This window comes from Prevotella sp. OH937_COT-195 (assembly GCF_003932845.1).
In the GTDB taxonomy this organism is placed as follows: Bacteria; Bacteroidota; Bacteroidia; order Bacteroidales; family Bacteroidaceae; genus Prevotella.
This window is the reverse complement of the sequence record NZ_RQZH01000001.1, coordinates 115,343-173,013: the sequence shown is the minus strand read 5'-3', so window position 1 is coordinate 173,013 and position 57,671 is coordinate 115,343. Positions and strand designations below refer to the sequence as shown.

55 protein-coding genes and 1 tRNA gene (2 of these 56 running past the window's edge) are annotated in these 57,671 nt (G+C 43.7%); 12 read left to right on the top strand and 44 right to left on the bottom strand.

From position 1 onward, the window contains the following. The 7 genes from EII32_RS00795 to EII32_RS00765 all read right to left on the bottom strand — a co-directional run. On the bottom strand, nucleotides 1–247 hold the beginning of the coding sequence (locus EII32_RS00795) for an NADH-quinone oxidoreductase subunit J (protein WP_125233555.1). It extends 266 nt beyond the left edge of the window; the window shows 247 of its 513 coding nt (coding positions 1–247); it begins with the start codon at nucleotides 245–247; the stop codon falls past the left edge of the window. Nucleotides 248–253: 6 nt separating this feature from the next. Continuing rightward, the gene (locus tag EII32_RS00790; RefSeq protein ID WP_125233554.1) at nucleotides 254–787 is read right to left on the bottom strand and encodes a NuoI/complex I 23 kDa subunit family protein; all 534 of its coding nucleotides are present in this window, start codon (nucleotides 785–787) and stop codon (nucleotides 254–256) included. Nucleotides 788–797: 10 nt separating this feature from the next. After that, nucleotides 798–1,886 (bottom strand): NADH-quinone oxidoreductase subunit NuoH, encoded by a 1,089-nt coding sequence (nuoH, locus tag EII32_RS00785; RefSeq protein WP_125233553.1) that lies wholly within the window; start codon nucleotides 1,884–1,886, stop codon nucleotides 798–800. A gap of 33 nt (nucleotides 1,887–1,919) precedes the next feature. Continuing rightward, nucleotides 1,920–3,482: an NADH-quinone oxidoreductase subunit C gene (locus tag EII32_RS00780; protein ID WP_125233552.1), complete on the bottom strand. Its 1,563-nt coding sequence runs from the start codon at nucleotides 3,480–3,482 to the stop codon at nucleotides 1,920–1,922. Then, nucleotides 3,479–4,228 (bottom strand): NADH-quinone oxidoreductase subunit B, encoded by a 750-nt coding sequence (locus EII32_RS00775; protein ID WP_125233551.1) that lies wholly within the window; start codon nucleotides 4,226–4,228, stop codon nucleotides 3,479–3,481. Before EII32_RS00775 ends, EII32_RS00780 begins: the two co-directional genes overlap by 4 nt. Beyond that, nucleotides 4,219–4,569: an NADH-quinone oxidoreductase subunit A gene (locus EII32_RS00770; RefSeq protein ID WP_125233550.1), complete on the bottom strand. Its 351-nt coding sequence runs from the start codon at nucleotides 4,567–4,569 to the stop codon at nucleotides 4,219–4,221. Before EII32_RS00770 ends, EII32_RS00775 begins: the two co-directional genes overlap by 10 nt. A gap of 143 nt (nucleotides 4,570–4,712) precedes the next feature. Next, entirely contained in the window at nucleotides 4,713–5,390 is a 678-nt protein-coding gene (locus EII32_RS00765; protein ID WP_125233549.1) for a hypothetical protein, read from the bottom strand. Nucleotides 5,391–5,541: 151 nt separating this feature from the next. Here EII32_RS00765 and EII32_RS00760 point away from each other — a divergent pair, with 151 nt between their 5' ends. The 4 genes from EII32_RS00760 (at nucleotide 5,542) to EII32_RS00745 (ending at nucleotide 8,954) form a co-directional block, all read left to right on the top strand. Next, nucleotides 5,542–6,723, top strand: coding sequence for an iron-containing alcohol dehydrogenase (locus EII32_RS00760; protein WP_125233548.1), 1,182 nt, complete (start codon nucleotides 5,542–5,544; stop codon nucleotides 6,721–6,723). A gap of 551 nt (nucleotides 6,724–7,274) precedes the next feature. Further along, on the top strand, nucleotides 7,275–8,132 hold the full coding sequence (locus EII32_RS00755; RefSeq protein WP_125233547.1) for an outer membrane protein assembly factor BamD: 858 nt from the start codon (nucleotides 7,275–7,277) through the stop codon (nucleotides 8,130–8,132). A gap of 25 nt (nucleotides 8,133–8,157) precedes the next feature. Beyond that, entirely contained in the window at nucleotides 8,158–8,496 is a 339-nt protein-coding gene (locus EII32_RS00750) for a DNA-directed RNA polymerase subunit omega (protein WP_125233546.1), read from the top strand. Beyond that, nucleotides 8,496–8,954, top strand: a complete 459-nt coding sequence (locus EII32_RS00745; RefSeq protein WP_125233545.1) for a DUF4293 domain-containing protein — start codon at nucleotides 8,496–8,498, stop codon at nucleotides 8,952–8,954. Before EII32_RS00750 ends, EII32_RS00745 begins: the two co-directional genes overlap by 1 nt. 133 nt (nucleotides 8,955–9,087) lie before the next feature. Here EII32_RS00745 and EII32_RS00740 read toward each other — a convergent pair whose 3' ends face one another. The 3 genes from EII32_RS00740 to EII32_RS00730 form a co-directional block, all read right to left on the bottom strand. Beyond that, complete coding sequence (locus tag EII32_RS00740) at nucleotides 9,088–9,609, bottom strand: hypothetical protein (RefSeq protein ID WP_125233544.1); 522 nt, start codon at nucleotides 9,607–9,609, stop codon at nucleotides 9,088–9,090. A gap of 398 nt (nucleotides 9,610–10,007) precedes the next feature. Then, the gene (gene ribH, locus EII32_RS00735) at nucleotides 10,008–10,484 is read right to left on the bottom strand and encodes a 6,7-dimethyl-8-ribityllumazine synthase (protein ID WP_125233543.1); all 477 of its coding nucleotides are present in this window, start codon (nucleotides 10,482–10,484) and stop codon (nucleotides 10,008–10,010) included. Between the two features lies 1 nt (nucleotide 10,485). Next, nucleotides 10,486–11,184 carry a tetratricopeptide repeat protein gene (locus EII32_RS00730; protein ID WP_125233542.1) on the bottom strand — a complete coding sequence of 233 codons (699 nt, stop codon included), beginning with the start codon at nucleotides 11,182–11,184 and terminating at the stop codon, nucleotides 10,486–10,488. 138 nt (nucleotides 11,185–11,322) lie between these two features. Here EII32_RS00730 and recF point away from each other — a divergent pair, with 138 nt between their 5' ends. Beyond that, complete coding sequence (gene recF, locus EII32_RS00725) at nucleotides 11,323–12,417, top strand: DNA replication/repair protein RecF (RefSeq protein ID WP_125233541.1); 1,095 nt, start codon at nucleotides 11,323–11,325, stop codon at nucleotides 12,415–12,417. 77 nt (nucleotides 12,418–12,494) lie between these two features. Next, nucleotides 12,495–12,785: a DUF721 domain-containing protein gene (locus EII32_RS00720; RefSeq protein WP_125233540.1), complete on the top strand. Its 291-nt coding sequence runs from the start codon at nucleotides 12,495–12,497 to the stop codon at nucleotides 12,783–12,785. Between the two features lie 41 nt (nucleotides 12,786–12,826). Here EII32_RS00720 and EII32_RS00715 read toward each other — a convergent pair whose 3' ends face one another. The 14 genes from EII32_RS00715 to EII32_RS00650 all read right to left on the bottom strand — a co-directional run bounded on the left by EII32_RS00715 (nucleotide 12,827) and on the right by EII32_RS00650 (nucleotide 27,981). After that, nucleotides 12,827–13,357, bottom strand: a complete 531-nt coding sequence (locus EII32_RS00715; RefSeq protein ID WP_125233539.1) for a 5-formyltetrahydrofolate cyclo-ligase — start codon at nucleotides 13,355–13,357, stop codon at nucleotides 12,827–12,829. Nucleotides 13,358–13,439: 82 nt separating this feature from the next. Next, complete coding sequence (locus EII32_RS00710; protein WP_125233538.1) at nucleotides 13,440–15,083, bottom strand: S41 family peptidase; 1,644 nt, start codon at nucleotides 15,081–15,083, stop codon at nucleotides 13,440–13,442. A 46-nt stretch (nucleotides 15,084–15,129) separates the two neighbouring features. Beyond that, the gene (locus EII32_RS00705) at nucleotides 15,130–15,555 is read right to left on the bottom strand and encodes a dCMP deaminase family protein (RefSeq protein ID WP_125233537.1); all 426 of its coding nucleotides are present in this window, start codon (nucleotides 15,553–15,555) and stop codon (nucleotides 15,130–15,132) included. Between the two features lie 15 nt (nucleotides 15,556–15,570). Beyond that, the gene (locus EII32_RS00700; protein ID WP_125233610.1) at nucleotides 15,571–17,676 is read right to left on the bottom strand and encodes a M3 family metallopeptidase; all 2,106 of its coding nucleotides are present in this window, start codon (nucleotides 17,674–17,676) and stop codon (nucleotides 15,571–15,573) included. Nucleotides 17,677–17,777: 101 nt separating this feature from the next. Continuing rightward, nucleotides 17,778–18,416 (bottom strand): Crp/Fnr family transcriptional regulator, encoded by a 639-nt coding sequence (locus tag EII32_RS00695; RefSeq protein WP_125233536.1) that lies wholly within the window; start codon nucleotides 18,414–18,416, stop codon nucleotides 17,778–17,780. A gap of 39 nt (nucleotides 18,417–18,455) precedes the next feature. Beyond that, complete coding sequence (locus tag EII32_RS00690) at nucleotides 18,456–19,475, bottom strand: FAD:protein FMN transferase (protein WP_125233535.1); 1,020 nt, start codon at nucleotides 19,473–19,475, stop codon at nucleotides 18,456–18,458. Between the two features lie 2 nt (nucleotides 19,476–19,477). Further along, on the bottom strand, nucleotides 19,478–20,161 hold the full coding sequence (locus EII32_RS00685; protein ID WP_317125318.1) for a DUF6048 family protein: 684 nt from the start codon (nucleotides 20,159–20,161) through the stop codon (nucleotides 19,478–19,480). After that, nucleotides 20,112–20,597, bottom strand: coding sequence for a DUF6452 family protein (locus EII32_RS00680; RefSeq protein ID WP_125233534.1), 486 nt, complete (start codon nucleotides 20,595–20,597; stop codon nucleotides 20,112–20,114). Before EII32_RS00680 ends, EII32_RS00685 begins: the two co-directional genes overlap by 50 nt. Nucleotides 20,598–20,657: 60 nt before the next feature. Then, the gene (locus tag EII32_RS00675) at nucleotides 20,658–21,608 is read right to left on the bottom strand and encodes a glycosyltransferase family 2 protein (RefSeq protein ID WP_125233533.1); all 951 of its coding nucleotides are present in this window, start codon (nucleotides 21,606–21,608) and stop codon (nucleotides 20,658–20,660) included. A gap of 20 nt (nucleotides 21,609–21,628) precedes the next feature. Beyond that, complete coding sequence (locus EII32_RS00670) at nucleotides 21,629–22,201, bottom strand: DUF4199 domain-containing protein (protein WP_125233532.1); 573 nt, start codon at nucleotides 22,199–22,201, stop codon at nucleotides 21,629–21,631. A gap of 540 nt (nucleotides 22,202–22,741) precedes the next feature. Beyond that, nucleotides 22,742–23,014, bottom strand: a complete 273-nt coding sequence (locus EII32_RS00665; protein WP_125233531.1) for a hypothetical protein — start codon at nucleotides 23,012–23,014, stop codon at nucleotides 22,742–22,744. A gap of 109 nt (nucleotides 23,015–23,123) precedes the next feature. Further along, on the bottom strand, nucleotides 23,124–23,756 hold the full coding sequence (locus EII32_RS00660) for an AbgT family transporter (RefSeq protein WP_125233530.1): 633 nt from the start codon (nucleotides 23,754–23,756) through the stop codon (nucleotides 23,124–23,126). Between the two features lie 16 nt (nucleotides 23,757–23,772). Then, entirely contained in the window at nucleotides 23,773–24,498 is a 726-nt protein-coding gene (locus tag EII32_RS00655; RefSeq protein ID WP_125233529.1) for a DUF5932 domain-containing protein, read from the bottom strand. Between the two features lie 3 nt (nucleotides 24,499–24,501). Next, nucleotides 24,502–27,981 (bottom strand): DUF5112 domain-containing protein, encoded by a 3,480-nt coding sequence (locus EII32_RS00650; protein WP_317125317.1) that lies wholly within the window; start codon nucleotides 27,979–27,981, stop codon nucleotides 24,502–24,504. A gap of 310 nt (nucleotides 27,982–28,291) precedes the next feature. On the opposite strand from EII32_RS00650, the gene EII32_RS00645 reads away from it, so the two are divergent. From EII32_RS00645 to EII32_RS00635, 3 genes are all read left to right on the top strand, one after another. Next, on the top strand, nucleotides 28,292–29,356 hold the full coding sequence (locus EII32_RS00645) for a substrate-binding domain-containing protein (protein WP_125233528.1): 1,065 nt from the start codon (nucleotides 28,292–28,294) through the stop codon (nucleotides 29,354–29,356). Nucleotides 29,357–29,566: 210 nt separating this feature from the next. Continuing rightward, the gene (locus EII32_RS00640; RefSeq protein WP_233582273.1) at nucleotides 29,567–30,193 is read left to right on the top strand and encodes a glycoside hydrolase family 25 protein; all 627 of its coding nucleotides are present in this window, start codon (nucleotides 29,567–29,569) and stop codon (nucleotides 30,191–30,193) included. Between the two features lie 58 nt (nucleotides 30,194–30,251). Beyond that, nucleotides 30,252–31,451 carry a zinc ribbon domain-containing protein gene (locus EII32_RS00635; RefSeq protein WP_125233527.1) on the top strand — a complete coding sequence of 400 codons (1,200 nt, stop codon included), beginning with the start codon at nucleotides 30,252–30,254 and terminating at the stop codon, nucleotides 31,449–31,451. 83 nt (nucleotides 31,452–31,534) lie between these two features. Here EII32_RS00635 and EII32_RS00630 read toward each other — a convergent pair whose 3' ends face one another. Genes EII32_RS00630 through EII32_RS00620 form a run of 3 tightly spaced genes read right to left on the bottom strand, consistent with a single transcriptional unit; the run spans nucleotide 31,535 to nucleotide 34,512 of the window. Further along, nucleotides 31,535–32,389 (bottom strand): N-acetylmuramoyl-L-alanine amidase-like domain-containing protein, encoded by an 855-nt coding sequence (locus EII32_RS00630; RefSeq protein WP_233582269.1) that lies wholly within the window; start codon nucleotides 32,387–32,389, stop codon nucleotides 31,535–31,537. Nucleotides 32,390–32,394: 5 nt separating this feature from the next. Then, on the bottom strand, nucleotides 32,395–33,525 hold the full coding sequence (locus tag EII32_RS00625; RefSeq protein WP_233582268.1) for a DUF4421 domain-containing protein: 1,131 nt from the start codon (nucleotides 33,523–33,525) through the stop codon (nucleotides 32,395–32,397). 3 nt (nucleotides 33,526–33,528) lie between these two features. Next, a complete protein-coding gene (locus EII32_RS00620) occupies nucleotides 33,529–34,512 on the bottom strand; it encodes a Gfo/Idh/MocA family protein (RefSeq protein ID WP_125233526.1) in 984 nt (327 codons plus the stop codon). Between the two features lie 124 nt (nucleotides 34,513–34,636). Between EII32_RS00620 and EII32_RS00615 the strand changes: the two genes are divergently transcribed. Continuing rightward, nucleotides 34,637–34,711: transfer RNA gene (locus EII32_RS00615), tRNA-Arg, on the top strand. 274 nt (nucleotides 34,712–34,985) lie between these two features. Then, nucleotides 34,986–35,126, top strand: a complete 141-nt coding sequence (locus EII32_RS11995; protein ID WP_158611092.1) for a hypothetical protein — start codon at nucleotides 34,986–34,988, stop codon at nucleotides 35,124–35,126. A gap of 317 nt (nucleotides 35,127–35,443) precedes the next feature. Here EII32_RS11995 and EII32_RS00610 read toward each other — a convergent pair whose 3' ends face one another. From EII32_RS00610 to EII32_RS00575, 8 genes are all read right to left on the bottom strand, one after another. Beyond that, on the bottom strand, nucleotides 35,444–36,469 hold the full coding sequence (locus tag EII32_RS00610) for a type I asparaginase (RefSeq protein WP_125233525.1): 1,026 nt from the start codon (nucleotides 36,467–36,469) through the stop codon (nucleotides 35,444–35,446). Nucleotides 36,470–36,956: 487 nt separating this feature from the next. Continuing rightward, on the bottom strand, nucleotides 36,957–38,426 hold the full coding sequence (locus EII32_RS00605; protein WP_125233524.1) for a Do family serine endopeptidase: 1,470 nt from the start codon (nucleotides 38,424–38,426) through the stop codon (nucleotides 36,957–36,959). A 290-nt stretch (nucleotides 38,427–38,716) separates the two neighbouring features. Further along, a complete protein-coding gene (locus tag EII32_RS00600; protein WP_125233523.1) occupies nucleotides 38,717–39,208 on the bottom strand; it encodes a CinA family protein in 492 nt (163 codons plus the stop codon). A gap of 12 nt (nucleotides 39,209–39,220) precedes the next feature. After that, a complete protein-coding gene (gene tsaD, locus EII32_RS00595; RefSeq protein WP_125233522.1) occupies nucleotides 39,221–40,246 on the bottom strand; it encodes a tRNA (adenosine(37)-N6)-threonylcarbamoyltransferase complex transferase subunit TsaD in 1,026 nt (341 codons plus the stop codon). A 7-nt stretch (nucleotides 40,247–40,253) separates the two neighbouring features. Continuing rightward, entirely contained in the window at nucleotides 40,254–41,108 is an 855-nt protein-coding gene (gene map / locus EII32_RS00590; RefSeq protein ID WP_125233521.1) for a type I methionyl aminopeptidase, read from the bottom strand. A gap of 16 nt (nucleotides 41,109–41,124) precedes the next feature. Further along, nucleotides 41,125–41,529 (bottom strand): hypothetical protein, encoded by a 405-nt coding sequence (locus EII32_RS00585; protein WP_125233520.1) that lies wholly within the window; start codon nucleotides 41,527–41,529, stop codon nucleotides 41,125–41,127. Between the two features lie 116 nt (nucleotides 41,530–41,645). Next, on the bottom strand, nucleotides 41,646–42,125 hold the full coding sequence (gene smpB, locus EII32_RS00580; RefSeq protein WP_125233519.1) for an SsrA-binding protein SmpB: 480 nt from the start codon (nucleotides 42,123–42,125) through the stop codon (nucleotides 41,646–41,648). A gap of 216 nt (nucleotides 42,126–42,341) precedes the next feature. Further along, nucleotides 42,342–42,845, bottom strand: coding sequence for a DMP19 family protein (locus EII32_RS00575; RefSeq protein WP_125233518.1), 504 nt, complete (start codon nucleotides 42,843–42,845; stop codon nucleotides 42,342–42,344). 73 nt (nucleotides 42,846–42,918) lie between these two features. On the opposite strand from EII32_RS00575, the gene EII32_RS00570 reads away from it, so the two are divergent. Next, entirely contained in the window at nucleotides 42,919–44,172 is a 1,254-nt protein-coding gene (locus tag EII32_RS00570) for a DUF5103 domain-containing protein (protein WP_125233517.1), read from the top strand. 6 nt (nucleotides 44,173–44,178) lie between these two features. On the opposite strand, the gene EII32_RS00565 is transcribed toward EII32_RS00570, so the two are convergent. The 9 genes from EII32_RS00565 to EII32_RS00525 form a co-directional block, all read right to left on the bottom strand. Next, entirely contained in the window at nucleotides 44,179–45,387 is a 1,209-nt protein-coding gene (locus EII32_RS00565; protein WP_125233516.1) for a hypothetical protein, read from the bottom strand. A 31-nt stretch (nucleotides 45,388–45,418) separates the two neighbouring features. Continuing rightward, on the bottom strand, nucleotides 45,419–46,588 hold the full coding sequence (locus EII32_RS00560) for a tetratricopeptide repeat protein (protein WP_125233515.1): 1,170 nt from the start codon (nucleotides 46,586–46,588) through the stop codon (nucleotides 45,419–45,421). Between the two features lie 33 nt (nucleotides 46,589–46,621). Further along, nucleotides 46,622–49,276, bottom strand: coding sequence for a DNA gyrase subunit A (gene gyrA, locus EII32_RS00555; protein WP_125233514.1), 2,655 nt, complete (start codon nucleotides 49,274–49,276; stop codon nucleotides 46,622–46,624). Nucleotides 49,277–49,472: 196 nt separating this feature from the next. Further along, nucleotides 49,473–50,336 carry a glucosaminidase domain-containing protein gene (locus tag EII32_RS00550; protein WP_317125316.1) on the bottom strand — a complete coding sequence of 288 codons (864 nt, stop codon included), beginning with the start codon at nucleotides 50,334–50,336 and terminating at the stop codon, nucleotides 49,473–49,475. Between the two features lie 195 nt (nucleotides 50,337–50,531). Continuing rightward, nucleotides 50,532–52,472, bottom strand: coding sequence for an NAD(+) synthase (locus EII32_RS00545; RefSeq protein WP_125233512.1), 1,941 nt, complete (start codon nucleotides 52,470–52,472; stop codon nucleotides 50,532–50,534). 12 nt (nucleotides 52,473–52,484) lie between these two features. Further along, nucleotides 52,485–53,720, bottom strand: coding sequence for an S-adenosylmethionine:tRNA ribosyltransferase-isomerase (locus tag EII32_RS00540; protein ID WP_125233511.1), 1,236 nt, complete (start codon nucleotides 53,718–53,720; stop codon nucleotides 52,485–52,487). A gap of 16 nt (nucleotides 53,721–53,736) precedes the next feature. Then, a complete protein-coding gene (locus EII32_RS00535; RefSeq protein ID WP_125233510.1) occupies nucleotides 53,737–54,423 on the bottom strand; it encodes a phosphatase PAP2 family protein in 687 nt (228 codons plus the stop codon). Nucleotides 54,424–54,427: 4 nt separating this feature from the next. Beyond that, nucleotides 54,428–56,989 carry a BatD family protein gene (locus EII32_RS00530; protein WP_125233509.1) on the bottom strand — a complete coding sequence of 854 codons (2,562 nt, stop codon included), beginning with the start codon at nucleotides 56,987–56,989 and terminating at the stop codon, nucleotides 54,428–54,430. A gap of 21 nt (nucleotides 56,990–57,010) precedes the next feature. Next, on the bottom strand, nucleotides 57,011–57,671 hold the 3' portion of the coding sequence (locus tag EII32_RS00525) for a tetratricopeptide repeat protein (RefSeq protein WP_233582267.1). The gene runs 32 nt beyond the window's last position; only the last 661 of its 693 coding nucleotides appear in the window; its start codon lies off the right edge, out of view; its stop codon occupies nucleotides 57,011–57,013.

The following is a 57,671-nucleotide window of genomic DNA, read 5'->3' as shown; positions in this document are numbered from 1 at the left end:
CTTGCAGCGTACGTTTGCTTACCAGTTGTATGGCAAAGATGTAAATCATTGTCACGCCACCGGCATATACAGAAATCTGTGCGGCTCCGAGATAGGTGTAATCAAGCAGGAAATACAGACCTGCCACACCGAAGAGCACGAACAGCAGAAACGTAGCCGCCCTCATTATACGCTTAGTGGTAACGCATAGTACGGCAGAACCGAGGATTACCACAGCGAGAATTGCAAATACTATTATATTAGCCATTTCTCTTTATTTCTTTTTAGTATTAAACTTGCCTATTTCCATCGGTGCGCCACCATCAATGAGATTGGGAAGAGAACCTCCGTTATAAACCTCCTTGTCAAGATGTAGCACGAGAGCATCGCGACCGAACGTAGCATTCTCGAAATCGTTCGTAAACTCGATGGCATCAAAATTGCAGGCATTGGTACACAACTGGCAGAACATGCAGTCGCCAAGGTCGTAACGGTAGTCGCGCAATTCGCGTTTCTTCTTTCCCGTCTCTTCGTTTGTAACCATCTCCGATACAATCTTTATCGTACCGTTGGGGCATACCTTCTCACACATCGTGCATGCGGTACACTTGTAGGTGCCGTCCTCGTTGCGCTTAAATACGAGTCGCCCACGATGTCTTTGCGACACATGCAGCATCGTCTTGCGGTTTTCGGGGTATTGTTCGGTTGATTTCGGCGTGAAATACTCTTTCAGTGTCGTCTTCATTCCGACACAAAGAGTTTTCACGGCACTGCCGATTTCTCCGAAATATGATTTGTTGTTTTCCATATTCTACACCTTATTTAATATATATACCCAAAGCCACGATGACAGTCATCAGTACGATGTTGATGAGAGAAAGTGGCATAAGATATTTCCACTCTAACTTAAGTATTTGGTCTATACGCAGGCGCGGGAAAGTCCAACGCACCCACATCAAGAGCCAAACCACAAGAAATGCCTTGCCGAAGAACCATACGAACCCGGGAATCATGTCCATCAGTCTGTCAAATGCCGCAACACCAATATTTATAGGTGCCCAGCCGCCGAGGAATACCGTTGCGGCTATGCCTGAGATGACAAAAAGGTTGAGATACTCGGCAAGATAGTAGAAACCAAATCCCATTCCGGAATACTCCGTATGGTAACCCGCGGTAAGTTCGCTCTCAGCCTCTGCAAGGTCAAAAGGACCGCGGTTGGCCTCGGCATTACCGGCAACGAGGAACACGAGGAAAGCAATTATGGCAGGAATATGTCCTTTGAAGACAAGCCATTGCCACGGACCGGTCTGTGCTTCTACAATTTCGCTCATCTGCATGGTACCCGTAAGTATAACGGCAGAGATGAGACATAGACAAAGCGACATCTCGTAAGAAATCATCTGCACCGCACCACGCATGGCACTTACCACAGAATACTTGTTGTTAGATCCCCATCCGGCCATGAACATTCCCACCACACCTATTGAAGAAACAGCGGTGAGGAGGAACAGACCGACGTTAAAGTCAAGTATTACGGCACCTTTGTTCCAAGGAAGGAACGAAAACGTACCCACGGAAGCCACGATAACGAAAATCGGAGCGATGATATACAGGAACTTGTCCGCCTTATCTACAAAGAAAATCTCTTTAATGAGCATCTTCAATACATCGGCAATCACCTGCAACAATCCCCATGGACCTACACGCATCGGGCCGAGACGGCATTGAAAGTAGGCACACACCTTACGTTCCATGAATATCAGCACCATAGCGATGAGTGAGTATGCGGTAAGAATGAGCAGCCCCACCACTACGCACTCGATAAAGATCGACCAAAAGTCGCCAAGCCCGAGTGTCTGGCGCAGCAACCCGTCGAACCATTGTGTAACTATACTAAAGTCGAACATAATGATTATCTGTTTTCTATTATCTGTTTTCTATTAGCGGTCAATATCCGGAATCACAAAATCCAATGCTGCCCCGGTTGTTATAAGGTCGGCAATTTTCCCTCCCCGCAGCATATCGTCCATGGCACCAATCAGTGTCAGTCCCATGGGACGCAGTTTCAGTCGGTACGGACTCTTATCTCCTCGTGAGTCGAGATATACACCAATTTCACCGCTCGTTCCTTCCACGGAGAAATACCATTGTCCTTCAGGCACCTTTATTATTGGCTTCTGCTTGATGTAGTATTCTCCCTCCGGAATATTATCTATAAGCTGTTCGATAATTCGTATGCTCTGTTTAAGTTCGTTTATACGAATCATGTAACGTCCCATAGAATCGCAAGTATCCCATGTTACCTGCTCCCATTCCACCTTGTCGTACATGGCGTATGGGTGGTTCTTGCGCACATCGTTCTTCCAGTTGCTTGCACGTCCCGACGCGCCGGACACTCCATGACTGATGATATTTTCTTTATCCATCTTACCTACGTTCTCGAAACGTTGGTGTGTTATTACGTTATCGCCAAACACGTCCATGTATTCCTTTATCATAGGTTTAAGATATTCGCAGAGTTTCTTCACGTTCTCCACGAAATTCGGGTCTATGTCATCTTGTAGTCCGCCAATGCGGTAGTAGTTTTGTATAAGCCGTCCTCCGGTGGTTTCTTCCATCACGTTGAGTACATGCTCGCGATCGCGCATACAATAAAGGAACGCGGTAAGTGCTCCAAGATCCTGAGCACAACATCCGAGATACAGCAGGTGTCCGTCTATACGTTGCAGTTCGTCCATTATCGTTCTTATATACTTAATGCGGTCGCTAAGTTCTATACCCATTGCTTCCTCTATCACCCCCACGAGTGCATGTCGGTGCATCATTGCCGATAAATAGTTGAGACGATCCGTGAGTGCAAGAGTCTGAGGATAAGTATATTCCTCACACATCTTTTCTATGCCGCGGTGTATGTATCCCATGTGCGGATAAATCTTCTTTATCGTCTCACCGTCTATAACAGTTTGCAATCGCAACACACCATGTGTTGACGGGTGCTGCGGTCCTATGTTTACCACATAATCGTCATCGGTGAACAGTTTATTTTGCTTAGCGGTCAGTTTTCCGTCTTCCGTGAGCGAATATTCCATACCGTACTCCGGTTCTTGGTCGTCTTCAAGCGAGTACCCTTCTTTTGCCTTGTAGTTTTTTCGGAACGGGTATCCCTCAAAGTCGCTTCTCAAGTACAGTCTACGCATGTCCGGATGTCCGAGGAATTTTATTCCGAAGAAATCATATACCTCGCGTTCCAGCAAGTCGGCGCATTTCCATATATAATATGTAGTAGGTATGACATAATCCTCGCCCGCCTGCTTTGCAATCATCTTAACGCTGATACGCTCGTTTGTATCGGTATTCTCAAGGATATAGATACATCCCAATCCTTCTTCTCCGAAATCTTCCCCCACGATTGTAACAAGGTAATCGAAGTGTTTTTTCTCTTTAAGGTTTGCCATTTCCGAGGCAAACTTTTCGAAATCGAATATAATGTTATCTAATTTCATTTCGTTGCCTCCTCTGTTTTTTGTTTAACATCGGGTGTTGCTTCTTTTACTGCATCGGCTTTTCCGTCAACAGTTTCTCGTTCCATCTTGAAATCTTCCGGCACATCTGTCACCACGATTTTTTTCTTTTCGTTTGCCAGTGCTCCGTTGCTAAGCCCAAGTTCGCGTTCTTCTTTGTTTTGTTTATGGTTTACTCCGCCGAAGAAATTCTCAATCTTCACCTTGCGTTGTAGTTGCATCATGCCGTACATAATTGCCTCCGGACGTGGCGGACAACCGGGTATGAACACATCTACCGGAACTATTTCCTCAATGCCTTTTACCACATGGTAACTCGACTTGAACGGTCCGCCGCTGATGGCGCAACCTCCCACGGCTATTACATACTTTGGCTCTGCCATCTCGTCATAAAGACGTTTCAACACGGGAGCCATTTTGTGGGTTATCGTACCTGCACACATGATGAGGTCGGCCTGACGCGGCGAGTTGCGCGTCACCTCAAATCCGAAACGCGCAAAGTCGTAGCGGGAACAGCCAACGGCCATAAACTCGATTCCGCAGCAACTCGTGGCAAATGTCAGCGACCACAAAGAGTTGGAACGTCCCCAGTTAACAAGTTGATCAAGATTGCCGGTAACGACATTAACTCCTCCTTCGTGGAGTTCGTCCACAATCTTCTCAAGCCCCTCGTTGTCCTTAAACTCTGCGTAAGGAATGCTCTTGATTTTAGGTTTTCTCACTTCCATTCCAACGCTCCTTTCCGCCAAGCGTATGCAAGGCCAAACACAAGTACTAACAGAAAGAATCCGATGCTGACAAGAGCCATCGGACCATACTGCTTAACAACCACAGCCCAAGGATAGAGGAAAAGAGTTTCCACATCGAACATGAGAAACAGGATTGCAAATAAGTAGTAACCAACAGACATAGGCATCCATGACGAACCACGCGTAGGAATACCACACTCAAAAGGTTCGCCCTTCACCTTGTTGTAGGAACGGGGACCGATAAGTTTCGCTATGACGTATGCCCCTGCCACCAATACGATAGCCGTCAGGAAGACGGTAATCAACAAAGTAAAATTCATAAAGATTTAGAATATATTATTTTTTTTGATTTCTCAATCGGCTGCAAAGGTAATAATTAATTTATAAACGAAAGAGTTAAAAAGAGAAAAATATACCTTGCATTTGCCTTTTATTTCCAAACGAGTTAAAAGACATTGATATTTTAATGTTTCAACTGCATAATCTTGCTTATATCTGCCTCTATCTGTGCCATGAAAGAGTTTACTTTTGCAAAGTTTTTCAAGTCGCGGAAAGCAATGGCATGCCCCATTACGGAAACCTCCTTGTCTTTACATACGAACATTCCGGATGATGATACTGCGGCATTCAACTGATATATGTCATGATTCTGATAAGAAAAATAAACCTGTGCCGCACTGCTCTTCCATTTATAAGAATTTACATCGGCACTCAAAGCTCCGTCTGCATATATAGGCAACATACCATGCGCATCGAGCATGAGACTGTCAAAAAAATCTGTCTTGGCACTATACATCGCATCCGTATTTCCTTTACATAATATAAGTACATCGTCAACACCCGGCACGTTGCGCATTACGAAAATCGAATCGCCCAGAAGGCGGATATCGCTCTCCGGCAATCCGATAAGAGTATTGCCGCTAACCTTGCCGAGACAAATATCGGTAACAATAACATTATCAGGATAATTGCCGGGATTTGAACATACCAAATGCACGGGATAATATTTTGTTGTGTCGATTACCGACAGCAACTCTACTTTAACATCAACACCTTCGGCGGCCATGCCGTCATTCTTTGCATCTCCCATGGCACAAGAAATGCAAATGAACAATGATATTACAAACAGCAATCGTGACATACTTCTATTTCTATGTGATTGCAAAGTTAACATTATTTTTTCAAGAAACAAAAATTGACATACCAAAAACAGAAACTTATTTTTCTTCACAAAACCAATGTATTCCCAATTATTTTTCCTACTTTTGCATATCATAATATTTTTGACAACTATGAAAGACTTCAATTATTATTCACCCACCCAAGTGGTGTTTGGCAGCCAATCGGAAGACAAAGCGGCTGACTTGGTAAAAAAACATGGCGGTACGAAAGTATTAGTACACTACGGGGGCGGCAGTGCCAAGAAAAGCGGATTGCTCGATAAAATGCTACGACTTCTCGATGAAAAAGGTATCAGCCACATAGAATTTGGAGGTGTTGTCCCCAATCCTTTGCTGTCAATGGTGTATGAAGGTATTGACATTTGTCGCAAAGAGAATGTCGATTTTATACTCGCAGTAGGTGGCGGCAGCGTAATCGACTCTTCCAAGGCAATAGCCTATGGAACATGCTACGACGGCGACGTGTGGGATTTTTGGGATGGAAAAGCAACTCCAAAAGCAGCCTTACCCATAGGGGCGGTGCTTACCATCCCCGCAGCAGGCAGCGAGATGAGTGACAGTTGCGTGATAACAAAAGACAAGGGACTGCTCAAGCGTGGTTTCAACAGCGATTTATGCCGATGCCGATTCGCCATAATGAATCCGGAACGAACATTTACCCTGCCTCCATACCAGACGGCTGCGGGAGCCACGGACATTATGATGCACACGATGGAGCGTTATTTCTGCCGTCATCAAGACATGACACTGACCGACTCCATTGCCGAGGCTCTGCTGCGAACGGTGAGAGATTGCACACTCGACGTTATGCGCAACCCCGAAGACTACCGTGCAAGAGCGCAAATAATGTGGGCAGGCAGTCTGAGCCACAACAATCTTACAGAGTGCGGACTCGAAAAGGACTTCGCCACACATCGCCTCGAACACGAGCTAAGCGCACTTTTCGGCGTAACACACGGTGCAGGTCTCGCTGCGACATGGCCCGGTTGGGCACGATACATGATGCCGCGCCACACCTCGCGCTTCGTACAATTCGCCGTGAACGTAATGGGAGTGACAAATGATTTCTCTTCGCCGATACAGACGGCAGAAAAAGGTATTACGGCATTCGAACACTTCCTGCACGATATAGGCATGCCCATTACCATCAGTGAGATGCTGGGACGCGAAATTACCGATGACGAGATAGAACTTCTTTCCGAAAAATGCAGCCGCGGAGGCACAATAACAATAGGTTCGCTTGAGCGTCTCGGAAAGAAAGAAATGATTGAAATATATAATCTTGCCAAATAACACAACGCTTTCATTGACTACAGATTACACAATATTCTGTAGTCAATGCTCACTATATCGAAACAATAGTTTCACACACTAAACCAAACAAAGTAAATTTATAAAAGTCATTTTTATGTAATGCACAACGGTGCGCATGCCGGCATCTTTCAACAGTAATAATTCCATTACTTTTCACAACTTTGTGTATTCCGTTCCCGTTTTGTGGCATTACGACAAGCAATTTCAGCGGTTTTGCAAAGCAAATTCGCCGAAATTGAACTGCAAAACCGCCGAAATTGCTACCTCACCGATATTTATCTTGATAATTATATCGTTACTCTGATTATACCAATGATTTGTATGTTCATTCACGTTTTTTTGGCAACAAATAGTACATTGGCAATACCGACACATATCTCAATACCCGAGAAACAGCATCTTTATGTCCCGTAGGTTTTGCTTTTTATTCCAAAAAGAACTCGGAACATCCCCACTTTTAACTAAAAAAAGCATTGTGTGCTTTGCAGTTAATAGAAATATGTGTAATTTTGCACCTAAATTTCCACATAATGAAAAAGATTGTTCTATCGGCTTTTGTCACAGTCTTGTTGCTAAGCGGTTGTGCCGCAGAATTTAACAAGGTTTATAAGTCAGGCAATGCAGAGTATAAATATGAATATGCGAAAGAGTGTTTCGCGATGGGTAAATATATCCGCGCCGTGACCCTGCTTCAAGAACTTGTCACTATTGAAAAAGGAACGGATAACGGTGAGGAATGCCTGTATATGTTGGCGATGGCAGAATATCTTTCGAAAGACTACCAAACAGCAGCCGAATATTTCAAGAAGTATTTCCAAGCATACCCAAAAGGAACTTATGCGGAAATGGCCGCTTTTTACATTGGCGAAAGTCTGTACATGAGTGCACCTGAACCGCGACTCGATCAGACACCCACATACACAGCCATTACGGCTTATCAGGAATATCTCGACATTTTCCCAAATGCCGCCAAGAAATATGAGGCTCAGAAGAAACTCATGGAACTACAAGACAAACTTGTGCAGAAAGAACTTGCCACATCGGAGTTGTACTACAATCTTGGTTCTTATTTCGGTAACTGTCTCAGCGGAGGAAGCAACTATGAAGCCTGTGTGATAACAGCAGAAAATGCGCTGAAAGATTATCCTTTCTGCAAAGAACGTGAAAAATTCGCAACACTAATAATGAAAAGCAAGTACGAACTTGCCGAGCAAAGTGTGGAATCGAAAAAACTTGAACGTTTTCGAGATGCCGAGGACGAATGCTACGGATTTATAAACGAATATCCTGACTCGAAAGAACGTACAACGGCAGAAAAATACATAGAGAGATGCAAGAAATTCATAGGCTCGGGGAAAAACTCGGAAGAGATTGCAACAAAAGAATAAGGAAACAATAAATCAATATAAAGAAATGGATTACAGAAAGTCAAAAGCACCGGTAAACACTGTTACACGCAACATTATGGATCTTTGTGAAGGTACGGGGAACATCTATGAAAGCGTGTCGGTAATATCAAAAAGGGCAAACCAGATTTCGGCAGAGATAAAGCAAGACCTCAGCAAAAAATTGGCAGAATTTGCCTCTTATAACGATAGTTTGGAGGAAGTGTTTGAAAATCGCGAACAGATAGAGATTTCTCGCTATTACGAGAAACTGCCGAAAGCCACGTTGCTTGCAACACAAGAATTCGTTGACGGTAATGTTGTATGGCGCGACCTTAATAAGGAACCGCAAAACGAAGTGGAATAATGCTTCAGCGCAAACAGACCGTTTTCCTTTTACTGGCACTCGTACTTACCATGATATGCTTGTGCCTCCCCGTGGGATTATTCTATCAAGAGGGTATGCAGCCATCGTCACTGATGCTAAACTTGTGGGTTAAAATGCCCGATGGTTCTCACGACTACTCGGTTTGGCCAATGTTCGCCCTGCTATTACTCTCTTGCCCGATAATGGTAACTGCCATATTGACATATAAGAACCGGATGTTCCAAAGCCGAATGTGCGTGATTTCAATGCTGCTCATGCTTGCATGGTATGCCGCATACGCAATGTTTGGATTTGTCGTTCCATGTGTTGGCGGAGCATCGTTTACCCCGTCGATTGCAACTGCATTACCATTGGTAAACATGATACTTTTGTTCTTTGCACGTCGTGGTATTCTTGCCGATGAGGCTATGGTTCGTGCAGCAGACAGAATACGATAAGTTTTGTACTCAATATAAAAATCGGTCATTGTTATTTTTCTTTCTTCAAGTAAGTGGAAAATAACAATGACCGATTTCGTTTTTATATTCAAAGAAATTCCCTCGTTACAACCCGAGACCTTTGGCTGCTTTATCAAGAGTTTCGTTTGTCTTCTCCTTTTACTTCCTTTTTTGTCTGCTCTGTTGTTTCGCCTACTTTCTTACCTGCAACGTTTGTCACGTTCTTAATATCCTCCTTGACATTTTCCGCAGCCTCTTTCCCTGCTCCCAATGCATCAACGGGGATAGCCTTTACAGCGTCAACAAGGTTGTTTAGTGATTCGTTATCACCTATTACATCCTTCACTTTCTCTGAATTATTGGCGAGAAAATCCTGCACTTGTTTTACGAGAGTCTTTGCTTCCTCAAGTTTTCCTTGCTCTGTAAGAGTCTTTATTTTCTCGTTCATCGTCGTAAGTACGCTCTGCATTCCTGCGGTATCTTTGGAGTCGAGTTTAGCTCCAAGTTCTTCCATCATGTCTTTTTCTTCATGCGTCTCCACGACAGGAGTGCTTACAGAGTCTGCTTCTTCGACAGTCCCCTTGCTTGTGTTGGATGTGCAATTTGTAAATGAGATTGCGGCGGCAACAACTGCCATAAACATTATTTTTTTCATAACATTGTTTGTTTTATTGTTTAGAAATAATTAAATTAAATACAAATATAGTCCTAAACTGCATTGGTTGTTCTTTTTGTTTAGAACGTTTAACATACTATTGCTTTATAACATTATAACAACATCATTTATAGAGTGAGATATATTAAATTTTGATTGCCGAATTATAAGAATGATTTTCGAGGTCAAATTATCAGCAAGCGAAGAAATGAATCCTGCATTATAACCGGCAGATGTTATAATTTGAGCCGAAAAAGGTCGAATGAGGTAAAAAATGACAATGTATGAAGCAAAATATAAAATTTTCTCACTATGAGAATTTTATAGAAATCATATTAAAATAATAGCGGTAAAACCGTAATTTCCGGTTTTGCCGCTACCATGAATTGATTATTTTTTCAGAACTTGGCCATTTTTATGGCTACCACGGCACACTCGTTCCCTTTGTTCCCGAGTCTTCCTCCGGCACGCTCTTGTGCCTGCGGTAGGTCGTTTGTGGTAAGCAGACCGTAGATTACCGGTGTCTGACTTGTCGCGTTGAGTTCTGCTATGCCTTGTGTCACGCCCTGACAAATATAGTCGAAATGTGGTGTTTCTCCCCGAATGACGCTTCCAAGGATTATTACCGCATCGTAACCATCGTTCAATGTCATCTGATGTGCTCCATATACAAGTTCAAAACTGCCCGGAACTGTTTTTATGTGGATGTTCTCCGGTAGTGCTCCGTGTTTCTCCAACGTACTTACTGCACCGTCAAGAAGTGCTCCGGTTATCTCCGGATTCCACTCTGAAACAACAATGCCGAAACACATGTTAGACGCATCAGGCACTTTGTCCGGATCGTAACTCGAGAGATTGTGAAGTGCTGTTGCCATTCTATTTTACTGAAGCACGCTCAATGTACTTGTCTATCTCTTGATAAACCATTGAGTTGATATACTTCTTTTTTATGTCTTGATAAATCTTGAGAGCCTCGTCTTTCTTGCCCTGCTGTATAAGTATGTCTCCGGCATATAGCAAAAATTGCGGTGAGATAGAGTTGTTCACTCCGTCTTCAGCACGACTGTCTGCCATCTCTGCTGCTTTTTTGTATGTATCCACGGCCTTATCCAACTGGTTGGTGTTGGCATACGCCGCAGCCATGGCATTCACTGCTGCCGGTGCCACGAGAGCATCGTCTGTGGTGGAATAAGTCTCAAAACTCTTCAGTGCCTCATTCCATTTATTCTGCTTTGCAAAACATATACCTGCATATAGGTTTGCCAAGTTGCCGGCATCTGTGTTGCCATACTCTTCTGCAATCTTCAAGAAACCGGCATACGAAACCTTGTCGCCATTGAGAGCCTTGTCATACTGCTCTGTTTCAAGGTACTGCTGCCCCTTTGCCAACTCGGTGCTTGCTTTGTTTGCACGAGGTTCGAGATAAAAATTCTTGAAAATAAAGAAACCCAGCACAACCACTACTAAGGCTGCGACAGCGATTAAGATAGGCTTGCGATACTGAATGAACAAAGCCTCCTTCTTGTTTAGAGCGTCATTTGCTTCGACGTTCCTCGTAACATCTTTTTTTGCCATTATAATCTTGTTTTGTTTAATCTTACGTTGTTTGGGTTGCAAAATTAGTGATTTTATCTAACATACTGAAACTTTTAATGTTTTTTTTTCCCCATCTCCGAAATAATTCCGAAATTTGCAAACAGAACCATTACGCTGATGATATTAAAGAAACTCTCAATACTCAATTACAAGAACATTGCCGAGGCAGAATTGGAACTGTCACCGAAGATGAACTGTCTTGTTGGCAACAACGGGGAGGGGAAAACCAATCTGCTCGACGCAGTATATTACTTGTCATTCTGCCGTAGTGCCGGTACCAACATCGATTCGCATGTGATACGCCACGGTGAAGACTTTTTCATGCTTCAAGGTATCTATGAAAGAGAGAACGGCAACGAAGAACAAGTATATTGCGGAATGAAGCGTGGTACCAAAAAACATTTTAAACGCAACAAAAAGGAGTATAGGAAGTTATCCGAACACATCGGGCTGCTGCCACTGATTATGATTTCACCGTCGGACACGATACTTATTGATGGTGGTAGCGAGGAGCGGCGCCGACTTATGGATGTTGTAATATCACAATATGACAGTAATTATCTTGAGTCGCTCAACCGATACGGTAAGGCGTTGATGCAACGCAATTCTCTGCTGAAACTTGAAGTGGAACCGGATGCCGCGCTGCTTGACATTTGGGAAGAACAAATGGCACGCGAAGGAGAGTTGCTATATGACAAGAGAAAGGATTTCATAGAGTCGATGTCACCTGTTTTCCGGCATATATATCAACGTATATCGGAGGGCAAAGAGCAGGTAAGTTTACACTATGTATCTCACTGTCAACGAGGTTCGTTAATTGACGTAATACGCCGCGACCGTCAGAAAGACCGCATTATGGGTTATTCGCTGCATGGAGTCCACCGCGACGATATTGAAATGATGATTGGAGATTACCTGATTAAGCGCGAAGGAAGCCAAGGACAGAGCAAGACTTTTGTCACTGCCCTGAAACTTGCACAGTTGCTTTTTTTAAAAAATAAAGTAGGAACGGCACCCATGCTTTTGCTTGACGACATCTTCGACAAACTTGATGCCGGACGCGTGGAACAGATAATACGGCTCGTGGGAACGGAAGATTTCGGACAGATTTTCATTACTGACACCAACCGCAGTCACATCGACAAAATCCTTGAAAGCAGTGGTACTGACTATTGTCTGTTCAAAGTTGAAAACGGAAAGATTGAGAACTGACAAATGGGAAATTATAATTGAAAATGAGGAAAGCGGGAAAGTGGCTGTCAGAAAATTGTTTTTAATTTGTTATTGTTATGTTTAGACGGAAAGTATTGGCATTATCGGAGGTATTGAACAAGACATTGCGACAAAACGGAATGGAAACTCCCATTCTGCAAAAACGCCTTATCGATTCTTGGGAAACAGTGGTAGGGCATACCGCATCGCTATATACCTCTGACAAATTCATACGCAATCAGATGTTATTCGTAAAAATAACCAATCCCGCATTGCGTGCCGATCTTAACATGATGCGCACTCAACTCGTGGCACGTCTCAACAAATGTGTCGGAGTACGACTTATAACAGACATACGTATTTACTGATATTATGATATGCCCAAACGGTTTAAACGGGTTATGAACACTTATACTATCTCGTCCATCTTAATATCGTTCTCGTTGGCAGGAATGCCGGGCAAGCGTTGGAAATCGAAACAGACACCCATCTTATAGGCATTGACAAGTTTTGGCAACATGCGGTCATAATATCCTTTTCCCCTACCAAGACGATTGTTGCGACTGTCGAAAGCCATACCGGGTATTACGGCAAGGTCTATGCCGGCATAGTCTTCAAACAGTTCGCCCGATGGTTCCATGATGTTAAAGAAACCATCTTGCAGATCTTCCGGACCTGTATATCGGCGCAGTTCCATCTCTGTATCACTTATGACTTTGGGTAACAGTACTATCTTTCCTTGTTCTAAAACACGGTCAACCGCATCGTGTGTATCCACTTCGTCGTTGAGCGAATAGTACATCAACACTGTATTTGCTGATTTCATCTTAGGACTTGCCATAAGTCTTTTGATGACAGAAATCGACATTTCCGACAGTTGCTGCGAAGTGAACCGTCCCTTTTGCATCCTTATGAATTTTCTTAAATCTTTCTTTTCCATCTTAAACACTTATCAATGGTATTCATGCCATCGTTTACTCGCAACAATCAGCCACGCGTCGTTGCACCGGCAATGTTTTCTTTCAATTCAAGTTTTTCTTCGTTGCAGGTTTTCCCGGGAAAGCCTCGCCTTTTTTAAACACATCAAGTGCTTTCCTTATTACAGGGTCATCTTGGTTAATGTATTGCGTCCAAGCCTGCTCATTTAAAATATTATATATTATGCGACTGTTGATATACCGGTCAAGCAGATTATGACTCTTTCGTATCATAAGGTTTCTCCGCTGCAATCCGTGGCTCGATGCATAACTTGCGAAACGTTCCACGAGGTTCTGTCTTCTCAGATAATCAGACAATTCCATCATTTCCTTGAAATTATTCAGTTTCAAACGGTTGTCATCTGTGTATGTAAATGCGAACTGAAGTATCAATCCCCTCATCGCAGCTTCCTTATAGTAAGAAGTAATACCGAGAGTATCTTCCGGCACAAATATGTCTGGTGTGATTCCACCACCTCCATACACATATCTTCCTATGCGTGTTTTGTATGGCTTACCAACATGCTTTATGCTGTCTTGCGAGAAAAATTCGCCGTGTTCGTATCTGTTTATAAGGTCTTGTTCGTATCCTGCACCATCACCTATACTGTAAGGTTTTTGGATACATCTACCCGAGGGTGTGTAGTATCTGGCTATGGTAAGGCGTATCATGGAACCGTCGTTGAACGGAATTTGCTCCTGTACAAGTCCTTTTCCGAATGACCTCCTTCCTATTATAGTACCACGGTCGTTGTCCTGTATTGCTCCGGCAAGAATTTCCGATGCCGATGCCGATGACTCGTTAATCAACACAACCAATGGCATCTTCTGGAACGCACCGCGCCCATCACTCTTATAATCCTGTCTCGGAGACCTGCGACCTTCGGTATATACTACAAGTTGATTTGCGGGAAGGAACTCCTGTGCCATAAGTACTGCCGATTTGAGCAGTCCTCCGGTATTGTCGCGCAGGTCGAGAATGATGTTCGACATGCCTTCGTTCGTGAGTTTTGCCAATGCTATCGTCATCTCGTCGTATGTATGTTCGCCGAAATTCTTTACCTTTATATATCCAGTCTCATTGTCAATCATATATGCTGCGGTAATACTCTTCATGGGTATTTCTCCCCTTGTGATGGTAAAATATTTAGGTTTCTTCTCTCCATATCTCACCACTCCGATTTTTACCTTGGTGTCTTTCTGTCCTTTCAGCCGCCTGATTGCCTCCCCGTTATTCGCCGCCTTGCCCACGAAAGGTTTATCATTGATGCTGACAATCTTGTCACCGGCGATTACTCCGGCTTTCTCAGCCGGTCCGTTTTCGATAACTCTCTGTACATGTAGCGTGTCATTGCGTATAACAAACTCTATTCCAACTCCAAAGAACGAGCCTTTCAAGTCTTCCGTTGCCATTTGCACCTCTTTCGCACTAATATATACCGAATGAGGGTCAAGTTCGGCGAGTATCTGCGGCATTGCCTTTTCTACGAGCGAGTCAATGTTTACTTTGTCAACATATTGGTCGTTGATTATGTGTAACAAGTTGTTCAGTCTGTTACTTCCGTTGTTAATTATGTTCAGTCTGTTGCCGGAAAACCTGCTGGTAAAGAACGTACCGATTAATATTCCCGCCATTACGCAGACCGCCATCAGCAGAGGCATGTACCGGTTATTCTTATTTTGTTTCATATTTTATTGCTATGAGTAATTTATTGTTCCTTATATCCAATAGTCATTATGAGTCCAATTCGTGCAGCACTACCTCTATTCCGGCACGTTTGAGCAAGTTGACACCTTCTTCAAGTCTGTATTTCTCTCCATACACCACACGTTTTATACCCGCTTGTATTATCAGTTTCGAGCATTCTATACATGGCGATGCCGTAACGTATAATGTCGAGCCGTCGCTGTTGTTCGAACTTCTCGCCAGTTTCGTAATAGCGTTGGCCTCGGCATGCAGGACATACGGCTTTGTAACGTTGTTGTCATCTTCGCATACGTTCTCAAAACCACTCGGTGTTCCGTTGTATCCGTCACTGATTATCATCTTGTCCTTCACCACGAGAGCCCCGACTTTTCGCCGTTGGCAGTAACTATTCTCTGCCCATATACGAGCCATTCGCAAGTATCGCGAGTCAAGTCTTTTTTGTTTCTCGTCCATAGTGGTATATATGTATTATTTCTTGTTTCGTCTCCCTACCCTACTTGTCTTGATGCCGTTTCTCCGAAGAAGGGCATCAATGGTTGGTTCTCCTCCTCGGAAGCGTTTGTAGAGTGTCATTGGATGTTCCGTACCTCCGCGCGACAGAATGTTGTCTCTGAAACTCTGTGCCGTCTCTCGGTTGAATATTCCGTGCTTCTTAAACACATTGAAAGCATCTGCATCAAGCACTTCTGCCCATTTGTAACTATAATATCCTGCGGCATATCCGCCGGCCATGATATGTGAGAACTGCACCGTCATGCATGTTTCCAATTTGTGTCGTTTTTTCGACACAACAGCCTTTGCCCATGCCTTGCGTTCGAACTGTATTATATCTTCGTCGAACTCATCGCGCTTGGTGTAATATGCCATGTCGAGCAATCCGAGACTGACTTGCCTCATACATGCCATTGCTGCCATAAAGTTCCGGCTTTTGACAATTCGGTCTATCAGTTCATCCGGTATGGCCTCACCTGTCTTATAATGAAATGCGAAAGTGCTAAGAAACTCTTTCTCCACGGAAAAATTCTCCATAAACTGCGAAGGAAGTTCCACGAAATCCCATAACACATTTGTTCCCGAGAGGCTCTCGAATCTGCTGTTAGCAAATATTCCGTGCAGCGAATGCCCAAACTCGTGCAAGAAAGTCTCCACCTCATCAAGCGTTAACAATGCCGGTTTCTCATCGGTAGGTTTCGTCAAATTCATTACCACACTTACATGCGGTCGTATATTTTCGCCTTTCCGATCGATGAACTGCCCTTGGTATTCCGTCATCCAAGCCCCCCCCTGTTTTCCTTTACGCGGATGAAAATCGGCATAAAACACGGCGAGGAACGAACCGTCCCGGTCGAACACCTCATAAGCCTTCACATCGGGATGATATACCGGTATATCGTTTTTCTCCCTGAAAGTTATTCCATACAATTTGTTGGCAAGCCCGAACACACCTTCTATAACGCGTGACAACTCGAAATACGGTCTCAACATCTCACTATCGAGATTGTATTTCTTCATCTGCAACTTATGCGAATAAAAGCCTTTGTCCCACGGCATCATCTCAAAGTTTTTCCCTTCGGTACGCCTTGCGAGCCTTTCCAGTTCGTCGTGTTCTTTCTCTGCAGCAGGTTTGTAAGCATCTATGAGTTGGTTCAACAGTCGATACACATTGCGCGTGTTTCCCGCCATGCGGCGTTTCAGCACATAGTCTGCGTAAGTATTGTAGCCAAGCAGTTGAGCCACCTCGCGTCTAAGGTTCACAAGACGCTTACATACCTCTATATTGTTCTCATCGTTGTCGTGTATGCATACAGAGTTCCGTGCCATATACAGTTTCTCGCGCAGGTCACGTCGTGTGCTGTATGTCATAAAAGGACCGAAACTCGGGTAGTCTAATGTTACCACCCATCCCTCTTTTCCTCGTTCTTTGGCTGCCATTGCCGCCGCCTCGCGTGCCGTCTCCGGCAGTCCGTCAAGTTCTTTCTCGTCTGTGAGATGTAGTATGAAAGCCTTATTTTCCTTCAACAGATTTTGCGAAAATTGCAGCGACAGCATAGAGGCTTCCTCCGTCAGTTTGCGGAGTCGTTCCTTCCCTGCCTCATCAAGCAATGCACCCGAACGCACAAAACTCTGATAACTATTCTCAAGCAGTTGTTTTTCTTCCGATGTAAGTTTTCGGTGATACCTGTGTACATACTTCACTCTTTCGAAGAGTTTCTCGTTGAGCATCATATCGTTGGCATGTTTTGTCAGCATCGGTTGAATTTTCTGTGCCAGCGCATCCATCTCGTCGTTTGTCTCGGCACTAAGCAGGTTGAAGAATACGGTACTTACCTTGCCGAGCAGACCGTAATATCCATCATCGTCTTCTTTGGTTACGAGAGTGTTGTCGAAAGTAGGTTTTTCGGGGTTGTTGATTATTTTGTCAAGTTGTTCGTTATCCCGTCTGATGCCTTCAGCGAATGCTTCTTCATAGTCTTCGAGCCTTATCTCGTTGAAAGGCACCGTCTCGTGCGGTGTATTATATTTCAGAAAGAACGGATTTCGGTGTTCAGTCTTATCTTTGCTTACATTGTCCATAATAATGTTTATCAACTTTCTCTCATGTATTTTCTTTAATGTGCAAAGTTAATAAAATAATTCCGTGTTGATGCTTAACGTCTGAAAATTTAACTAATATTTCACTCATTCAGACGCTCAAGTGCAGGAATGTCCATCGTTGCACGGCTGTGTTTGAGAAGACCTTCGTTTTCGAGTGCGGCAAGACAACTCGATACGTTTATCCGGCTTTCGCCTATCTGTTCGGCCAACACTTCCATCTTTATCTTCATCGTTTTGTGTCCGACCGCTGTCTGACATCTCTTTTCAACGAAAGCAAATATTTTCCTACGTATATCTTGTGGTGGTTTCTGCCATTGCATGTGCGACAATCTCTGTACTTTTGTGCATAAAATGTTGAGCATGTTTATTCTGAAAATGTCAAACTCTGCCATAAGTTTTGTCACCTCGTTCTTTCCTATATACACCATTCTGCATTCTGTCGTTGCGATGAATGTCTTGGTGTATATCTGTTTCAGTCCGAAAAGACATTCCGGCTGTATCATTGCCGGTGCTCCGAATGTCTCGCCTATGCTGTAACTTCCATCATAAGCATTCGTAACAGCCTCCATCTCGCCTTGCATAAGGAAACATAGGTTGACGCATTTTTTTCCTTCATTAATCACCACCTTGTTCTTTCCATGTTTCGAGAATCCCAACCGAGTATGTGCAACGACATTTTCAATATCGTTACGGCTCATTCCCTGAAACAAAGGGAGCATCAAAAGTTGGTCGTGCAGGCGCAATTTATATTTATTGTTTCAGTTGCCAATCTTCCCTTCGAGCGACGGAGAAAACCACACTTCGTTTTTCCCGCCCTCGCCGGCATAAATTAGATATACCATTAAATCAGGATGTTTCTCAAGCACACGCTTCGTTCCTTCCATGCCGAGCACCATGAATGCCGTGGCGTACGCATCGGCAGTGGCACAGTCTTTAGTAATAACCGTTGCAGAGAGAATGTTGTGTTGCACCGGTTTTCCTGTCTTAGGGTTGATGGTGTGTGCATATTTCTTACCGTCTTTGTAGTAGAACTTACGATAATTTCCGCTCGTAGCCATTGCCTTGTCAGTAAGATTGAGGACTGTCTGCAACTCCCCGTCGATGCTCAGTGAGTCTTCAACCGGCTTCGTTACACCTATTTTCCAAGGCAGTCTTTTCTCGCTGTTGCCGCTCGTCACAATTTCTCCTCCTATCTCTACCATAAAGTTCTTCACATCGTTACTGCGCAACAACCGTGCAACCACATCGCTGCCGTAACCCTTTGCTATTGCACTGAAATCGAGCATCGTGCGCGGGTCTGTTTTCTTCGGCACGAATGCCTTGCCCTCATTCACTACTCTAAACTTATCGTTGCCAACAAAAGCCAATATACTATCTACCTGATGTCCGGTCGGCATTTGTTTGGTCTTGAAACCGAAGCCCCAAGCATTTACCAACGGTGCGACTGTTATGTCGAATGCCCCGTTGCTTTCTTTGTTTACTGTCTGTGCAAGTTCGTACACCTCCATAAACATTTCGCCGAGCACGGTTTTTTCTCCACGGTTTATTTTCGATACCGTAGAATTCCGGTTATACATCGAGAACTCGTCGTCAACGGTTTTTAGAACAGCCTCTATCTCGCTCTTCAAGTTCTTGTCAGATTGGTAAGTTATGTTGTAGAACGTACCAAACACCTCGCCGGTATCATGCTGATATGGCATTGTCTGTTGTTGTTTGATTATCAATATTGTACCAACAACGAGTACTACGAGGAATAGAATTTGAAAAAAACGTTTCATATTTAAATCTCCAATATTATGTTAAATGTTCCACCAAGACACGAATTGCCGTTTTTACCGTATCCCGGTACATACCAAGAGTTACCCAATTCTCCGTTATCGAAACTTATACGCTGGCGGTAGCGTACGCTCCATCCGAGATGCAATGGTCCCCATATCGTGGCATCTACGCCGAATACTGCTTCTACCCAATGGTAGTGACACTTGATGTCTTTACCGCCATATTCTGCCGTTTCACCCCATACCGGGTCTGTGACACCGGAATGTTCCAAATCGAATTTCCATGAAGTATAAGCATACCGCATACCACCATAAAGACGGTAAATGTCGTGCTTGTTCTTCATAAGATTGAAGTCGATTCCCAACCTGCCATACGGTGCTCTTGTTTTGTACCTCATGCCGGTCACATCGTCGGTATAGTCGGTCTTACCGAAACCCACCTCAACTATGGGGAAATACCTATCGCGCAGGTTTACCCGCACCGCACCTTCATATTGTCCGTAATTACCGAGTACAGCCATGCCCGCCCCCACAAGGTCGGCCGATACGGCAATACCACGGCAGAATGGCAAAGTGTCCGGTACTTCTATCACCTTACGGTATTGTGCCACAGCATTCTGCGACACAGATAGCAGACTAATTGTCAGACTTAAAATATATGCGTATATGCTCTTTCGTGGCATCATAGTTCACTTCGCTATGGTTTATCTTAACCGATTCTATCTTGTTGTATGTAGTGGCCACTCCTTTTATTGTATGGAAAAATGACGGACCGCAGTCTACCGACTCGAAATGCGGGATATTTGTCTTACTTACCATTATGGTGTCACGCACGATGTTGTTAAGCGAGTCGCACATCTCAAGCACAAAACAATCTACATCGCCGGCATAACTAACCGGCAGACTGAATTTCTTTGTCCCCGTCTGGCGATTAAGCAATATTGTATCTTTGCCATCAGTTCGTTTAGTGCGAATCGTAAGTGTATCGTCCAATGTATATGCCTTACCATCTGTACCATACAGGTTGCAAGTGACATATACGGCATTGTTCTGCGGACAATCTATCGTGGTGCAGGCAGTGAACAGCACTGCTGCGACAATAATACTTAACAATTTCCTCATACCTGCATATAATATATGATGCCATACATATCTATTCCCTCCTTCTTTGCTACATAGCAGTCAGATTTTATCCGCAATCTGATATTCATTCCTGCCCTGCGACGACCGGCTTATCAAGTCACCGAGAAAGCCCGTTAAAAACAATTGCGTTCCTATCATCATCATGGTCAACGAAATATAGAAGAACGGAGAATCGGTAACAAGCCGCTGTCTAATGCCATGAGCGAGGCACCAAAGTTTGTCGGCTCCTATGAATGCCGCCGAGAGAAATCCCACAATGAACACCAATGTTCCCAAAAATCCGAACACATGCATGGGCTTACGACCGAAACTGCTGAGAAACCAAAGTGTTATTAGGTCGAGATAACCATTGAAAAAGCGGTTCAGTCCAAACTTCGTAGTGCCGTATTTACGTGCCTGATGCCGCACCACTTTCTCGCCTATCTTTGTGAATCCTGCATTTTTTGCAAGGTAAGGAATGTAGCGGTGCATCTCTCCATACACCTCGATATTCTTTACCACATCGCGGCGATATGCTTTCAATCCGCAATTGAAATCGTGCAAGTTTTTTATCCCGCTTATCTTGCGTGCCGTAGCGTTGAACAGTTTTGTGGGAAGGGTTTTTGAAAGCGGGTCGTAACGTTTCTGCTTATAACCGGAAACAAGGTCGTAACCGTCATCGGTAATCATACGATACAATTCCGGTATCTCGTCTGGCGAGTCTTGAAGATCGGCATCCATAGTTATTACCACATCACCAACGGCCTCCTCGAAACCACAGTATAATGCCGGACTTTTTCCATAGTTACGACGGAACTTTATACCCTTTATCTGCGCATACTTGGATTTCAAGTCGCATATAACGTCCCACGAGTGGTCTCGAGAACCGTCGTTAACAAAAATCACCTCGTAAGAGAAATCGTTATCGCGCATCACACGGTCTATCCATGAGAAGAGTTCCGGAATCGACTCCTCTTCATTATATAAAGGTATTACAACAGAAATATCCATGTCTTGTCTATTCTAATTTATTAAAAGCCTTCCACTCCTTTGCTGTCGTGGATGTTTTGTCCGCCATTCTTTTTTGCAAACATCGCCAACGGAATACTGAGTATTACGCTTAGTATCACATTGCCGGCAAGGAATTGTATCACCACTTCGATAGGACGCATCTCGGAAATAACAGTTATCGTGGAATCTATGTCCTGTGCCGACAAGCCGTAACTTTCCAACGTTTTCGCCATCTCGGGGGAACGTAGTATCGAACCGTAACATTCAATGAAATAACCATGGTCGATAAATTGGAAATATATCAACTGTATGCCGGCGAGTATAAGTGTGGCACAGAGCAGCATCATTATCGCGTATCCGAGTGCAATACCGATTCCCATGTTGTCACCAAGCACATTCCTGCAAAACTTTCTCATTAGCGAGAAGCCGTAGAACGGCGAGACAACACCGACAAGCATTGAGGCTAAAGACCACGACGGATTTCTGAAACCGGCTATCATACATATAAAACTTACCGCCCACATCACGCCGACAAGTGCGCCATCAGTGCGCGAGCAAGTTTTCATACGGGCATACTCTTCAGAAGTTATCATTACTATATTAATTATATTAATATGTTTCTGTCGGCAAAATTACTCATTTATTGATAAAACTCCAAAGAAAACGACCATGGACTGAAAGAAATTAAATATAATTGGAATTATTTTAAAGAGTCCGTATAGTAAAAACAAGAATCACTTTACACCACATTTTCCATGGTTCGGGATAATACTATAAGGAAAAATACGCCGTAAATTCTGTTCACGATGGTACATTTACCGCAGGCTTGCCTCAAGATTAATCTTTTTATGATGAATTAAAGCATGACAATAATATTTTGGCACGCATCAAAGTTTTTTATACAATACCAATATAGATTAATATCTTTTCGTACTCCGTTTAAATTTCAACCTGTTTGCATTTGATATTTTTTCGCGTCACAATTTCACCGATTTTGTAAAACAATATAGGCGAAATTGCATTGCAAAATCGGCAGAATTGCATTGTTGTCAGATATGTAACACCGACTCATGATAAATAATGGCGTCAACAATTCATAAAACAGATAAAACGACCATGTCTTTTCCAATTGATTACCTCAAACCGGAATAACATTTGCATTTAAGGTATCGCTTAACTCTCTTTGCTCCCTCTGCTCCGAGTATTGTAAGTCCTCCGTATTGGAAAATCTTTGCTAGTCCGAAGAATACTGTCCACAGCACAGCCTTTGTCTCCACCGACGTATCAAGTGCCGCTTGCGCGAAAGATATGACATAACAAGGTATGCACATGACAAGCACAATTACTCCCGTACGGAATGACAATGATGCGAGCATTGTCTTTATTTTCTTGAATATTTTTTTCATCACTTGAGTTATTACAGGCAATCATATACCATTGAAACATCATATTGTCGTATCAATCGGACATTCGAGAACAAACGTAAATACAAATACGAAAATCTATTCATTGCATTCATGAAATAAAAATGCCAAACGTGGGAAATACGAAACTTATACATGCAAATAATTGCGAAGCGAAGATATATACAATGAACAACGGAGCGAGTACCGGCATCTTGAAATACAGACATTTGAACGCGGCATCAACATTTTGTATTGTACCGTTGACAAGTCCGTATACAAACGACAACAGCGTAACCGTTCCTGCGAAAGCGGGTATGATGCCGGTGCTGAATGGTGAAGGGAATATACTGCCAACAGGACTTGCCAACACGGCATGAGGTGCCGACACGAGCCATGCCGTTATTGATATTTGAATTAGTAACAGAATTAATATCACGCGAAATCCGAGACGCTGTTTGAATACCAGTTTCTCTCTCTTTATCAGGATAAGAAAGCCCTCACTTAGTCCGCTGCCGCAAAAACAACTGTAAGACACGGACAACAGCAGCAGCCACACGAGTACCGGGGAGGTGATGATGTCAACATAATGTCCGAAGAACCATCTAACCCCCTCTCCGCTTATCATGGATCTGACATCATCTGTTCCCACGGCACTCAAAATCCATGACATCAAGACAAGCAGGACGTTTGCAGAAAGCATCACTACGCATGCCAATGCAGATATTGAAGACACTCTACTCATATTTGCCTTGTATGTTTTATTCTTCGTCAGCCTGCAAATTATCGAGATTTATTATTCTCAATTCGAGTGCTCTTACCACCAAACGCGTTGCATTTATACCTATCCCTCCGTTTCCATTGGGGAACAATTTTTGCACAAGTTCGTTCTGCCTCTTCTCAAGGCTCTTTACCCCGAACGGCATACCTCGAAGGTTTGTTATTTGCTCCTTGGTATATCCGAGCGCGAGATGCCGCAGGAATCTTTCGTCATACTCGTCAATCTCGTAGTTTACGAGTGCTTCCTGACGCATCAATTGACTGCCTACCACATGTTTGAACCTCTCAAGTATCTTTTCGAGTATCGGCTGATTGAAAACCATTTTCTTTCCCGCCATGACACTTACGACATCTCCACGCGTGAGCAGTTCACCACTTTTAAGACAGATGCCGTCGCAGCCTGCGTCGAGAACATCTACCCACAATTTTTCGTTGAGTATCTCTCCCGTAAAAATAAGTATTTTTATCTCGGGATACATCTCTTTTGTCTGCCGGCATATCTCCACACCCACCGTGGTAGAGCCTCCGAGACCGAGATCGAGCAGCAACAAATCCGGCTTTTGTTGCTTTATGAGTCTCCAATATTCCGTTTCGCTTGCAGCCGTTCCAATGATTTCCGCCTCCGGAATATCATTACGAAATATACCTTCTGTACCTTTCAGTTCGAGTGGCACGTCTTCCACTATAACAACCTTGAATTTATCCATGTCTTATTCTTTATATGTTTTTTTATCTGTCCCTGCCGATGGCAGTGTAATAGTAACGGTAGTTCCTTGTGCGGCAGATGGTTGCGCAGTTATTCCGCATCCGTGCATGTTTGCGCTCTCGCTGTGTTCCCTTACAATCTGTCTGCATATCATGAAAGGAATGTTATCCATCAACGGTGTGAAAAGTTCTCTGAACGGCAGTTTGTCCATTTCTATCTCGAAAAGCACATAGTTGTTGTCTTTCTCCATAACGCGTACATTGGCAAAAGTACCATTGTTTTGTTTCCGAAGAATTGCGAAAAGATGTTTTAGCATCAGTTCGTCTCCCTTTACCGCCATGCCTTCTGTTTCGACATCGATTATTTTCTTTACCGGTATATTCAGGCATTTATTCTTTACCACGTTTACCTGTCTCATTGCCTGGGCGCTCAATATTGAGTATAGTTCTTTGTAATATGACACAAGTTCGCCTATGGCTCGCAGTCTCCGTGGTTCCTCCTGTGTGTCCCCGTTGTTTGCCTCCTCTACTATCTGCCTTATGCGCGCCGGATAATACATTGTCTCGTGCTTCAGAGTACTGAGACAGTTGTCAAGTACGTTGTTGCTGACGTGCAGCTTGTCGTCTTCGAACTTTGCTCTCCTGCTCTCGTCTTCGGCAAGTTCGATGACATTATGTTTTTCTCCTGCACTTTTTACTGATGCGGCAAGTGCTTCTTTTACCTTTGTCACGATATTCCGCAGTGGTTCAGGATATTTATCCGTAGATATTGGCATTATCAGTGCCAGTTTCTCATCATCGGTTCGATTGCTTAGCAGAATATCATTTATATGTCCTACCTGTTCGATGCAATAATCATCGTTTATGCAATGCCGGTAATAAAGGAAATAATATGCCAATACTATTATTACGAATAGTACGACAAGGAGTGCCACGGCAATAATCTTGTTGGTTTCCGAGGTCTGCATAGTACGACAATATTCCGCAAGATTCTTGTCTGCCGATTTCTCTCTGAACAAGAGCGTGTATGCTCGGTTGTTGTATCTGTAAAGTTCCCAGTCATGTAATGCCAATGCTGCCACCGCACTCTCGTTGCGAACGTCGAGTATAATATTGTAATCGATGTCAAGACCGTCATGAAACCATTTTATCTCGGCAGGCTCTGCTTTGATGTTTCCATTCTTTACCATAAGTGCATTGCCTGACGGACGAAGCGTCTTGTACCTCATGTTAAGATATTTCCTTACGCTGTCGGCAAACTGCAAAGTACATTTGTATCTTCCTCCTACATTACTGAAATATGCGCTGTCGGCATAGTCGGCTGCCATTTTCTGTTCAGTGATTTTTGCTTCAACACCCCAGTGTGAAGACAATGCAAGCAATACGGCACCCGTAACGCGCACGATTCCGTGAGGCAATCTGAAAAAGAAACGGCTTCCTGCGCCTTGTTTGCTTTCCGCAGACAACTTACACACACTGAATATTTTGCTTATCTTGTGATATTTGTCTATTATACCCTTGCAGTTCATCAATCCGAAACCGTGACCATTGTATATTTTATGGTCGAATATACCCGACAATTCCTCTGCCGACATTCCTCTGCCCGTATCTTCCACCGAAATCTCAACGTAATCGTCTGTCGAAGACGAGGAAATCTTTACCGTGCCTCCCGTTGGTGTGAATTTCCTCGCATTATCTGCAAGTGTGTTCAGCATGAAAAGTGTGAGCACACGGTCTGCTTTCACACTTAATACGGTTGGTTCCACAATCAATTCTATGCCTTTAAGTTGGAATGACATTCTGCTTCTTCTGACCACACTGAATGACTCTTCGAGTGGGAAACTCTCTACGCGCATGCTCAATTCGCCTTGCCTCAGTTGTATCCATTGCGTGAGAACGTTGTTGTAGTCGTTAATCTTATCGGTTAGTTCGGCGACATAGCAATACCTTTCTGCTCTGACTGCACTACTTTCATTGCCATTGTTCAGTCTGCCCACTTCATTTATTATTCTGTCTATAAGTGGTGTTATACTGTTTACAAGGAAAACTTTTGCTCTGTTCTCGAGGTTTCGTATCTTGTTTCTTGCGATATGCGATACATTAAGTGCATACGTCTCGTTTATTTCTTCATATCTCTCGTCCAAAGCGTTGTTTGCCATCAGATTGTCTTTTCTCCATTGTTCCAATGGTTCGAGCAGTGTGTCAAGCGAATTGTTTTTTTGTTTCTTCCTGCGCAATTTATAAAATATCATCATCATTGCAATGGCAATGATAATCATCACGAGTACTGCCCCTATCATCAAGTTCAGTTGCTGTGCGGATTGATCAAGTTGCTCCGCACGAGCCTCAAGATGTCTGTCTTGACGTGTCATATCCTGCAAGTCAAGGTATATGTTGCGATTGTAGTCACTGTTCGGTTTATCGTCCATTGCGGAATATACAAGAGATAGTTGTTCGCGGATACTTGCCACCAAGTCAGGTGCCTGCTCAATACGAGTATCTTTGTTGAGTGCGTCTTCAAGACATATCATTGCCGAACGATAGTCGCCGAGTCCCCAAAAGCATGAGGCGAGAGTACGGTACGAGCCTGCCGTCTGGTAAACATCGCCAAATTTTTGAAACAGTATCAATGACCTTTGTGCAAGGTAACCTGCAAGCAGACTGTCGGGCATGTTGTCTATGTTGACATACCTTACAGACTGTAGGTTTTCGGAAATCAATTTTTCCCTTAGACTCTTGTCGGACAAATGTTCGCTCATCGCTTGTAACGAATTGGCTTCCCAATACACATTTCCGCTCTGAATGGCAAGCATGTAGCAACGTATCAAACAGTTCCATTCCCTTTGGTTTATTTCTGCCTGTGTTCCTTCCGTAACCACTCCTCCGGCTCCCAACTGGTACAGATAGTTCATTAGTTGTGCGGAATCTTTCTGTATCTCTCCGTCGGCATCTATCCCGAGTAATGCCTCTTTCGAAAGCCCTTCGAGTCCTATATAATAATAATATGTAGAAGTAACAATGGCAAACTCGCTTTCGGCATATACCATGCGCCTGCGTTGCCTTTCTGTAAGCATGTCGCGCGACTCGTTTATCCTTTTGAGACATTTCGTAGCCTTCTCCTGATAGTCATAAAAATCTTTGTTACGGGACTCACGCTGACACAAACGCATGTGTTGTATATACGAAACAAGAAGTTCCAACTGATTGCTTGTAAGTCCCAAGATGTTGTCAAGATGCTTTGCAGCATCTGCATAGTCCATTCTTGATATGCTTGCAAAGGCAATGTTATTAAGAGCCTCGGCTTTTCCGTCATCGTAATCGCCTGACATTTCGTATGCAGCCTTGGCATAATGATACGTGGAATCGATGTTCTTGTAATGATAGGCATACGATATGTCGTTCAATTTATCAACCTCCGCTTTATTCGGGATTTCTTTACAAGCCGTCACGCACAAAAGACTTAACATGGCGATAACCCATGCCAATGTCTTTGCTTCCGATTTACGGTTAAAATACCTATTCGAATATGATTTCAAGCCGGTCTTTGGTTTAAAGGCTGTTGTTACTATACGAGTACAAAATTAGTTTTTTACATGCAAATTAGCAAATAAACAAAAGAAAAAATAATAAAATAACAAAAAAACGACTGTGTATTCGCACAATTAAGTTTTTATTATTAATTTTGCAACAGAACAAGAATATCAGGTTTACAGACAAATTTGGTAATTAAAAGCATTTTTATATAGACAATACATTAATTGTTGTTTTAATCAAAACGTAAATAATATAATACCGATGTCTCACAAAATAAGGATAAAAGACATTGCAGAGAGAGCCGGAGTATCTGTCGGAACGGTTGACAGGATATTACACAAACGTCCGAACGTATCGCCGACAGCAAGGGCAAAGGTTGAGAAAGTGCTGGAAGAGATTAACTATCAGCCGAACATGTATGCAAGCGCACTGGCATATAACAAGTCATATACATTCCATGTATTGATGCCGAAGCATGAAAGTGAAGCTTATTGGCAGGAAATAGAGGAAGGAGCAAGAGCTGCCTGCGAGGCAAGACGCGACTTTCATATCGAGGTAAGGTTTACATTCTATGAACGTTCTGACGAAACTTCTTTCTCTTTGGCATTCGAGACTGTCATAAAGAATGACCCAAATGGAGTAATAGTGGTACCGGGCGACTTGGAAACAACAAAGCGATATACTGACATACTACACGAACGCAACATTCCTTTCGTACTGCTCGATTCTTACATGCCAAGCCTTGAACCGCTATGTTTTTTCGGGCAAGATTCTATAAAAAGTGGTTATTTCGCCGCAAGAATGTTCATGCTGATAGCGAGGGACGAGAAAAGAATAATGCTGATGAAATTGACAAGAAACGGAAAGGTTACAAGCAAACAGCAAGAGAATCGCGAGGTGGGATTCCGTCGATACATGGAGGAGAATTTTCCACATATAGAAATAGTTGATTTGGAAATGCCGATGGCATCCGACAAACAAACATACGAAAAAATCCTCGATGTTTTTTTCAATGAGAACAATGATATACACCACTGCATAACAATGTGTTCCAAAGCACACATCGTAGGAGATTATCTTATAAATAGCGGCAGACGGAACGTACAAATAATGGGATATGACATGGTGGAGAAGAACGCAGAATGTCTGAAAGAGGGCAGCATATCATTTCTTATAGCACAACATGCGTATGTACAGGGGTATAGCAGTCTTGACACATTGTTCCGTGCAATAGTGCTTAAACAATCGGTAACACCAATAAACTACATGCCGATAGAATTGCTTACGAAAGAGAATGTCGATTTCTATCAACGTTCGCAAATATGAGACTTGTAAACATCGTGTCGCAAATAAATACGCAAGACCGGCGAAACGTATCGTAATAAAACTAAAAAAGAATGTGTTTATTTTGATTTCTGCTTAACTTGCAGTATCTTTGCACTTATGAAACAATGTGATTTTTCAAGATATTTAATTCCTGTAATAATATTCTTTGTGTTTTTCGCAACAAACACACATGCACAATATTATGGTGAAATGATGTGCGAGGATACATGCTCTCACATACACGGCATAGACATCAGCCACTACCAGGGAGATGTATTCTGGGAGTCTGTGGGAGAGAACAGCAAGATGGCATTCGTATATATCAAGGCGACAGAGGGAGAAGCAAGAATTGACCATAGATACAAAGAGAACATAGACCTTGCACACCGATACGGACTTAAAGTGGGTTCATATCATTTCTACAGACCAAGAGCGGTACAGGCAGAGCAACTTGCAAACTTCATGGCACAGTGCCGACCCGCCGACCAAGACCTCATACCTATGATTGACGTGGAGCGGAATGCCGGCATGGACTCTGAAGAATTATGCGACTCACTGCTGAAATTCTTAAAACTCGTGGAGAAGGCATACCGACAAAAACCCATAGTATATACATATACCAATTTCTACAACAAGTATCTCGTGGGACAACTCAATGACTACAAACTATGGATTGCACAGTATTCCAGTCGCCCACCGGTACTTGCCGACAACCGAGACTATCTGCTTTGGCAATACACAGGAAAGGGACACATAAACGGAGTTAACGGATATGTTGACAAAAACCGTTTCATGGGTATGCACAGTATGAGGGAAATAAGATTCCGCAGAAGATAGTCTTTTACTTAAAGACTGAACAAAATCAAAGTAGAACACTAATATTCAAAAAACAACAATGGCTATAATAAAATGTCCCGAATGCGGACATCAAGTAAGCGATAAAGCTCCGATATGCCCAAGTTGCGGTGTGGAAATCGCAGGGAAAACAAACAGATGCACAAGGTGTGGCGAAATATACTTCCGTGACGAACACTTTTGTCCAAACTGTCATCAACCGGTAAACAACCAAGCCGTAGAAATAGCACAGGGAACAAACTCGCCACAACAACCAACGGTGCAACCACAGAACACTGTACAATCAATACCGGTACGAGAACATACGGTAAATATGACAGATACACAACAAGAAAGAGACGACAACCGGCAAGAAAAAAAGAAAAAAAGAAATTTCACGGCAATAACAGTATCATTCATTATAGCACTGCTCGCATGTGGAGTGCTGATATATTCATACAGCAATGCCAAAGCACGCACAGAAAAAGAAGAATATGAGTTTGCGATGAAAAGCAACGACCCTACCGTGCTTCAACAGTATCTTGACAACTTTATTGATGCGCCCCAAGAACATAGAGACAGCATAACGGCACATTTGGACAAACTGAAGAAAGCTGACGACGCGTGGAACATCATTGCAAAAAGCAACAATAAAGAAGAAATAATCAGGTATCTCAACGAAAACCCGGACTCGCCACACAAAACAGAATTGATACACAAGATAGACATTATTGATTGGGCAAAGGCATCAGAAGAGAATACACAGGAAGCATACCAAAGGTATATAGACAAGCATGCCACAGGGGAACACTACGACGAGGCACTTGCGACACTGAACAAACTGAAGGCAAAAGAGTTGAACCAAGAAGACAGGCAGATGATAAGTGAGGTATTCCATAAGTTCTTCGTGAGTATAAACTCAAGGAACGAAGGCGAACTCACATCATCAGTGGCAGAGGTAATGTCATCGTTCCTCGGACGTGAGAATGCATCGAAAGGAGATGTCATAGATTACATGAACCGCTCGTACAAAGAAGGAGTAACGAATATCATTTGGAGGTTGCGTAATGACTATAAGATAACGAAACGTGAAATAGGAGATGGAAAGTTTGAATATGTCGTGCGGTTCACTGCCGATCAAGACATCATACGCGGAGAGTCCGGAAGCGACAAAAACACCTACAACATATCTGCAAGGGTTAATCCTGACGGAAAGGTCTCGGAGATGAACATGTCTAAGATTACACGTCGGGAAGAATGAAACATAGCCCTGCCAAAATATAAGGAGTAAATAATGCCGTTATTTCAACAATATAGACTCCATATATATCCGGCAGACAGAATTTACCTCAAACGCAGCACTCGTATCCCGAGTGCTGTTTTTCTTCTGACAAGGTATTTACTTAAAGTGGCATTCTCCTCTACCACCCTGCGCCTTACGGACGAGGCATTGAGAAGATGCAATCCGTCGCGTCGCCACACAGCAAAACCAAGATGGGATATTTCGAGTCCTTTCTTGTTAGTTACAATGGCAATTACATCGCCGTCATGTATTGTTTTGCGTAATTCACAAGTATCGTCTATTTTAACATTAGGGATATACCGATGTCGCTGTCCGCTAATTTCTTTCTCCATAATGCCTATTTTCCTAATCATCGCAGTGTCTCCTGCAAGCATTTTGTAACTGTCACTGTGTGAAGTCATGTAGGTGGCATCTACCGTCTGAACACCACAGAACAACTCTTTGCTTCCCATAACTTCTTTGACAATTCCTTTCTTGACATTATCATTTATCCATTCGGTAAAATAATGCAAGCGTGAGGAATAATCATTCAGCATACCATTCTTGTACCTAAGCATGGTAAGATTGTTGCAATAATCTTTAAAAGTAACACCGCCCTTGTCCACCGTCATTGTCAATGCGAGCACTGTCTCTATATATGTAGTACAATCAAGTTCACGAAGGTTGACGACAAGCCGCTCCTTCTTGTTCACTTCCAACGTATGTGCAACATACGGTCGTCCCATAAACTTTCTTGCAAAGAACAACACGAGATTAGTACCTTTTGGTCGCAACTTTCCTTCTGACAAAAGTCTAACCAACATCAAACTGTCTTCACGAGAATATGTCACCCCGTTTGAAGCACTTGCAAACGATGCCACAAAAAACATTATGACAATAAGAAAACTCCTAATCATTCCATTTATTTATTTTTCTTCTTGTATTTTCGCATTTTCCCAAAGTTTACACCAATATAAATGTTCAAATAACCAAAAATGTTATTAGTCGAGAATTGTGGCTTGTTATAATTATATGCCTTGATTATGGCACTTGCACCACAATACCAATTCATGTTGTTATACACAAACCCGAAACGCCCAATGGCATCCAAGTTGAAATTAGAGAATTTGAAATCGAGTAATTGAGAATCATTTTCCGGTCTCTCGCCTAAAGCTCTTTTATAGGCTATGGCCAAAGACATGGAGGCAGAAAGAAGGCAGTTACGGGCAAACACATAATTGTATGCATACCCGCCGGACAGCGAGTAATCAACATATTTAACATGATTGAACATCAATCCGGTATCAATTGTCACCTTATTCTTTTCAGCAATGTCTGCAATAATATCATGTAGTTTATTGTAGTCGAGAGAAAGCGAATGGTTGGCGTATCCAATACCTACAAGTGGCGAACCGCAACTCTTCTTCTGAATGGTACTCTGACTGAAAGCGGCTGGATAAGAAAATTTCTTGTGATTGAAAATATAGTAAACATTAAAACCTTTTATTGCTACCTCTATACCATCGAATGCAAGATTTTTTGGTCTTATGCGCCAATTACCGTCTTTTATATATCTTATAAGATAATCGTCGCCCGTTTTGCGATAATATAGGTCGATACCAACATGTGAACTATATATACTGAAGTCTAATTCTTTCTTATTCTTTCCGCTTGACAGACGGCTTATGTCGAACGTATATCCGAGGAATACCCACCGCCAACCTATATAAGGACCAACTTTCACGGTAGGCTTCGGGGCAAAGGTAACAGCCATACCTTCCTTGCTACGCAGATGATACATCTCGTATGTAGTAGTATTCTGCAGCATAACTGTATAGTTGTAATGTTGCGGCTCGATATAGGTAGTATCAATCTCGTTGAAAGATTTTAGTAAAGCAGATATGCCCCCCTTTTTCTCAATGTTGTCTGTCTGAGCCGTAGCGATACTATCTTGCATCAATGCACCGTCGTATGCCATGAGGCACTGCGAAGCAAAGCACAAAACGTATGTTACATAAAGCCTGAGATATTTGTATGCCTTGAACAAATACATTTATCAAAATTTTCCCAAGATTCTGTCCATGACCCAATTCACGGGGGTTGCGGACACACTCGTACACACACAGACATTACTCCCCTGAAGATGTTCAATAACACTTTTTATTATCGGCAACTGAACATACGGCGGATTGGGCACGGTAATGCTCGTCTGTCCTTCACTTGTGATTAGTTCTATTGGTGCATAACTGAATACAGAAAATGACAGCATACCGGCATCGCCTATAACCTCAATCCTGTCATCACGAGATGATTCGTGCCCCACAAAACACCATGAACCACTGCCGGGAACTCCCGACTCAAACTGAAAGCAGGCACTAATGGTATCTTCTGCTTTATAAAACCCTCCGCGATTAATGCAGATACCCTCCGTCTTTATAATAATGCCAAACATATATTGAAGCAAATCAAACTGATGGGGAGCCAAGTCATAGAAATATCCGCCGCCCGAAATATCCGGTTGAAGACGCCAAGGGAGTTCGGATGGTATGGAATGGTCTATCTCACGCGGAGGACATGAGAAACGCAACTGAACGTTCATAATCTTTCCTATCGCGCCTGAGTTTACAAGATTCTTCACCTTTACGAAATATGGAAGATACCTTCTGTAATATGCAACAAAGCATGGAATACCCGTCTGTTCGCTTACCCTGTTCACTCTGACGCAATCGTCATAACTTGATGCCAGAGGCTTCTCTACATATACAGGTTTGCCCGCCTTCATTGCCATAATGGCAAACGTGGCATGGCTCGACGGCGGTGTGGCTATATATATGGCATTCACGTCGGGGTCATCAATCAACTCCGAAGCATCAGTGTACCATTTCGGTATATGATGCCTTTCTGCATACAAACGCGTCTTGCGAGGATTGCGTCCCATCACGGCAACAACGTCAGAGCCTTCAACCTCTCTGAACGCAGGACCGGATTTCTTTTCAGTAACTTCGCCGCAACCAATAAACCCCCATCTGATTTGTTTCATGTTGCAAAGTTACCGTTTCTTTTCCTAATTATTAAGTTTTTTATATTAAAAATTTGGATTTGCGCATAAAAACACCTACCTTTGCACCCGAATTAACAAAGCATTGATTGATAATACGAAACATGGTTCCGTAGCTCAGTTGGATTAGAGCAACAGCCTTCTAAGCTGTGGGTCTTGGGTTCGAACCCCAACGGAATCACATTGATAGTCAGTTTGGAAATGTAAAATACACACATAACAAACTGACTATCATTTTTTTAATTACACACAGAAACTATCCTCTTTGTTTGCAAATCTCCCAAAGTAGATATAAAGAGACATTTTGAAACGTTATTCATGCCAAATTTGAACCAAATCAATACCTCTGCAAAAATAGTTACTTTCTGCAGAAATCTTTAACCCAAATCTGTCATTAGACCGCGTTTGCTTAGATTTGCCATTGCCGTTACGCTTCCCAACTGCTTTAAGCCCGCTTGCTGACATCTGCACAGCCATTACATCCCGACGTAGCCCGCTACGCCTTCGATGAAACGGCCGCACATCTGCTCAACAATCGAACAAGATCGGTTGAGGGTTCTAATGACCGATTTGGGTTTAAAAATAATTCTGCATAATACTATCCGTATGTATTTTATTGACATACTTTTTGTTACGAGTTGATGATAAGCATGCTTTTCATTAGATTGGAAATGTTTGGCAATTTAGCCGAAATTGATGAGTAAAACCGCCGAAATTGGTAAGTAATTTCGGCGATATTGCATTACGATTAAGCACAAATGAAATGCCGGTTCGGGGTGATAAGTGGCTCAAATGTTTCGAGAACTCTGTAAAATTAGTTACTTTTACCGAGACCTCAAGTTTTAAATATACAGTGAGAAAGTCAAGTGGAGGATATAAATTATCTTTGTCAGATAAAGCCAACCTTTATTTCCTACAACGAGATTTCCCCTCGCAGGTTTTGGCTCATCTTCTCCCTCACAACCTCCGGGTCACTATATTTGCCTTGGAGATACATAAGTTTTGTCACAGCACTTTCCACAGTACTGTCGTAACCTGATATTACGCGGGCATTTTTCAGTTGATAACCGGTGTCGTAGCGTTCCATTTCCACTGTACCTTCGGCACATTGGCTTATATTGACAATGTTTATGCCGCGGCTCGACGCATCGCACAACATATCCATAAGACAAGGACGCTGCGGGGCATTGCCGCTGCCATACGACCTCATCACGATAGACCGCAACTCCGGAACATCGAGTGCGTGACGTACCACATTGTCTTGTATTCCGGGGAATAATGTGAATATTACCACGTTAGGATCAAGGTCGAAATGAGGTGTCATGGGCTTGCCATAGTCCGGTCTCATTATGTATTCCTCGTGATAAACAATGTTTATGCCGGCATCCGCAAGGTGCGGATAATTGAAAGAATCGAAAGCATTGAAGCCATCGGCATTTACTTTTGTCGAACGGTTGCCGCGAAGCAACCTGCCATTGAAATATATACATACTTCCGGAACCATTGGTAATCCGTCTGCATGCTTTGCCAAGGCAATCTCTATACTCGTAATGAGGTTCTCCTTACCATCGGTGCGCAAATGTCCTATCGGAACCTGACTACCCGTAAGCACAACAGGTTTCGTAAGATTTTCGAGCATAAACGACAATGCAGATGCAGTAAATGCCATAGTATCCGTTCCATGCAGGACGACAAAACCGTCGTAACCGTCGTAGTTATCTGTTATAACCCTTACCAACTGCGACCACTGCGACGGCGTAATGTCCGACGAATCTATTGGAGGGGCAAACTGATACACCTCTATTGCTGTCGGCATCTGTGCCAACTCGGGCATCTTTGCAGATAGTTTGTCAAATTGTAACGGTTCAAGCGCACCTGTCTTGGTATTGCAATCCATGCCTATTGTACCGCCGGTATAGATAATAAGGACTTTATTCATAGTATTTCAAGGTAAGTCAACGTTTGCGATATAATTTTCTGCAAATTTAGTTCAATTATTTCTATCTTGCAAAAAAAACAAAACAGATTTGCAATTCATTAGGCGAAAGGATGCGTTTTGAAACATTTCAATGATATTTACCGCTTTTTATCGGTTGTTAAAATGCAAGCAGGTACTTAAAAGCAGTCTTATATATACCGGCGATTAATTATGAATGCCTACTTAAACCCAAATCGGTCATTAGACCGCATTTGCTTAGATTTGCCATTGCCGTTACGCTTCCCAACTGCTTTAGCCCGCTTGCTGACATCTGCGCAGCCATTTCATCTCGACACAGCTCGCTACGACTTCGATTAAACGGCTGCACATCTGCTCAACAATCGAACAAAATCGGTTGAGGGTTCTAATGACCGATTTGGGTTAAATGATATTGGCTGCACACCATTACGGATATGCAGCCAATTTTTATTTTCAGATTATAGGAATGTTATTCATTATTTATTGGAACAGAGATATAATCTATCCTTCCCGACGGCTGGATACCCTTTATATGAAGTACCGGCTCGTCGCTCTTTGACACTGCCTTTACTTCCATCTGTAAATCTCTCAGGCTCTTCATCGGTTTCTTGTTGACGTTGAGAATGATGAATCCCTTGTTTACGCGTCCTTTCATCATACCTCCCGTAACATTGGTCACTTTCAATCCATAAGAAATCTCGAGTTCTCTTTTCTCCTGATCGTTTACTTCACGGAAAGTTGCGCCGAGTACATCCATGTCAGCTTCTTTCATTATCCTCGTATTGCCTTGCGGGTTTTTCAGTGCGACATTGATATTCTTCCGATTCTTTTTACGCAATAATGTTATTTTCACATCATCGCCCGGACGTTTATTGGCAAGGTATTCCTGAAGTTCTGCCATCTTTGATACCTTTCTTCCGTCAATGGCAATAATTACGTCACCCTTTTGCAAACCGGCTTCCTCGCCTGCTCCACCGTCTTGAACCTCGGAGATATAAATACCATCGTTTGTTCCGAGGTCTATTTCATTATTCTTACGTTTCTGATCATCGATGTAGTTGCGTGCGTCAATTCCGCTTATACCTATTATTGCACGTTGCACAGTACCATATTTCTTCAGGTCGTCGACAACTTTGTTCATAATGGTGGTTGGTATGGCAAAACCGTAACCGCTGTAATTTCCGGTCTTCGAATACAGCATAGCGTTTATACCTACGAGTTCGCCGCTTGTATTTACAAGAGCTCCACCGGAGTTTCCTGCATTGATGGCAGCATCGGTCTGAATGAAACTCTCCACACCGTTGGCACCCAATGAACGGGCTTTTGCACTGACTATGCCTGCCGTGACGGTTGATGTCAGACTGAAAGGATTTCCCACGGCTATTACCCACTCGCCCACTCGCAGTTTGTCTGAGTCGCCAACCGGCAACGTGGGCAGATTTTTACCATCAATCTTTATCAGTGCGAGGTCGGTCGTTTCGTCTGTTCCTATGATGCGCGCAGAAAATTCGCGGTTGTCATTCAGAGTTACCGTCAGTTCGTCTGCACCATTTACCACATGGTTATTTGTAACAATATAACCATCGGCAGAAATAATTACACCCGAACCGGTGGCTTCACGCTTTGGTGTCTGCACCTGACGACGCTGCTTTCCACCTTGTCCTTCGGGAATTCCGAAGAACCCGAACGGATCGAAGAAATCACCGAAAGGATTTACATCAACCTGCACCTCCTGCACTTTGCTGTTCTGTAAGTATCTTATGTGTACCACGGCCGGCAATGCCCTGTCTGCCGCGTATGTCAAATCTACGGGCTGTCCGACTGCCGGCGGTGCCTGTATTGCAGACGATGCGGCCTCGACCTTGATGAACGCTCCGGCTGAGAATGCCAGAGAAAGGACTACTGCAGAGTAGAGAAGAATGCTTTTAAACCTTTTCATTGTCATTTTAATTTTATAATAATTTTAATAATATGCTTATTTGTTGCTGCAAATATATATGCAAAAAATGTGTCACATGCCAATTTGTCGCATATTTTGTCCTCTTTTAACAATAAAAACATCGGTTTAACGGCATTTTGCTATCAACGTATTGATGTTGAAAAAAAGAAAAAGTAAAAAAGAGTTGAGAATGTTAAAATACATGGTACAAATACCATGAAAGACATGGTTTGAGTATAAATAAAGAACGAGAGCATGTCAATTACGTCATGCCCTCGCTTATATTCGTTTCATGCCTTTTCGGCAAGATATTTCAATAGTAGTTGCAGTGCTTGGTTCGTGGCGTTGGATATGTTTGGGTCTCGCCCCTCGTCACCGGTTATCTTCATCGTAACCACATCTCCTTTTGTTCCGCACGCAACGTATATCGTACCAACCGGAATTTCATTCGTACCTCCACCGGGACCTGCAAATCCGGTTGCGGCAACGGCATAGTCAACATTGAGTGTGTCGCAAGCACCTTCCACCATTGCCTTTGCCACTTCCTCACTCACTGCATTTTTCTCCTCTATCAGTTGGGGGGCAACATTAAGAAGCCTTACTTTCACCTCGTCAGCATACGATACTATGCTCCCCTTGAAATAATGCGAGGCTCCCGGTGCGGCTATTATGGCTTCGGCAATCTTACCTCCCGTACAACTTTCTGCCGTGCCGAGTGAGAAATCTTTTTCATACAACAATTGATGTATTTCCCTGCTTAGTATTCTGTTTTCTAATTCCATACTATATTTATTTTATTTGAAAGTCACTTTCGAGAATGCCGGTTTGTCGATTGTACAGAAATCATGGTCAAGATATTTGTAATATCCCGTTATGCCTATCATTGCCGCATTATCCGTTGTATAACTGAATTTGGGTATATAGATAGTCCATCCGTATCGTTCGGCATAGTCGCGGAAAGCATTGCGCAACCCGTTGTTGGCACTCACTCCTCCTGCCAGTGCAACATGTTTTATTCCGGTCTGCTTTACGGCAAGGCGCAATTTCTTCATCAATATGCTTACGACAGTATGCTCAAGCGATGCCGCAAGATCTTCCTTGTTATGCTCCACGAAATCGGGATCTTCTTTAACCCAATCTCGCAGACTGTAAAGGAACGAGGTTTTCAGTCCGCTGAAACTATAGTCAAATCCTGGAATGTTCGGTTCGCTGAACTTGTAAGCCTGCGGATTGCCCTGACGTGCCAACTTGTCTATTATCGGTCCTCCCGGATATCCAAGTCCCATTACCTTCGAACATTTATCTATAGCCTCGCCTGCAGCATCGTCTATTGTCTGTCCGAGTATCTCCATGTCGTTGTACGCATTAACTTTCACAATCTGCGAGTTTCCTCCGCTTACCAACAAACATATAAAGGGCAGTGGCGGAGCGGTACAATCTTCGTCACTCTCTTTTATGAAATGTGCCATTACATGTCCTTGTAGGTGGTTCACGTCTATAAGTGGTATTTCGAGTGAACGTGCCATACCTTTTGCGAAACTCACTCCAACAAGCAGAGACCCCATTAGACCCGGTCCGCGGGTAAATGCTATCGCCGCCAATTGCTCTTTTGTTATGCCGGCTCGTTTCAGAGCCTGATCAACTACCGGAACGATGTTTTGCTGATGGGCACGCGATGCAAGTTCCGGCACTACGCCGCCGTATGCTTTATGTACGTCTTGCGATGCGGTTACATTGCTGAGCAACACCCCGTTGCGCAAGACTGCTGCCGAAGTGTCGTCACAACTGCTTTCTATACCTAATATATATATAGCATTCATTTTTATTTCAATAAGTGAGTATTTCCACTCCCTCCTCTGTCATAAGGAAAGTATGTTCCCATTGCGCACTCGGCATCTCGTCTTCTGATATTACCTCCCAACTATAAGGGTCGTTACCATCTATGAAAACTTTCCATGTACCCATGTTTACCATTGGTTCTATGGTAAACACCATACCGGGAACAAGCAGCATGCCGGTGCCTTTACGTCCATAATGTGCCACATCGGGTTCTTCATGAAACGCATTACCCACACCATGACCACAGAGGTCGCGCACAATACCGTAATTGTACCTTTTGGCATGCTTCTGTATGGCATTGCCTATATCTCCCACAAAGCAGTACGGTTTTGCGGCTTGCATTCCTATCTCAAGACATTCTTTTGCCACACGCACCAATTTTTCTTTCTCCGGTGTTGTCTTTCCGATGATGAACATTCGCGATGCATCGGCAAAATATCCGTTGAGGATTGTCGTGCAGTCAACGTTTATGATGTCTCCTTCCTGAAGTATGTCCTCTTCCTTCGGTATGCCGTGGCACACCACCTCGTTTATACTGGTACACACACTTTTCGGAAAGCCCTCATAATTTAAAGGAGCCGGAGTTCCACCGTGCTGCGTGGTATAGTCATATACAATTTTATCGATTTCGAGAGTTGACATACCCTCATGTATGTTCTTGGCCACCTCGTCCAAAACGGCCGTGTTGAGTTTGCCCGCCGTTCTTATTCCTTCTATCTGCTCGGGTGTCTTTATCAAATCCCTCGTGGGTACTTCTTTCCCTTTTCCTTCCCAATACATCACTCGCTTGTCGAGTTCGGTAATTTCCCGACCGGGCAGCAAGTGCCATCTTTTACTCCTCATAAACGAATTAAATTTATCATTCAGTCTCCACCGGTCTCTCGGAGAGATAGTATGTCCAGTTGTATATGTCTGTCGTTGAGAATATAACCACTTGATATTCCAATGCCGGATCAACATCTTTCCAATGCTTGAAACTAACAACGTAGATTCTGCCCGAAAGGTCGGCGGCATCATACTGCACCGATGAATAATACCGGTTTTCTTTCACAATCTTGTTGAAAAGTACAAACTTTTTCCCGTCGATGGTCATAGATTTGTCTCCGTCACGCTCAATAATCATATTTACCTCGTGCAACGGATTTATATATACACGGTTCTGTTCGTTCTTCTCCGCACTATAAACAATCTTGTAGCGTGTCTTTGCAAATCCGACAGCAACTATGAATAATGCCGTAATAATGGCAAAAAACAATCTTTTCATAACAATATTTTATAAATTACACATGGTTTCAATTCATCACTCTTACTTATATATACGCATGCTATGCTTGTTTATTATCTTTGTTACCACGCGAAAAAGAATATCCCTTCAAGGCATCAAAATCTTTTCACGGCTCTGTCCATCTCGCGTCGGTCTTCTTTTTCCTTGATGGTCTGCCTCTTGTCATACATTTTCTTGCCGCGTGCCAAGGCTATATCCACCTTTGCCATACCCTTGTCATTAATGAAAAGCAGTATAGGCACAATGGTATATCCGGGAAGTTTGGAAGCCTCTTCCAATTTATGTATTTCTCTCTTGGTAAGAAGCAACTTGCGCTCGCGCTTACTATCATGATTACTATATGAGCCATAGATATACGGAGAGACGTTCATTCCCTTTACCCATATCTCGCCGTTGTGTATATAGCAATACGAATCAACAAGCGATGCTTTCCCCATCCGGATAGATTTTATCTCCGTTCCGGTAAGTACTATACCTGCCGTCAGCACATCAACGAAATAATATTCGAACGATGCTTTCTTGTTTCTTATGTTTACAGGACTCTTCTTCCTGAGCAATTCTTCTTCCTTGTTCATCTTTTCTTAAATGATTCCGTTAAGGCGGGTTCTATAACTTAACACCTTAAAAAATAACTTTGTCTCGTAAGTGACGTTTTGTCATTAATAGTCTTATTTCAACTCCAAAGCATTAATTCGTTAACTTATGATGCCGGTCACACTCTTTGGTTAACCACCATTCCATACTCGAAAACGACCAATCAATCCGACAATGCCAATTTATACAAGCCCATATTAAACTATCTTGGCAAAATTCTCGATGTTAGAGTCTATATAACAAGCGACTTTCTCTGTCCATTGCTCTTCATTTTCAACGAACCTGTCATCATACTCGTCAAATTCGGGATATTGTTCGAACAATGCCATGAACTCGTCGTCTGTACATTCTTTCATTATATCCTCACCATATTTCACATACAAGGTGTGTACATCATATACCATACGGCACAAGTCTTTCATTCCCCATACCTTGACAGCCTTTGCAAACGGGTTTTTGAAGATAAACTCACCGTATCCGTTGTGGATGAGTTGTACGAAACCACCGTTCATCACCTCATCACGCAACATTATATATGCAAGCAAGGTAATTTGGTCGGAGTTTAATTCCTGCATCGTTTCGTGAGTCAATCTTCCACCGATGGCATTATAGATGCCGTCGACGAAAACCTGCACGAACTCGTCCATACCCCTGCCGGCTGCCTGACGGAGGGTTTCATCGCTTACTTCCACCTGTATCATATCAACATTTTATATTTCAAGTGCAAAGTTACAATAAAATTCCATATCTCTGCGTTATATAAAGAAAAATATTATGTATAAGATTGTTTACGTCATACTGGCTGCCATGTTGTTCCCGTATGGCGCGGCAGCGCAGAGAAACGAAATATACAATGAGCGCATAGCCACACTGAAAGTGGTGGCAGGCGAAAATTGGATGTCGCCTCCGTTGATAAGACTGAATGGTACAAGCCATGCAAACTACATACATATATCATTCGACGACTTGACGCATACTTACCAAAGATATACTTACAAAATTGAGCATTGCGAGGCAGATTGGACCGTCTCGGACGAACTTTTTGCAAGCGACTATATTGACGGATTTGCCGAAGGCAACACGATAGACGATGTTGTGGAGTCAATGAACACCAACATCTTGTACAACCATTACTCGTTTACAATCCCCAACGATTATTGCAAACTGAAACTGAGCGGCAACTACAAAATAACGGTATATGACGAGAATGCCGGGAACGAACCGGTGTTCACAGCCTGCTTCATGGTTCTCGACCCACAGATGGGCGTTTCGATTGATGTGTCATCCAACACAGACATAGACATAAACAACCGCCACCAGCAGGTGTCAATGGTTGTCAACTACGGCGGCATGTCGGTAAGCAATCACAAAACACAGATAAAGACAGCGGTAACACAGAACCAAAGATGGGACAATGCAAAGATTAATGCCCAACCGCAATACATGATGACAGACGGACTGCGATGGGAACACTGCAAAGACCTTATATTCGAGGCAGGAAACGAGTTCCACAAATATGAGATATTAGACATACACCACCCAACCATGGGAATAGATTACCTTGAATGGGACGGTAAAAATTATAACATTTATCCTTTCGCCACAGAAGAGAGGATAAATTATCTGTACGATGAAGATGCCAACGGAGCGTTCTACATACGCAACAGCGACAACATCGAGAATGACAGAACATCCGAATACGTACTTGTACACTACCGATTACACTGCCCTAAAAAGGTAAACGGCAGAGTATATATAAACGGTATTTGGACAAACAACCGGTTTATTCCCAAGTATGAAATGATTTACAACGACAACACCTCATGCTATGAAGCCACCGTATTACAGAAACAAGGTTATTACAATTATCAATATGTAATGGTTGATTCGTCGGGAGTGTCGCAAACAATGCCTACCGAAGGGAATTTTCATCAGACAGAGAACTCCTATCAAGCATACGTTTATTACAGAGGAACGGGAGAACGCTGCGACAGACTCGTAGGGTTTCAAAACATAAAGTTCAAATAAAAAGCCCTATTTCTCTCTCAACAAAGCGTTAATCTCCTCGAACTCCCTGCCCATATTAAGATTCAGATAAATATCATATAAGGCGAAAACCCATTTGCGCTTATCATTCGGCCGCAGCATTCTATACTTTTCCATATAAGACAACGAGCGAGAATATAATTCCTTTATCCGTTGTCTTTTTTTATTGCTCACACGCCCTTCCTCCATTGACAAAGCACTGTCGAGATAAGCAATTCCGGCATTATAATACGCCTCCGGCATAGAGTCATTGATTGAAATAATCTTGTCGCACAACAATATGCAATCTTCGTATTTCCGAATATTGAGCATGATATTGCTCTTTGCATACAGATACAATATCTCGGTGCTGTCGTTTGCGAGAGCCTTGTCGGCAATACTTAATGCATTCTCATAATCGAATATTGTACAGTAAAAGTCCATCAGATGTGTAAAAAAATAGTTCGAGCGAGGAAAACGATTGAAACCTTCGTGGAGCATTGTGACATATTCTGTTGTATCATTCATAAAAGAATATGTTTCCGAAAGGTATTGCAACGTACGTTCAAGCATCAGCGTATCCTTCAAGGCGAGAGCCTTACAGCGAATAACTATGCCGTTGTCCTGCATCTTGTACCCGCAATACAATGCACGTGATGCCGCCATCGGAGCAAGATTGTCGTTTGAGTCGAGTCCGATGCCGCCGAACAGAGGCTGAGAACGGCAATCCAGATATGTATCGAACATTTCGAAAGCTTTGCCGAAATCGTTATTCTTAAGAAAGTAAGTACCCCCGTTATACAGATTGGCTCTGTATGCATTCAGATATTCTGCATTCTTGACACGCGTTTTCTCTGCAGCGTCATTCTTCTTTCCATATTTCACAATGGCACTGTCTAATTTCTCGTATGCGACAAACATCTTTTTGGCAGTATTGAAAAACGCCGCTGTGTCGTACGGCTGTCGCAGATAAACTTTTTCGTTTATCCCTTCATACTGCTTTCTCACAACCTCTGCAAGTGTCGTATATATCTTGACATTATCAACATTGGTGCTGTCGGCGAGCAGTTTTCTCATCGACGCCTCTGCCTTGTCAAGGTTTTTGCCACTCTTTATATAAGTCCGTGCCTGAGCGATCTCTTTCTTCTGAGCGTTCATGCACGGACTTAATGTCATCAAGAGAAGCATTGTAAGAAACAAATACTTCCTAATTACCATTCTTCTTTAAGTCTTTCTTTATTATCCGACATTACGGCAGAGCCTGAATTTCTTCATACTTAGCATTGTCTCCGAGAATATAATAGCACTGAGCCAACGGGTATTTCCACTGTACGAGTTCATGGTTCGGGTCTTGCTCACGTATAATGTTAAAGTTTGCAAGGGCTTCGTTAATCAATGCTTTTGCCTTTTCTGTCATGTTTCCGCCTGCCTTGTCAATTATGGACATGGCCTTTTCCTTCTGACTTGCAGCGAGATTGAAACGCACCTGTGTGTATTTTGCATCAATCTCAAGTGCTTTCTTGTTTGCGGCAATGGCTGCATCGTAGTTCATGTTGTAGAGTTCGGTCTGACCTTTCAATGCCCATGCCATCTTGTTATTGGGGTTGGCGGCAATGGCATCGTTAAGTATTTTCTCAACCTCTCCGGCATGTTGCGGTTTGGAATAGAACATAACAATCTTGCCAAGCACGGCATCGTCTGCCTTACCGCCGGGATATTTGCCTACGTATCCCTTTATTGTCTGCACGAATTTCACAGAGTCTTCATTTGTCTTCACCTGCTTCTCCATGGCTGTCAATAGAAGGTGCATTGATGTTGCACCATATACAGAGTCGTTGAGTGCATACATGGAATATTTCTGTACATTCTTAAAATCGTTCATTTCGGATGCACCATAAGTTGCGAAATATGCAATCTGTGCCGCATTGGGATCCATCTCCACCTTGCCGTCATAAACTATTTCTGCACCATCCACATAAAGTCCGAGATTGGAAAGCACTTTTTCGTAATCTTTTGTGTCAAGACCTTCCTGACCGGCATCAAGCAGAATTGCGCGTGCTTTGTTTATTTGATCTATATACTTTACTGTTGCCTTAGAGTCTATGTGGCGCAGTGTTATGGCAGAATTGATAAAGTTTCGAGCAGCCGAGTAAACCTTGTTGGCATCAAACCCTTCCGGATTAATGTCTTTCTTTATGTATTTGTCTCCCTCGCTTGAAAATTCTTTTGCTGCAAGGTCGCACACTTTCGTGAACACCTTACCTTTATCTTCGTTACTCAAGGTTGTGACTCCTTGATTAACGAGTTGCATGGCATCATCATACGTCTTGGCTTTTTTTACCATCTTGACGATGTCTGTCTGTGCATTGGCTGATGCAGCAAACAAGGCAGCAACCGCCATCATCATTATTTTCTTCATAATAATTAATTTTAAAAGGTTGATATTATTTCTTTATTGATTATTCTCTTCGTTTTCTTCAAAGTCAACCAAAGTAACATTTTCATTATCCTCTGTATCAATATTGCCGACAGACATTTCAGACTGTCCCGCATCATTCCTGAATGCCTCGTTGGTTTGGGCAAAAGCCTCGCGACTCTTCTGCTCGGCAAGAGCCTCCACTTCGGAACTCATAACCTTGCATACGCTTGCTATTACATCATTTTTCTTTGTAAGGTTTATAAGTCTTACGCCTTGTGTGTTCCTGCCCATGACTCTGCACTCTCCAACAGACAGTCTTATCGTTATGCCGCTCCTGTTGATTATCATTAAGTCGTTGTCATCGTTGACATTTTTTATTGCAACGAGCCGTCCCGTCTTCTCTGTGATATTCAGAGTCTTAACGCCTTTCGTTCCACGATTTGTCACACGGTACTCCTCCACTTGCGAACGCTTGCCGTAACCGTTCTCGCTGACCACCATTATCGTTTCCTCGTCCGGTTTGTTGACTACCACCATGCCAACAACGGCATCGTCACCATCGTCAAGGCGCATTCCTCTCACTCCGGTTGCCACGCGTCCCATCACTCGGACGGCATTCTCATTGAATCTAACTGCCCTTCCGTTGCGATTGGCAATGATAAGTTCGTTCTGTCCGTTCGTAAGTCTTACGTCAACAACCTCATCGCCTTCCGTTATATTTATTGCAATGACACCATTGGCACGCGGACGCGAGTAAGCCTCAAGCAGTGTCTTCTTCACGAGACCATTCCTTGTGGCAAATACCACATAATGTGAATTTACGAAATCCTCGTCGTTAAGACCCTTGTTGCGCAACCGCATGAATGCCGTAACCTGATCGTCAGGTTCGATGTTTAGCATATTCTGAATGGCTCTTCCTTTCGAGTTCTTGTCTCCTTCCGGTATTTCATAGCATTTCAGCCAATAGCAACGTCCTTTCTTTGTGAAGAACATCATCGTCTGGTGCATTGTTGCGGGGTATATATATTCGGTAAAGTCCTGATCGCGACTCTTTGCTCCCTTGCTACCTATTCCGCCTCTTGTCTGCTCTCGGAAATCCGACAGCGGAGTGCGTTTGATGTATCCGAGATGGCTCACGGTAATTACCACGGGGTCATTGGGATAGAAATCCTCTGCATTGAACTCGTGTTCGTCCGGTACTATCTGCGTACGACGCTCGTCGCCATACTTTTCTTTTATCTCCAGAAGTTCGTCTTTCATCACTTTCTTGCAGAGTTCCGGGTCGTCAAGTATGCTCTGAAGGTAGTCAATTTGCTTCATCAGTTCGTCATACTCGGCATGCAACTGATCCATTCGAAGCCCGGTCAACTGCGACAATCGCATATCCACTATGGCTTTCGACTGCAATTCATCGAGTTCGAAACGTTTCTCAAGATTGCGCTGAGCGTCTGAAGGTGTCTTGGAGCCGCGTATGATGTGTACCACCTCATCAATGTTGTCGCATGCTATTATCAATCCTTCGAGTATATGTGCACGTTCGCGAGCCTTTTTGAGATCGAACTTGGTACGGCGTATTGTTACCTCGTGTCTGTGTTCGACAAAGTATCCTATACATTCACGCAGCGTGAGCAGTTTGGGATACAACTTTGAATGGTCGTTGCGGCTTGGTACCAATGCGATGTTGTTAACGGAGAACGAACTTTGTAACGCGGTCATCTTGAACAATTTGTTAAGTATGACATTTGCATTTGCGTCTCTCTTTATGTCGATAACTATGCGCATGCCCTGACGACCGGTTTCATCGTTGGCATTGGAAATACCTTCGAGTCTTCCCTCTTTCACGAGGTCGGCGATATATTCTATCAGTTGTGCTTTATTTACACCGTACGGTATCTCTGTAATGACAATCTTGTCGTGGTTCTCATCGCTCTCTATCTCTGCCTTTGCACGCATCATTATCCGCCCGCGGCCGGTCTCGTAAGCCTCTTTCACGCCCTGCAAGCCGTATATGTATGCCCCTGTCGGAAAATCGGGAGCCGGGATATATTTCATCAGTCCGTCCGTATCAATCTCGGGGTTGTCTATAAATGCGCAGCAACCGTCGATTACCTCGCCGAGGTTGTGTGTAGGCATGTTTGTCGCCATACCCACGGCAATACCGTTGCCGCCGTTGACCAACAGGTTGGGCACCTTCGTCGGCATAACGCTCGGTTCTGTGAGCGAGTCGTCGAAGTTGTTAACCATATCGACGGTGTCTTTCTCAATGTCGTCCATTATCTGTTCGCCCATCTTCGAGAGGCGGCACTCCGTGTATCGCATGGCAGCAGGCGAGTCGCCATCTACCGAACCGAAATTGCCTTGTCCGTCAACGAGCGTATATCGCATGTTCCACTCTTGTCCCATGCGAACCAATGCCCCATACACCGAACTGTCACCGTGCGGGTGATACTTTCCGAGAACCTCGCCTACCACGCGTGCGCATTTCTTGTATGGTTGGGAACTGACATTGTTTATTCCTTTCATTCCGTACAGTATGCGCCGGTGTACCGGCTTGAACCCGTCACGCACGTCCGGAAGGGCGCGCGCTACGATTACCGACATAGAATAGTCGATATAGGAGGCTTTCATCTCCTCCTCAATATTGATTTTTATAATCCTGTCCTGATCAAATACCTGATTTTCGTCCATCTTATATTATATTGTTAATTTCTTTAAAAATGCTTTTAGAGGCCGTTTAAATGCCCCCTGAACGTTTTCCAAGCCTTTAAAACATGGCAAAGTTAATACTTTTTCCACAAACACGAAAACATTTAACACTAAATTTACGCATTTGCGAGAAAAAGGATTAACATGCCGCAGCATTATTCCGAACAGTTTTGGCGAGTCATCGGATGCGCAGTTTGTCGCCTGCTTTTATACCGTAGTCCGGCGAAAGACAGTTTATCTTGTACAAAGTCTCCACGCGCATTGCATACAATTGTGCAATGGAATGCATGCTCTCGCCAACCCGTACCTCGTGATACTTGCCCCGATATGCCTTTGATGCACGTTTGGGTTTCTTTTGGAGATATATCGGCGTGCCTTGCTTCAGAACCGAATTCTTAGGCATTTCATTATATTTTGCCAGCCGTCTGACAGAGACTCCGGTCATGTCGCTGATGGTACGGAACGTATCTCCGCTTCTCACCACGACATAGGGGGTACCGTTGCACACCAATACATTAAAATCTTCTTCATCTGTTCCTATCGGTCGTCTATGATGTACCTTACCTTTGTCGAAATCATGCAGTCGATACTGCTCTATAATTCTTATCAATATTTCGGCATAAGACGGGTTGGTGGCATATCCGGCGGCTTTAAGTCCTCTTGCCCAACCGCGATAGTCGTTAATTGACAGTGAGAAAAGGCTTCTGTACCTACGACCTTTTACGAGGAAAAGACTATGGTCTTCGTAACTTTGGCGTACATTGTCGTATGCCCGGAAGCACTCACCGACGAGGTCGTCATCGTGGTATACTTTTCTTCCCTGCCAGTCGTGACATTTAATACCGAAATGATTATTGCCGTTTCGTGCCAACTCGCTCTGCCCCGCCCCACTCTCTATCAGTCCTTGGGCAAGAGTTATGCTCGCCGGTATCCTGTACAACTTCATCTGCTCAACCGCCAAACCGGAATACTGCTTGATGTATTTCAGGTATGCAGAGTTAAGTCCCGTGCCTTGCGCACTGCAATTAAGGGCACTTGCCAAAACAATTAACATTACATAAATTATACGCATAGGCTTAATATTTAATTGACAGATATTTAAAGTTTAATGAGTTTTATCATTGCAATTTCATCGGAATTGGAAAACAAAACCGCCTAAATTGAAAGGCAAAACCGCCTGTTTTGATTTGCAAATTCGCCTGTTTTGCATGTAAAGAGTTATTATGTAGCAATGCCATCAGACACTCCACACGTTGCAGGAAGCATCCGACGGCATTCGCCAATCGCCTCGCGGGCTGAGACTTACGCTACCCACTTTCGGTCCGTCGGGGAGACACGAGCGTTTGAACTGCTGCGAGAAGAATCTTCGCATGAACACCCCGAGCCAGTGTCTTATGGTTTCTTCGTCGTATTTCTCTTCTTCTGTACCGGTTTTGAAGGCATGCTTCGCGAGGAAAAGTATCTTTTCTGGCGTAAATCCGCAGCGCAACATGTGATACAGGAAAAAGTCGTGCAACTCGTAAGGTCCCACGAGTTGCTCAGTCTTCTGGCTTATGTTGCCTTCGTCGTCGGCAGGTTTAAGTTCGGGACTTATCGGCGTGTCAATGACATCAAGCAAGGTGGTGCGTGATTTTTCATCAATATCGGCACTCTCCGCCACACTTTTCACGAGGTGACGTATAAGTGTCTTAGGTATGCCTGCATTGACTCCGTACATGGATATATGGTCGCCGTTGTAGGTTGCCCAGCCGAGTGCCAGTTCCGAAAGGTCGCCCGTGCCGACAACCAATGCGCCCTCCTTGTTGCTCAAATCCATCAATATCTGTGTGCGTTCGCGTGCCTGTGAGTTTTCGTAAGTAACATCGTGATTGTCAATGTTATGCCCAATATCATTAAAATGTTGAATGACGGCATCGGCAATACTTATCTCGCGCATATCTATGCCAAGCGATTTCATCAGCGATACGGCGTTACGGTAAGTGCGGTCGGTAGTACCGAATCCCGGCATGGTAACCCCGAGAATATTCTTTCGCGACATTCCCAGTTTGTCGAACGTCTTTACGCATACGAGCAGTGCAAGCGTACTGTCGAGCCCTCCGCTGATGCCGAGTACCACACGCTTGCATTTTGTATGAACAAGTCGTTTGGCAAGTCCCATAACCTGTATGCCGAATATCTCGTCGCACCTGTCTTGCAGTATTTCGGCAGACGGCACGAAAGGTGTCTGACTTATGTCGCGGACAAGACGGAATTTGTCATGCGAACAAAGCGTTTCCATGCAGTCTGCCACTCTCGGTCTCTCTTTAACGAGTGTTTCTGCCGTGACGAATGTGCTGTTGTGCCGCCTTTCGGAGCGCAAACGCTCCACGTCTATCTGTGCAACAACTATTTGTCTCTCCATGGAGAAACGTTTGCCGGCGGCAAGCATGTTGCCATTCTCAAAGACCAATGCATTGCCGGCAAATACGACATCTTGCGTACTCTCTCCGAAACCGCACGAACTATATACATACCCGCATATATTGCGTGCGCTCTGCTGCGATACGAGATTGAACAGATACTCGTGTCTGCCTGTCAATTCGTCTGATGCCGAAAGATTGAAGATAATGTCTGCACCGGAAACTGCCAAATTGTTGCTTGGCGGTATCGGAGCCCACAGGTCTTCGCCAATCTCTATTCCGAACGTCACGCCGTCGCTTGTACGGAATAATACGGGACGTGGAGAAATTTCGACAGTATGTCCTGCATATTTAATCACAGTGTCATAAGGTATGTCTCCGGCGGAAACGAACCATCGTTTTTCGGAAAACTCGGAATCGTTAGGCAGGAACGTCTTAGGAACGACGCCCAGAATATGCCCTTGCTGAATGACGACGGCGCAGTTTAACAGCATCGAATCTACCGCCACGGGGATGCCGACTATTGCAATAATGTCCAATGTCGTGCTGTGTTCCAAAATCCTGCATACAGCACGTTCCGTCTCGTCGAGCAACACTTGCTGTTGGAAAAGATCCTGACAAGAGTATGCCGTTATGCCCAACTCCGGGAAAACAACTATCTCTACTCCTTTATCTTCGGCCTCGTCGATTATCCTTATCGTCTCGTCTGTGTTGTATTCCGTGTCGGCAACCTTTACCGATGGTATTGCCGATGCCACTGTAATAAATCCGTATTTCATTGGCTTGCGTTATTATATTTTGTTTTCGGGGGCTGTAAGCAGACTGCTGTCGCCGTAACTCAGGAAACGGAAATCACGGTCGAGGGCATAGTCATAAACCTCGCGCCAATGTCCTTTGAGGAATGCACTTACGAGCAGGAGCAGGGTGCTTTTCGGCTGATGAAAATTTGTTATCAGTTTCTTAACATACTTATATTCATATCCCGGAGCGATGATAATCTGCGTACTCGTATGTAGTGAGACAAGGTGATTACGGTCGAGGTAGTCTATTATTTCCTGCAAGGCATCTTTCGGCGTCAGTACGCATTCGTTCTCGTACGGTTCCCATTGATTTACATGCAGTTTTTCTTCTGCAATCTCTTTGCATTCGGCAATCTTGCATCCTATGAAATACAAACTCTCAATGGTTCTTACGCTCGTAGTGCCTACCGTAACGACCTCTGCATCGTGCTCGATGATGCTTTCCAGCACCTCGCGCCTTACGCAAATATACTCCGTGTGCATTTCGTGGGAGCCTATCTCGTCAGATTTCACGGGTTTGAACGTACCAGCTCCGACATGCAACGTTACCTCCTGACGCTCAACCCCGTTGTCATCGAGTGCTTTCAGCACGTCATAGCTGAAATGAAGTCCTGCCGTCGGCGCCGCGACACTTCCCTTTATCTTACTATATACGGTCTGATATGTAGTTTTATCGCTTTCTTCCGTATCACGATTCAGATATGGCGGTATCGGCAGTTCGCCCACTGCCTCAAGCAGTTCGCTGAACGACAGTCCGCCACCATCCCATGAGAAACAAACATTTTCATACTGTGACGATGCCGGTTTTTCTTTCTTCTCGGCTCTCAAGGTGACGGTCTTGCCGGCAATGTTTATCTCGCGGACGAGTGTCTCGCCCTTCCATTTCTTCAAGTTGCCTATCATGCAAAGCCAAGAACAAGACTCTTGCTGCTGGAAAATGCGCTCGTAGTCGGCAGGGAGGTATGGTTCCAAAAGGAAAACCTCTATCAACGCACCCGTAGTTTTACGAAAATGGAGACGTGCCTGTATTACCTTTGTATTGTTGAAAATCATCAGCGAACCACCGGGAATATGTTTCGGAAGATTGAAAAAAGAGTCTTCACCCAACGTTTCCTTGTCGTACAACAGTAGTTTACTGTGGTCTCGCTGTGCCAGCGGGAACTTCGCTATTCTGCTGTCCGGCAGTTCGTAATCGTAGTTTTCTATCCTTATTTCTTTTGTACTCATCGTTCTTTTAAGTTTATCATACGAATATTGCAGCCACGGAAGCGACAAGCAACGTAAACATCATTACACCGAAGACAATATTTATGTCGTCATTACAATACCCTGTTGACGTGTATTGTGTTGAGATGAATTTAATGTTGAGGGATATTCGCCGATATACTTTATTATATATAATATATACACCGAAGCCCGTTGCAGCCCCAAAGAGCAGTCCGGCAAGGATGTCGCCGGGATAATGCACGCCGAGATATAAACGCGTATAGCAGTTGACAAGCGACCAAAGCATCATTAGCCATGTAAGTTTTCGACTTCTCAGCAGCAGTGAAACGAACGTCGCAATGCCCATTGTGTTGGCTGCGTGGGAAGAAAAGAAACCGAACTTTGTCTCCCTTATGCCGTTTACGACATCAATGCTGTATTTTATGAAAGGGTCGTTGGTGGGTCTAAAACGTCCGAAATATGGTTTTACGACATTCTCTGACAATACACTGGTAATCAACACACACAATACCGCAAATCCGATTGTCAACAATATCTGCGGCATCGTCTCGTTGTTCTTTATTATTACAACAATCAACGCAATATACAACGGCACCCATGTCAGAGCATTGGTAAGCACAAGCATCAGCCCGTCAACATAAAGCGAGTCGCTGCCATTGAAGAACCCAAGTATGGTTTGGTCGAGTGCAATAAGTTCTTCCATAATTCTATATCCTTTCAAGTGCCTTTACCGATATCCAGCCTTCCCTTCCGTCGGCAAGGTGTATGTACTTCCATTCGTTGATGGAGTCGTCTGTTATATCCACTTTCGTTCCTTCATGGATAAGGAAGACATCGGTGGCATTTGCCTCCGGACTGCTCTTCACGTTTACAGAGGGCGACACTATTACCGCTCCAGTGCGTTCGTCGAGTATATGACGCTGTCGGAAAGCACATATATTGGACACGACAAAGAGCAGCAACATTGTCAAACCCACAAAAAATCCCACCTTGCGCAACCATATTCTTGTGGAGAAAAGATACACGAGAGCAAGGCACAACGACACTAACAGACTTGCAAGTGCAACGTATGCCCAACCGTCAACGTTGGTCAAACTTACAAAAGAACGATACCATGTAACGAAGAACATCTCACTCTCGGGCGTTATTTTGTCTATCGTTTTCGACCGTGCAAGTTGCAGATTAAAACGTATGTCATCGTCGCCGGGAGACAACAGCAGGGCACGTTCGTAGTTTATTATCGCCTTGGTAATATTTTCAGAGCGGTAATATGCGTTGCCGAGATTGTAGTAAATTTCGGGACTGACACCTTTCTTGAGCAATTGTTCATAACCATTTACGGCCTGCTGGTAGTTTCCGTTGTGGTATGCGTTATCGGCAGAAGATTTCAACGAGTTTTCGGCGAACACCGAAACCGGCACAAGCATAATCAATACTGCGACTAAGACGGTGACCGAACTACCGGTTTTCTTCATGGTCTCCTCTATCCTCATTATTGCGGTCATTGCCGACTCGAATGTCTTACTCATGTTTCCTTTTGCGTCTCCGGGAGCATAGCGTTGGTATTCGCATTCGTCGATTGCTCCCACCAACTGACTGATTGTCCCTTCTACGACACCTTTTTCTGTAAGTATTTCATTGATGTTCTCGCGCGAAAGATACTCGGCAGGAACGTTAAACTTGTCGCTTACATATCCCCACAAGGCACGCAACACTTCATCGTAGAACTCTGACGGACGATTGTCGAACATCAACGACTTTGCAACTTGCAAACGTTTGGTTGCCACTTTGTTGGCTTTCTTGCCTCTTACCATAACCAAGTCGGAATTGTATATCGCTCTTTTCCTGAACATAAACATCAACGTAACGAACACGACAAGCAACGCACCGATTATCAACAAATAGGCAACAGACCCGAAAAAGAAAGAATCAACCGACTTTACATCAACATCGCCGGTCTTTATCTGTCTTATGTCTTGGTTCTTCAAATCCATGAAATCATCGGATTCGGCTGTGCCGTTGCCCTCTTCCACCGTAATTTCGAACGGTTGTGTCTTTATTGTCTTGTATGCCTTTGAATCTGTATCGAAATAGATAAACTCCACCGCAGGTATTGTGTATTTGCCTTTGTTGCGCGGAACGGCAAGGAATTCGTATATCATGTTGCCTTCGAGACCGCCGCTTGTGAGCATTGTCTTGTCCGTTATTTTCGGGTCGTACTTGTCAAAATCTTTCGGGAAAAGCACCACAGGCTGCTTTATTAGTTTGAGATTACCGTTTCCGCCAACCGTTATGCGCAGTGACAACGGTGTCCCCGCTTTAACCACTTTGTTGTCCAACTGTGCCGAGATATTGAATTTTCCCACTCCTCCGGAGAAATTGTCAGGCTTTGTCGGCAGCGGTTCCACGTTTATAGTCATGCCCGGGGCATTAATGCTACGCTTTATCTCGATATACCCCGAACCTCCGTTAAGGAATGCCTCAAACGGATCTACGTTTCTGTTCTGCTGCACCACGATGCCGTTGAACGTGATGCTCGGTATCTCAAGTTTGCCGGTCATCTGCGGATACATGATATACTGACTCCATGTCACACAACGATAATTGCGGCCGTTAACCTTTTCTATATGGAAAGACTTCTGCTGCGGTAGTTTTACCTCTTGCGTATGAAAACCGTTCAAATCCGGCATTTTGCCCTCGAGTTGACTCAAATCCACAAGTGTATATACCTTATATATAAGCAACACCGGCTCTTGCTCATATACACGAGTCTTGTTTGCACTTACCTTTATGAACAAGTCGCTGCCCGATATGGCTCCCCTCGAATTACCTGATCTGCCCGATTGCTCGTTGTCATTGTGCATTCGAGGTGCTCCACCGGTGTTTGCCGCCGTACCCGATACGTTTATCTTTACCACAGACGATGCAATTGTCTTGCCTCCTATAGCCAACCGAGCCGCCGGAATGGTGTAGTTGCCGGCCTTGGCGGCACTCACTATGAACGTGAACGTTACCGAACTGCTGCTGCTCGTATGCCCGTTGTTCATTAGGTAACTCGACTGTTCCGACCTGTACGGCCCTGCAATAAGTTCGAGTCCTTCAGGAAGTTTGCCTATGCGCAGGTCGCCTGCACTCTGTGTATTTACCGTATATGACAGGCGGAAATTGTCGCCTGTCGTCACATGCGACGGTGCATTGACGGTCAGAGTCTGCGACTTTACCGCCAAAAACATTGCAAGACAAACCAATATGGTAAAATATTTCTTCATAAATGCTCTTTCTTTTATCGTTTACCAATTCTTACGACTGCGATTTCTGCGCGGCTGTTGCATTGCTTTCTGCAACCGTTGCTGCGTCTGTTTCTCTTCCTGCATGGCAGCGTTGAGCAACTGTTCGGCATTATCTTTGCTCATTCTGTCTTTCTCCGGCTGCTCTTTCTGCTTTTGCTTGTCGTCTTTCTTGTCTTCGTTCTTCTCTTTTTCTTTATTCTGATTATCTTTGTTCTGTTTCTTTTCCTTATCCTTGTCGTCTTTATTCTTGTCTTTATTTTCCGGCTTGTTCTTCATAAGTTTCTTGCACAAGGCAAGGTTATACCTCGTTTCATCGTCATTGGGATTGTCACGCAAAGCCTTTTTGTATGCCTCTACGGCCTTGTCGTACATCTTATGATTTTGCAATATGACACCTATATTGTGGTTCGATTTGGCACATCGCAATTTATTTGTCTCAAGTTGTGATGCCCGTTCAAATTGCAACACGGCAACAGAATCTTTCTGAAGCATCATCATTGCACAGCCAAGATTGTACACTGCCTGCGGGTTCTCGGCATTCGCCGCAACGGCCTTGCGATACTCCACCTCTGCCTTGTCGAATTTCTTTGCCCGATAAAGACGGTTTCCGCTTCTTATATAGTCGCGATCGTTCTGCGCAAAAGAAACCGAAGCGGCTGCC

Bases quoted from the DNA above. Each gene is read 5' to 3' on its own strand.
- EII32_RS00745 (WP_125233545.1), top strand. From the start codon at position 8,496: ATGCTTCAGCGCAAACAGACCGTTTTCCTTTTACTGGCACTCGTACTT.
- EII32_RS00695 (WP_125233536.1), bottom strand. From the start codon at position 18,416: ATGCTCCCTTTGTTTCAGGGAATGAGCCGTAACGATATTGAAAATGTC.
- EII32_RS00720 (WP_125233540.1), top strand. From the start codon at position 12,495: ATGTTTAGACGGAAAGTATTGGCATTATCGGAGGTATTGAACAAGACA.
- EII32_RS00715 (WP_125233539.1), bottom strand. From the start codon at position 13,357: ATGGAAAAGAAAGATTTAAGAAAATTCATAAGGATGCAAAAGGGACGG.
- EII32_RS00740 (WP_125233544.1), bottom strand. From the start codon at position 9,609: ATGAAAAAAATAATGTTTATGGCAGTTGTTGCCGCCGCAATCTCATTT.
- EII32_RS00690 (WP_125233535.1), bottom strand. From the start codon at position 19,475: ATGAAACGTTTTTTTCAAATTCTATTCCTCGTAGTACTCGTTGTTGGT.
- gyrA (WP_125233514.1), bottom strand. From the start codon at position 49,276: ATGGACGAAAATCAGGTATTTGATCAGGACAGGATTATAAAAATCAAT.
- EII32_RS00530 (WP_125233509.1), bottom strand. From the start codon at position 56,989: ATGAAGAAATATTTTACCATATTGGTTTGTCTTGCAATGTTTTTGGCG.
- EII32_RS00705 (WP_125233537.1), bottom strand. From the start codon at position 15,555: ATGGACGAGAAACAAAAAAGACTTGACTCGCGATACTTGCGAATGGCT.
- EII32_RS00780 (WP_125233552.1), bottom strand. From the start codon at position 3,482: ATGAAATTAGATAACATTATATTCGATTTCGAAAAGTTTGCCTCGGAA.
- EII32_RS00625 (WP_233582268.1), bottom strand. From the start codon at position 33,525: ATGTATTTGTTCAAGGCATACAAATATCTCAGGCTTTATGTAACATAC.
- EII32_RS00585 (WP_125233520.1), bottom strand. From the start codon at position 41,529: ATGAAAAGATTGTTTTTTGCCATTATTACGGCATTATTCATAGTTGCT.
- EII32_RS00790 (WP_125233554.1), bottom strand. From the start codon at position 787: ATGGAAAACAACAAATCATATTTCGGAGAAATCGGCAGTGCCGTGAAA.
- EII32_RS00640 (WP_233582273.1), top strand. From the start codon at position 29,567: ATGATGTGCGAGGATACATGCTCTCACATACACGGCATAGACATCAGC.
- EII32_RS00565 (WP_125233516.1), bottom strand. From the start codon at position 45,387: ATGGTAATTAGGAAGTATTTGTTTCTTACAATGCTTCTCTTGATGACA.
- EII32_RS00710 (WP_125233538.1), bottom strand. From the start codon at position 15,083: ATGAAACAAAATAAGAATAACCGGTACATGCCTCTGCTGATGGCGGTC.
- recF (WP_125233541.1), top strand. From the start codon at position 11,323: ATGATATTAAAGAAACTCTCAATACTCAATTACAAGAACATTGCCGAG.
- EII32_RS00610 (WP_125233525.1), bottom strand. From the start codon at position 36,469: ATGAATAAAGTCCTTATTATCTATACCGGCGGTACAATAGGCATGGAT.
- ribH (WP_125233543.1), bottom strand. From the start codon at position 10,484: ATGGCAACAGCACTTCACAATCTCTCGAGTTACGATCCGGACAAAGTG.
- EII32_RS00775 (WP_125233551.1), bottom strand. From the start codon at position 4,228: ATGGAAGTGAGAAAACCTAAAATCAAGAGCATTCCTTACGCAGAGTTT.
- EII32_RS00575 (WP_125233518.1), bottom strand. From the start codon at position 42,845: ATGATACAGGTGGAAGTAAGCGATGAAACCCTCCGTCAGGCAGCCGGC.
- EII32_RS00545 (WP_125233512.1), bottom strand. From the start codon at position 52,472: ATGAAATACGGATTTATTACAGTGGCATCGGCAATACCATCGGTAAAG.
- EII32_RS00570 (WP_125233517.1), top strand. From the start codon at position 42,919: ATGTATAAGATTGTTTACGTCATACTGGCTGCCATGTTGTTCCCGTAT.
- EII32_RS00675 (WP_125233533.1), bottom strand. From the start codon at position 21,608: ATGGATATTTCTGTTGTAATACCTTTATATAATGAAGAGGAGTCGATT.
- EII32_RS00765 (WP_125233549.1), bottom strand. From the start codon at position 5,390: ATGTCACGATTGCTGTTTGTAATATCATTGTTCATTTGCATTTCTTGT.
- EII32_RS00700 (WP_125233610.1), bottom strand. From the start codon at position 17,676: ATGGACAATGTAAGCAAAGATAAGACTGAACACCGAAATCCGTTCTTT.
- EII32_RS00600 (WP_125233523.1), bottom strand. From the start codon at position 39,208: ATGGAATTAGAAAACAGAATACTAAGCAGGGAAATACATCAATTGTTG.
- nuoH (WP_125233553.1), bottom strand. From the start codon at position 1,886: ATGTTCGACTTTAGTATAGTTACACAATGGTTCGACGGGTTGCTGCGC.
- EII32_RS00660 (WP_125233530.1), bottom strand. From the start codon at position 23,756: ATGAGTAGAGTGTCTTCAATATCTGCATTGGCATGCGTAGTGATGCTT.
- map (WP_125233521.1), bottom strand. From the start codon at position 41,108: ATGAGGAGTAAAAGATGGCACTTGCTGCCCGGTCGGGAAATTACCGAA.
- EII32_RS00665 (WP_125233531.1), bottom strand. From the start codon at position 23,014: ATGAAAAAAATATTCAAGAAAATAAAGACAATGCTCGCATCATTGTCA.
- EII32_RS00535 (WP_125233510.1), bottom strand. From the start codon at position 54,423: ATGGAAGAACTTATTGCACTCGACCAAACCATACTTGGGTTCTTCAAT.
- EII32_RS00620 (WP_125233526.1), bottom strand. From the start codon at position 34,512: ATGAAACAAATCAGATGGGGGTTTATTGGTTGCGGCGAAGTTACTGAA.
- EII32_RS00750 (WP_125233546.1), top strand. From the start codon at position 8,158: ATGGATTACAGAAAGTCAAAAGCACCGGTAAACACTGTTACACGCAAC.
- EII32_RS00685 (WP_317125318.1), bottom strand. From the start codon at position 20,161: ATGATGCCACGAAAGAGCATATACGCATATATTTTAAGTCTGACAATT.
- EII32_RS00730 (WP_125233542.1), bottom strand. From the start codon at position 11,184: ATGGCAAAAAAAGATGTTACGAGGAACGTCGAAGCAAATGACGCTCTA.
- EII32_RS00760 (WP_125233548.1), top strand. From the start codon at position 5,542: ATGAAAGACTTCAATTATTATTCACCCACCCAAGTGGTGTTTGGCAGC.
- EII32_RS00655 (WP_125233529.1), bottom strand. From the start codon at position 24,498: ATGGATAAATTCAAGGTTGTTATAGTGGAAGACGTGCCACTCGAACTG.
- EII32_RS00755 (WP_125233547.1), top strand. From the start codon at position 7,275: ATGAAAAAGATTGTTCTATCGGCTTTTGTCACAGTCTTGTTGCTAAGC.
- EII32_RS00770 (WP_125233550.1), bottom strand. From the start codon at position 4,569: ATGAATTTTACTTTGTTGATTACCGTCTTCCTGACGGCTATCGTATTG.
- EII32_RS00560 (WP_125233515.1), bottom strand. From the start codon at position 46,588: ATGAAGAAAATAATGATGATGGCGGTTGCTGCCTTGTTTGCTGCATCA.
- EII32_RS00630 (WP_233582269.1), bottom strand. From the start codon at position 32,389: ATGATTAGGAGTTTTCTTATTGTCATAATGTTTTTTGTGGCATCGTTT.
- EII32_RS00680 (WP_125233534.1), bottom strand. From the start codon at position 20,597: ATGAGGAAATTGTTAAGTATTATTGTCGCAGCAGTGCTGTTCACTGCC.
- EII32_RS00645 (WP_125233528.1), top strand. From the start codon at position 28,292: ATGTCTCACAAAATAAGGATAAAAGACATTGCAGAGAGAGCCGGAGTA.
- EII32_RS00605 (WP_125233524.1), bottom strand. From the start codon at position 38,426: ATGAAAAGGTTTAAAAGCATTCTTCTCTACTCTGCAGTAGTCCTTTCT.
- tsaD (WP_125233522.1), bottom strand. From the start codon at position 40,246: ATGAATGCTATATATATATTAGGTATAGAAAGCAGTTGTGACGACACT.
- EII32_RS00670 (WP_125233532.1), bottom strand. From the start codon at position 22,201: ATGATAACTTCTGAAGAGTATGCCCGTATGAAAACTTGCTCGCGCACT.
- smpB (WP_125233519.1), bottom strand. From the start codon at position 42,125: ATGAACAAGGAAGAAGAATTGCTCAGGAAGAAGAGTCCTGTAAACATA.
- EII32_RS00540 (WP_125233511.1), bottom strand. From the start codon at position 53,720: ATGAGTACAAAAGAAATAAGGATAGAAAACTACGATTACGAACTGCCG.
- EII32_RS00635 (WP_125233527.1), top strand. From the start codon at position 30,252: ATGGCTATAATAAAATGTCCCGAATGCGGACATCAAGTAAGCGATAAA.